Genomic DNA, 57,671 nt, shown 5'->3' with positions numbered 1-57,671 from the left:
GCAGATAAAGAGCTCGCTGGTTTTATCGAAAACCAAGCAAAGCGTAATGAGCGTAAAGCAGAAGCTCGCGCAGCGAAAGCAGAAGCAGCAGCGAAAGCTGAAGCTGATAGCGAAGAGTAGTTCTTTTCGCTCTGATGGTGGTTCCTAGGGATACCCCTAGGAACGCATTATCTCTTTCAACTCAGTTCTACTGACTTACCTGAGCGTTCAGTTGCTCAACCAAACCATCCTCTAGCCCAAGTTGGGTTGCCAACTCTTTCAAATACGCTTTTTCCATAAAGTTTTGTTCATCCGCCACTAATAGGCTGGCTAGGTATATTTCGGTTGCGTGCTCTGGTGACACGGCCAATCGCGCGATCTCAGTAGGATCAAGAGGTTTAGCTATCTCGGCTTGAATCAATTGTTGCACTGATGCGTCAGCATCGATTTGGGTGAGTGCTTGTTCGATCTTTGCCATCTCTTGCTCGTCAATATGTCCATCGGCCTTGGCCGCGGCGATCATTGCTCTTAGTACTGATTCATCGTGTTGCGAGGTTTGGGTAAAGTTAGCTGGGGTTTGCGGCGAGCTAGAGGCGTTGGACTCTCCCTTGTTGTAGTCGTTGTACAGCTTGTAAGCGAGAGCGCCTAGTGCTGCAGCGCCGCCGACACCCAATGCGGTCTTTCCCATTTTTTTGGTCTTCTTAGAGCCCATAAGCATACCGAGTAAACCGCCGCCTACTGCTCCAGCACCTAGTGCACCAAGGGTTTTCTTATCACCGAGAGCTTGACCGATGCTTGACGAGGACTGGCTCGCTTTTTGGGTGGCTTGATTGACGATATCTGAATTAAGGGCTTGGTTAAGCAGTGATTTTAGGTTCATCTGTGACTCCTAGTCAGGTGGCATTGCACCATCATAAGAAAGCGAACATGAACAGAGTATGAAGGCAATAAAAAAGGCCGCATAGCGGCCTTTAGGATAATTTGGGTAACGATTAAGCTAGCTGAGCTTTCACGTGAGCCACGATATCATCGATAGCAATTGGCGTTTTGTCACCAGTACGGCGGTTCTTGTATTCGAAGTTGCCTTCGTCCATGCTGCGGTCACCAATAACTACAGTATGAGGAACACCAACAAGCTCCATATCAGAGAACATCACACCTGGACGTTCTTTACGATCGTCAAATAGCACTTCGATGCCAGCTGCAGTCAGTTCTGCGTATAGCTTCTCAGCGGCTTCTTTAACGCGCTCAGATTTGTGCATGTTCATCGGTACGATCGCAACTTGGAATGGTGCGATAGCGTCAGGCCAGATGATACCGTGCTTGTCGTTGTTCTGTTCGATAGCCGCAGCTACCACACGAGAAACACCGATACCGTAACAACCCATCTCTAGGATAACGTTTTTGCCGTCAGGGCCAAGTACGCCACAGTTCATCTTCTCAGAGTAGTTCTTACCAAGTTGGAAGATGTGACCCACTTCGATACCACGCTTAAGCAGGATAGTACCTTGACCACATGGGTTGGATCGCCTTCAACAACGTTACGTAGGTCTTCTACTTTACCAAGCTCAACGTCACGACCCCAGTTGATGCCAAAGTAGTGCTTGTCATCAATGTTTGCGCCAGCGCCAAAGTCGCTCATTACGGCAACCGAACGGTCAACAATAAATGGTAGCTCAAGACCTACAGGGCCCAGTGAACCAGGGCCTGCGCCAATCGCTGCGCGAATTTCTTCTTCTGTTGCCATCTCTAGAGGAGAGGCTACCTCAGCTAGATTTTCTGCTTTGATTTCATTTAGCTCGTGGTCGCCACGGATGATTAGGCCGACAAGCGGCGCTTCGATTTCATCAGACGCTTTCACAAACAGTGTTTTCACTGTTTTCTCGATTGGTAGGTCAAACTGCTCAACAAGCTCAGCAATGGTTTTCGCATTTGGCGTATCGACCATTGTCATATCGATAGTTGGAGCGGCAAGCTCTACTGCAGGCGCTAGTGCTTCTGCTTTTTCGATGTTTGCTGCGTAGTCAGACTCAGAAGAGAAGGCGATAAGGTCTTCGCCGCTTTCTGCCAATACGTGGAATTCGTGTGAGCCGTTACCACCGATAGCACCGGTATCAGCCAGTACAGGGCGGTAGTCTAGACCCATACGGTCAAACGCTTTGCAGTAAGCATCGTGCATCGCTTCGTAAGACTTCTCTAAGCCTTCTTTGTCGATGTCGAAGCTGTACGCATCCATCATTGAGAATTCACGTGCACGCATCACACCAAAACGTGGGCGGCGCTCATCACGGAATTTAGTTTGGATTTGGTACAGGTTCAGTGGTAGCTGCTTGTACGAGTTTACTTCGTTACGCACAAGGCTAGTGATCACTTCTTCTGCTGTTGGGCTAAGTACAAACGGACGCTCATGACGGTCAGTGAAGCGAAGAAGCTCATCACCCATCTTTTCAGATCGGCCTGTCTCTTCCCATAGTTCAAACGGCTGCACTACGGGCATCAAAGTCTCAACTGCACCTGCATTATCGATCTCTTGGCGAACGATGTTTTCGACTTTACGCAGAACACGTAGACCCGTAGGTAGCCAAGTGTATAGACCTGAAGCTAGTTTACGAATCATACCTGCACGCAGCATGAGCTGGTGACTTACAACTTCTGCGTCGTTTGGTGTCTCCTTCAGAGTAGAAAGAAGATAGTTACTGGTACGCATTTATGGGTATCCGTTCATCATGTTGATAGTAAATCTGGCAGAGATGCCCAAATTGAGTTAAGCCGCTTATGATATCAGCCAAATGGCTTTCTACCAAATGACTTTCTACCAAATGCTTTTCATTGATTAACACTCAGGATTCATTGTTCAGAGGCTTCAATCGCGGTGACGACGATATGATCGCTCAGTGCTTTGAACTTTACGTTCCAGTCAAACAATCTCACGCCATATTCTTTGTCATCAAGCTTGCCCTTTTTATAGGCCGGCCTTGGGTCTTGCGCCAACACTTCACGGATAATTTGTTGTTTATGCTCTCCCTCGGGAGCCTTCGATAACGCTTCAACTGCTGAGGGTAAAAATGTTACTTCGGTTGCTTCTGGCTCGGATTCCGCGTATCCCCCTTTAGCATCTGTGATGGCGTCGGAGTAGGGGATATAAGGCTTAATATCAATAATAGGGGTACCATCGACGAGATCGACGCTACCGACATCGATAAACACTTGTTGACCCTTCTGTCTTACCCCTCGAAATTCAACTGCAGACATTCCTATACCATTGGGTCTAAATGTGGCGCGGCTAGCCAGCACGCCAATGCGTTCATTGCCACCTAAGCGAGGTGGTCTTACCGTTGGTTTCCAGCCCGCTTCTAGATTTTGATCAAACAAAAATAGCAGCCATAGATGCGAGAACTGCTCAAGACCGCGAACGGCTTCTAGACAATTAATGTCTCCCTGTAGGGCAATTGAGGCAGTGGCACTTGGTACTAATCTGGGCTGCCTGGGGACGGCAAACTTCTCTTTATAGGGGGAATGAATGGTGCCGATTGGGTGCAAAGAGTAGCTCATTGACTGAGTCCTGGTTCACATAATTCAATATTCATCATTTCAGACGCGCGGTTTTTTTTCAATCTCGATATGTTGAGGTTTTTTTAGAGCTAATCCCCTGTCACTAGGGTGAAAAGATGAATATGTCACAAGAATGTTATAGGTTATTTTATATCCAGATCGATATAAGTCATTGTATAGTTGATAACAGGGTGGTTAAAAATTGCACTTAATTTACAATTGGCAACATTTTAGGCTTTTATTATTGAGCTCGCTCACGTACCCTGCGCCTGCTTTTTACAAAGTTGTCAGAAATAAGACCGATCAGTGTCATCTGAAGTAAAGAACTTTGTTAACAGCTAGGACAATATAAAAAAGGAGGGGACAGATGAGTTCATCTGCCACAATGAAACACAACAAGCCAAAAAAGCCTCTATTTACCCGTTTTCTAGACGGCGTTGAGTACTTGGGGAACCTATTACCCCACCCAATCACACTATTTGCGATTTTCTGTCTAGCTATTCTTGTCATGTCTGGCATCGCTGGATACTTCGATGTTGCCGTTGCTGATCCTCGCCCTGAAGGTGCTGCTGGTCGTGCTGCGAACGGTATGATTGAAGTTGTGAGCCTTCTAAATGCTGAAGGTCTACAGTTAATTGTTACTAACCTAGTGAAAAACTTCACAGGCTTCGCCCCACTTGGTACCGTACTCGTTGCGATGCTTGGTGTCGCGATCGCTGAGCACTCAGGTATGCTTTCAGCGGCGATGCGTGGTCTAGTTATGGGCGCATCTAAGCGCATGGTAACAGTGACAGTTGTATTTGCTGGTATCATTTCTAACACAGCTTCAGAGCTTGGTTACGTCGTACTTATTCCGTTGGCAGCAATGCTGTTCCACTCTTTAGGACGTCACCCTCTAGCGGGTCTTGCTGCTGCATTTGCTGGTGTATCGGGCGGTTATTCTGCAAACCTACTTATCGGTACGGTAGACCCACTGCTTTCAGGTATTACTGAAACTGCAGCACAAATGATCGATCCTACGTACACCGTTGGCCCAGAGTCGAACTGGTACTTCATGTTTGTATCGACGTTCTTTATCGCTATCACGGGTGCGTTTGTAACCGAGAAAATCGTTGAGCCAAAACTGGGTAAATACAACGATGAAGAAGCCTCAGAAGATCTGTCTAACGACAGCATGGGCTCTTTGACTGCGGTTGAGAAAAAAGGCCTGAAAATGGCGGGTATTGCGGTTCTTCTAGTGAGCGCTATTATCGCATCGACAGTGGTTCCAGAGAACGGTGTACTTCGTACTGCAGACGGTCAAATCGCGGGCTCTCCGTTCCTTAAGAGTATCGTAGCCTTCATCTTTGTATTCTTCGCAATTCCAGGCTTTGTTTACGGCAAAGTGACGGGCTCTATGAAGAATGACCGTGATGTCATTGATGCCATGTCGAAGTCTATGTCTTCGATGGGCATGTACATTGTACTCGTGTTCTTTGCCGCGCAATTTGTGGCTTTCTTTAAGTGGACTAACTTCGGTCAAGTATTCGCAGTAGCGGGCGCGGACTTCCTGCAGACTATCGGTCTAACGGGTCCTGCTCTGTTCTTCGCATTTATCCTAATGTGTGGCTTCATCAACCTGATGATCGGCTCAGCATCGGCTCAGTGGGCGGTAACCGCGCCTATCTTCGTACCTATGCTGATGCTAGTAGGTTACGCTCCTGAGACGATTCAGGCGGCATACCGTATCGGTGACTCTACGACGAACATCATCACACCAATGATGAGCTACTTCGGTCTTATTCTTGCGGTAGCGACCCGTTACATGAAGAACCTAGGTATCGGTACGCTGATCGCGACCATGCTGCCTTACTCAATCTGCTTCATCGTAGGTTGGAGTATTCTGTTCTACGTATGGGTATTCCTACTAGGCTTGCCAGTAGGCCCTGGTGCGGCAACGTACTACACGCCTTAAGCGAAGATTCAATTATCGATACAAACAAAAATGCTCCCAACTGGGAGCATTTTTTTATCGGTTGAACTGGTTGCTATTTCAGCTTCTCTAGGTCTGCTTCAATCTCAGCAATTTTACTCGACACGACTTTTTCTAAGTGACGAAGGTCGGATAGGATCTTCTGCTTCACATCGACTTCGGTGGCTTCAATCGGCTTGGTGAGACGGTTAAGCTCGTCAATCACCAGTGTCAGGTTGCGATTGATTTCAGTGACCTGCTTATAGCTTTGACTACTACTGTCTGTGCGGACGTTTTTGACTTGCCTTGGATATTTGAATTTGACACTTTTCGCAAACAGCTCACCTTTCTGCTTACGAAAAATAGATTTTTAACACATCTTTATGCGCTTCTTGGCGTAGGGAATAACGCTCTATTTGTTTAGGATCTTGGATGCCTAAACCAATGAGGTTTGGGTACATAGATGACCTCTTGGGTTGTGTGCTTCTTTTACAACTGTAGCAGGCAATGATTAGGTAGGTAGCTGATTAGAGTGCGGTTTACAGAGATTTGTGGAGGAGATCGCCTAAATGACGATCTCCTTTGCGTGAAGTGACTGGTGTTTGAAATTTAACCAGATGCAATGACTGGTAGAGTGTTTCTAAGTAGTGATTTGTTCTGAAATATTCTCTTGCAGCTTTTGCTGCAAAAGAGCTTGCTCCTCATCGGTAAGACGAGAGCCGCTCTCACCTGTTAAGATAAACAAGTCTTCAGCGCGCTCACCTATGGTGGTAATTTTTGCTCCGTGAAGACTCAGGTTTAGTTGGGCAAAGGTCGCACCTACTTTTGCAAGCAAACCCGGAGCATCGAGCGCCACTAACTCCATCAAGGTACGTTTCTTACCTTTGGTAGGCAAAAAGTCGACCTTGGTTTTCACGTTGAAGTGCTTGAGGTTTCGTGGAGCACGGCGCGTCTTGATCTTGGTCGGTCTGCCATCTTCAAGTACATGGATGAGATGTTTGATGACCGCAGGGTGACGACTGCATTCAATGGCATCACCATGTTGATCAAGCACCATAAAGGTATCCAGCACAAATCCATCTTTGCTGGTCATGATTTGCGCGTCGTGGACGTTGAAGTTGCGTCTATCAAGCTCTGCAACCACGGTGGCAAACAGAGCCGGTTGGTCTTTGCTGTAAACAAAGACTTCTGTACCGCCTCGGGTGGCGTTTTTACTCATCAAGACTAGAGGCTTAGAGGGATCTTCAAGCTTGAGGATATGCTCGCTGTGCCAAGCGATCTGTTTGTGCGTATGACGAAGGAAGTAGTCCGCCTTAAAGCGTTGCCATAGGACTTCAATTTCACGGGCAACAAAGCCTTGTTTGCGAAGTAGGGCAGAAGCCAGCTGCTGATTGTGGCGAATGCGATCACGTACATCGACAGGGTTTTCCAACCCTCGGCGCAACACGCGCTGAGTAGAGTAGAAAAGCTCCGCCAATAAGGTGCGCTTCCAACTGTTCCAAAGTTCAGGGTTGGTGGCGCTAATATCGGCGACAGTTAAGCATAGTAAGTACTCGAGGTACTCCTCATCGCGGACTTTTTTAGCGAACTCGATAATGACGTCGGGATCGTAAATATCGCGGCGCTGAGCGGTCACTGACATCAGTAAGTGATTTTGCACCAGCCACGACACGAGCTTGGCTTCCGGCTTTGATAAACCATGCTCCATGCAAAAATCAAACGCTTCAACGGCGCCAATCTCAGAGTGGTCACCGCCACGTCCTTTACCAATATCATGGAAAATAGCCGCCAAGATCAGCAGCTCTTTCTTGTGCATCCTTGGGTAGATTTCACAACAGATAGGGTGCTTGCTGTAGCTCTCTTCGAGGCTATAGGTATGGATATGATTGAGAAGACGCACACTGTGCTCATCGACGGTGTAAACGTGGAACAGGTCAAATTGCATCTGGCCAACGATTTGGCTCCACTGAGGTAGATAAGCGGCCAGTACACCTAATTTGTGCATCAAGCGAAATGCGCGATGAAGGGCGTTGGGGTGGCGCACCAAATCCATGAACTTTTCTCTTGCTTCAGGAATCGTGTGCAGGAACTTGTTCAGTCTGCGCCTTGCGGTGCGCAGCTGTCTTAGTGTCGCAGGGCTGACACCTTCGATGCTGGAGTCGTTGGCGATATGAATAAACATATCGAGAATGGTCTCGGGACGCGCTTGGAACAGTGCAGGTTTTCTCGCTTCAATCAGTTTACCACGACGTTGGAAATCCGCGTCGATCACCTCAGCTTGCTGGATTTGACCTTTGTTAATGATGGCTTGATCAAACAGCTTTAGAAGCATTTTGTTGAGCTCTGCCACTCGTCTTAACGTGCGGTAGAACTCTTTCATCATGGTTTCTACAGCGACGTTGCCTTCACCAACAAACCCCAAATTTTCAGCCACTTGCGCTTGGTGAGCAAACATTAGGCGATTGTCGTATCTTCTCAGCTCAATGTGCAGAGCAAAGCGCACTCGCCAAAGGAAGTTTTGACACTCGACGAGTTCGCGGTACTCAGCATCGGTCAGAAAACCAAAGCGGCTCATCTCATAGAGCGATGTGGCGCCAAAGTGGCTGCGTGCCACCCAGCTCAATGTGTGGATATCACGTAGGCCGCCAGGAGTCGATTTAATATCGGGCTCGAGGTTGTATGTGGTGTCGTGAAATTTTGCGTGACGTGCTCGCTGCTCTTCAATTTTGGCGCGATAGAAGGTTTCCGATGGCCAGAAGTTGTCGGAGTCAATCTGCGCTTTGAGTTGAGAGAAGGTGTCTTCGCTGCCGCACAGCAATCTGGCTTCTTGTAGGTTGGTGGCAACGGTTAAATCGGATTGACCGATCTCAATACACTCTTCAACGGTGCGCACCGCATGACCGACTTCGAGTCTGAGATCCCAAAGTAAGGTAATGAACTCACTGATGGTACTTTCTAAAGCAGCGGGGATCTTTTTGCGCGATACCACCAAGATATCAATATCTGATAGCGGGTGAAGCTCCCCGCGACCATAACCGCCGACAGCACCAGTGACAGATAGGTCTGGTTAGACAGTTCAGAGGCAGCCCAAAGGCGACGCAGTAGTTGGTCGATATAATCCGAACGGCCGAGTACGAGATCGGTTATCGGGTGGTGATTGAGAAACTCTTGCTTTTGATGTTCGGCAAAGGTTTCGAGCTGAGCTTTGAGCTCTTGAATATTAAGTTGCTCATCACTGAGCGATGTTGGGCTTTGAAAAGTCATGTGTGCAATCCGTGCAAGCAAAAAAATGTCACTAACAAGGGTTATACCAAAATAGGCCGGATAAAAAATATCCCCAGTAAGTGGGGATATTTTTACATACGTAGAGCAGCGAAGATTATAGGTTATTCATATGGCGAGGAATACTCTCTTCGCTACGAAGAGTCAGCACTTCACAACCTGTCTTCGTGACAACAATGGTGTGCTCCCACTGTGCGGAGTTTTTACCATCGCCTGTGTACACTGTCCAATCGTCTTCTGCGTCGATGCTGCAACCAAACTTACCGGCGTTAATCATCGGCTCGATCGTGAACACCATGCCTTCTTTTAGCACGCGGCGGTCGTTGTTTTTGTAGTGAACCACTTGCGGCTCTTCATGGAACTCAGAGCCAATGCCGTGACCACAGAAATCTTTCACGATAGAGAACTTGTTGCGTGGGTTCTTTTTGTTGTTCGCTTTGATGAATTTCTCGATTTCAGTACCGATAGCGCCAACGGTAGAGCCTGGCTTAACAGTTTTCATACCAAGGTATAGCGCTTCTTGAGCAACCATCACAAGGCGCTTGTCGGCAGGAGAGACGTCACCCACGAGGAACATTTTAGACGTGTCACCGTGGTAGCCCTCTGGGCGAGTGTCCAGAGACGCGTTTTCATCGTTAGGGATGATAACCGTTACGTCGACGTTGACGATGTCACCGTTTTTAAGAACAGCAGGCTTGAGTTTGCCTGTGGTACCCATCTCGTCTTGTTCTGCTGGGATGCCGTGACAAACGATATGGTTGATAGAGGTACAGATTGATTTTGGGTAACCGTGGTAATCAAGCGGCGCAGAATAGGCGCCTTTCTCACGAGTATACTCAGCACAAATTCTATCTAGCTCCTCAGTCGTGACCCCTTCCTTTACATGAGGTTCGATCATTTCTAAAAGCTCTGCTGCAAGCTTACCTGCGATTCGCATTCTTTCGATTTCAGCTTCAGTTTTGATTTTGATAGACATCTGTGTTCTCTGTATTTTAAATTGACGCGTTATTCTATCAGTGGCGAGATTAAGCGCAACAAGAATAACTCTCACTTCCCTGTTGATACGTTACTCAGTGTAGTTTGGCTTTGCTAAGACTTCACCTATTGAGCCGTTGCCACTTTGTACATTTCTTGCGATTTTTCTGGAAATCGACCCCTTAAATATGGTATAAAGCGCGCCGATGACAGGACTTAGTCTCTTCACTCTTCTTAGAAAGGGCGGCGAGTTAGGTTGTGCATCAACATACTTTAATTTAAATCCACACACATTTCGTCACATGTTCCGGGGTGCTTGAGTAATCATTCATACCAAGTCGGAACCATGGGAAATGTGGAGGCCTAACCCCATAGAGGAATTTAAAATGGCAACTGTATCAATGCGCGATATGCTAAAAGCTGGTGTTCACTTCGGTCACCAGACTCGTTACTGGAACCCAAAAATGAAGCCATTCATCTTTGGTGCTCGTAACCGCGTACACATCATCAACCTAGAAAAAACTGTACCAATGTTCAACGATGCACTAGCTGAGCTAGCTAAAATCGGTGAGAAGAAAGGTAAAGTTCTTTTCGTTGGTACTAAGCGCGCTGCATCTGAAGCTGTTAAAGAAGCTGCAATCAACGCTGACCAGTTCTACGTGAACAACCGTTGGTTGGGCGGTATGCTAACGAACTACAAAACTGTTCGTCAGTCTATCAAGCGTCTAAAAGATTTCGAAGCACAAGCTCAAGACGGTACTTTCGAGAAACTAACTAAGAAAGAAGCTCTAATGCGCACTCGCGAAATGGAGAAGCTAGAGAAGTCTCTTGGTGGTATCAAGAACATGGGCGGCCTACCAGACGCTCTATTCGTAATCGACGCTGATCACGAGCACATCGCTGTTAAAGAAGCAAACAACCTAGGTATCCCAGTATTTGCTGTTGTTGATACTAACTCTAACCCAGACGGCGTTGACTACGTTATCCCAGGTAACGACGACGCAATCCGTGCAGTACAGCTTTACCTAAACGCTGCTGCAGACGCGGTTAAAGAAGGTCGTAACAAAGATGTTGCTGCTGTAGCTGACAAAGACGGTTTCGTAGAAGAAGCTGAATAATTGCGGCTTTAGCCACACTTAGTTTTGGTAGACACAGAGTCTTCATATAAACTGAGTTATAGTTAGATCAGGGGCCGCATATGTGCCCCTGATTTTTACCCTAATTAGAATCAATCGAGGAATAGAGAATGGCTGTTACTGCTGCTCTAGTTAAAGAACTGCGCGACCGTACTGGCGCAGGCATGATGGAATGTAAGAAAGCGCTTGTTGAAACTAACGGTGACATCGAAGTTGCAATCGAAAACATGCGTAAGTCTGGCGCTGCTAAAGCTGCTAAGAAAGCAGGCAACATCGCTGCTGAAGGCGCGATCATCATCAAAGAAGAGAACGGCGTTGCTGCTCTTCTTGAAGTTAACTGCCAAACTGACTTCGTTGCTAAAGATGCTAACTTCACTGCATTCGCAGAGAAAGTTGCTGCTGACGCACTAGCAACTAAAGCAACAGCTGAAGAGCTAGTTGCTAAGTTCGAAGAAGAGCGCGTTGCTCTTGTTGCTAAGATCGGTGAGAACATCAACATCCGTCGCGTACAGTACGTTGAAGGTGCTGCAATCGCTTCTTACCGTCACGGTGAGAAAATCGGTGTTGTTGTTGCTGGTGAAGGCGACGCAGAAACTCTTAAGCACGTTGCTATGCACGTTGCTGCTTCTCGTCCAGAGTTCGTTAACCCAGAAGACGTACCTGCAGACGTAGTTGAGAAAGAGAAAGCTGTTCAAGTTGAAATCGCTATGAACGAAGGCAAACCAGCTGAAATCGCAGAGAAGATGGTTGTTGGCCGCATGAAGAAATTCACTGGCGAAATCTCTCTAACAGGTCAACCATTCGTAATGGAACCTAAGAAATCTGTTGGCGAAATCCTAAAAGAGCGTGGCGCATCTGTAGCGACATTCGTTCGTCTAGAAGTTGGTGAAGGCATCGACAAGGGCGAGCAAATGAGCTTCGCTGATGAAGTAGCAGCAGCTCAGAAAGGTTAATCCTTGACGATTTGTTGATAAGAGACCGTGGCCTTGGCTGCGGTCTTTTTACGACTAGGCTATCTGTTATTTTTTAGTCGTCATGAGTTGGGATTCCTATACTAGTCTCAACCCATGACCGTTAATCGATAACTCTTTGGAAGGTATACTCCATGACAACGAACCCAAAACCTGCTTATCAACGTATTCTGTTAAAACTTAGTGGCGAGGCTCTACAAGGCGAAGAAGGCTTTGGCATCGACCCTAAAATCTTGGATCGTATGGCTCAAGAAGTAAAAGAGCTAGTAGAACTGGGTGTTCAAGTTGGTGTTGTAATTGGTGGTGGTAACCTATTCCGTGGTGCGGGTCTTGCTGAAGCTGGCATGAACCGTGTTGTTGGTGACCACATGGGTATGCTTGCGACTGTAATGAATGGTCTAGCAATGCGTGATGCTCTACACCGTGCTTATGTTAATGCTCGTGTAATGTCAGCTATCCCACTTAAAGGTGTATGTGACGATTACAACTGGGCAGATGCGATTCGCGAACTTCGTCAAGGTCGCGTAGTGATCTTCTCTGCTGGTACCGGTAACCCATTCTTCACAACTGACTCTGCTGCGTGTCTACGTGGTATTGAAATCGAAGCTGATGTTGTTCTTAAAGCCACCAAGGTAGATGGTGTATTCACTGCTGATCCAGTGGCTAACCCAGATGCTGTATTATGTGATAAGCTTTCGTACAACTCAGTTCTAGAAAAAGAACTGAAAGTAATGGACTTGGCTGCATTCACATTGGCACGTGATCACAAGATGCCAATTCGTGTATTTAACATGAACAAGCCAGGTGCACTTCGCCGAGTTGTGATGGGTGAAGCAGAAGGCACGCTTATCAGCGACGCAGAATAAGAGTACACTCTTAACCAGAATTATCGAAGGACATAGCCTGAAAGCAGACTGGCTTTCAGGTTACTATTATTTAAGGTGATATTGTGATTAACGAAATCCAACAAGACGCTCAAGAGCGCATGGCAAAAAGTGTTGAAGCACTAAAAAACAACCTAACTAAAATCCGTACAGGTCGTGCACACCCAAGCCTTCTTCAAGGCCTTTCTGTTGAGTACTACGGTGCGCCAACACCTCTTAACCAAGTTGCTAACGTTATCGCTGAAGATGCACGTACTCTAGCAATCACGGTATTCGACAAAGAGCTAGCGCCTAAAGTTGAAAAAGCGATCATGATGTCTGACCTAGGTCTAAACCCGATGTCAGCAGGTACGGTTATCCGTGTTCCACTTCCACCACTAACAGAAGAGCGTCGTAAAGACTTAGTTAAAATCGTTCGTGGTGAAGCAGAAGGTGGCCGTGTTGCTATCCGTAACATCCGTCGTGATGCAAACGGTGAGCTTAAAGCGCTTCTAAAAGACAAAGAGATCTCTGAAGACGAAGATCGTAAAGCGCAGGACGAAATTCAAAAAATCACTGACGCAGCCGTTAAGAACGTTGACGAGTTGCTAGCAGCGAAAGAAAAAGAGTTGATGGAAGTCTAATTTTTCATCGATTGACTCTTGTGAAGACGCTGTGCTGACAGCACAGCGTTTTTTTATGCTACTCTGTTCGTCCCAATTATAACTACACTCTTTTATGCAGAACTCAGACACCTTCAACGACGCCCTCCCTAAACATATCGCGATCATCATGGATGGCAACGGCCGTTGGGCAAAGTCCAAAGGCAAGCCTCGCGTATTCGGGCACAAAAAAGGCGTTTCCGCGGTTCGTAAAACGATTTCAGCGGCGGCTAAGCTAAATATTCAAGCCGTGACCTTGTTTGCGTTTAGCAGCGAGAATTGGCGTCGTCCTGAGGACGAAGTTGGCTTATTGATGGAACTCTTTATCACCGTTCTATCAAGCGAAATTAAAAAACTCCATAAGAATAACCTAAGGCTGCGCATTATCGGTGATAAGTCGCGTTTTAACGACAGACTGCAACGCAAAATCGCGGAAGCAGAAGCGCTGACCGAAAACAATACCGGTACTGTGGTCAACGTAGCAGCAAACTATGGTGGTAAGTGGGATATCTTGCAAGCGACAAAAGCCTTAGCTGCGAAAGTAGAGAAAGGTGAGCTAAATGCATCGGATATTACCGAGGACATGATCAGCCAAAATGTCACTATGGCAGACTTGCCAGACGTTGACCTGCTTATCCGCACCAGTGGTGAGTGTCGCATCAGTAACTTTATGCTATGGCAAATGGCTTATGCTGAAATGTACTTTATGGATGAGTACTGGCCAGAATTTAACGAAGATACTCTCGTTAAAGCGATTACCTGGTTCATTAACCGCGAGCGACGCTTCGGATGCACCGGAGAACAAGTCAAAGCGTTGATGGAAGCCAATTAAGGACGATTTAATTTGAAACAACGAATTATTACCGCCCTGATCCTAGCGCCGCTGGTGGTCTGGGGGATCTTTTCTTTGCCACTTCTGTGGTTTTTAGGCCTTGTTTCCGCCATTACTATGATTGGCGTTTGGGAATGGGCACAGTTTACTAAAACTCCGTCTCGCTTACTTGCAATGTTGCCAACGGCTGGAGCATTGATTGCTTCATTGGCTTTGGTGCCGCTTGATGTGGTATCTCTCAATGCTGTTGCACCCGCACATATTGCGATCCTTGGTATTGGGTTTGGTTGGTGGCTGATCGCGAGTGGACTTGCGATGACATACCCTCGATCTTCGATCCTTTGGGAGCGTTCTAACTTTCTTCGCCACCTGTTTGGCATTTTAACGCTTGTTCCATTTTTGTGGAGTATCGTTATTCTTCGTGGTCAGCACTATAACCTTGATCCTTACTATGGCTCTAAACTGGTACTGTTTGTGTGCCTGATTGTTTGGGCAGCCGACAGTGGTGCTTACTTTGCGGGTAAGAGCATGGGCAAGCGTAAAATGGCGCCGAATGTTAGCCCAATAAAACCGTTGAAGGTTTACTTGGTGGCATCGCGGCAGCGCTTATTGTGGCCTGGGGAAGCTCAACGATCTTTGATATCCAATTTGCCAGCTTCACCAGCATGGCTATCATTACGTTAGCGACAGTTGTGATTTCCGTATTAGGTGATTTGGTAGAGAGTATGTTTAAGCGTGTTTCGAAAATTAAAGACAGCAGCAACATCATACCAGGCCATGGAGGGGTGCTTGATCGCGTTGATAGTCTGACTGCAGCCTTCCCAGTCTTTGCCCTCCTATATCTCGTGTTTTAATGTTCTAGAGAGAGAGTGAATTTGTCACTCTCTCTTTGGTTTAACAGTGGTTGTAATTCGCATGCAAAATCTCACCGTTTTAGGTGCTACAGGCTCTATTGGCGCTAGCACTTTAAAAGTTGTCTCGGAAAACCCATCAGCTTTCAATATCTACGCACTCGTCGGCGGCAGAAATGTCACCAAAATGGCGGAGCTTTGCGCTGCATGGCAGCCTGAGTATGCAGTGCTGAGTGAAGAAGCGGATGCTAAGCAGCTCAGATCATTGCTTGTGCCTGGTGCACGCACACAAGTGCTGTTTGGCGAGCAAGCGATGTGTGACGTTTCCAGCGCGAGTGAAGTGGATATGGTGATGGCTGCGATTGTTGGTGCAGCGGGCTGATGCCAACACTTGCTGCGGTAAAAGCGGGTAAACGTGTGCTGCTTGCCAATAAAGAAGCATTGGTGATGTCTGGGCAGTTGTTTATTGATGCTGTGCGAGAGCATGGCGCATCGCTATTACCTGTTGACAGTGAACACAATGCTATCTTCCAGTGTTTACCTGCCCATATTCAAACGAATCTTGGCCACTGTAATCTCAGTGACGCTGGCGTTAATCATATCCTTCTTACAGGTTCGGGTGGCCCATTCCGCTACACTGATGTGGCAGAGCTGCCAAGTAAAACCCCTGCGGAAGCCATTGCGCACCCCAACTGGTCCATGGGGCCTAAAATTTCCGTCGACTCTGCGACGATGATGAACAAAGGCCTTGAGTTTATTGAAGCACGTTGGCTATTCAATACGTCCAAAGAGCAGTTGAAAGTGATTATCCACCCGCAGTCTGTTATTCACTCTATGGTGCAATACAATGATGGCTCTGTGTTGGCGCAGATGGGAGAGCCAGACATGGCAACGCCAATTGCTTACTCAATGTCGTACCCAGATCGAATCCATGCTGGCGTTAAGCCGCTCGACTTTACTAAGGTTAGTGAGCTGACATTCCTAGAGCCTGATTATTCTCGCTACCCATGTTTGGCTTTGGCGATGGAGGCTTGTTTTGAAGGTCAGCATGCGACAACGGCCATTAACGCTGCAAACGAAGTTGCTGTGGAAGCATTCTTAGCAGAAAGCATTCGATTTACTGATATAAGCTCAGTAAATGAACGTGTTATGTCGAAAGTCTGCGCATCAAATGAATTTAAACATTTGGATAACTTGGAAACTATTCTTGAGCTAGATAGAATGGCTCGCAGTTATGCACGTGAGATAGTGCGCTCGTTTTAAATAAAGCCTGTTTAACCTAAAGCGGTTTAATTTAAAGACCGGTTTTAGTAAGAGACCCTGTTATGACTGAACTTTTGTGGAATCTGGCGTCCTTTATCGTCGCACTTGGCATTTTGGTTGCCGTGCACGAATATGGGCACTTCTGGGTAGCGCGCCGCTGTGGCGTGTATGTCGAGAAGTTCTCGATTGGTTTCGGTAAGTCAATCTGGTCTAAAGTCGGCAAAGACGGCACGGAATACAGCATTTCTCTCATTCCACTGGGCGGTTATGTCAAGATGCTCGACAGCCGTGTCGATGAAGTCTCTGAGGTAGATCACAAGTATGCTTTTGATAAAAAGCCTCTGTGGAAAAGAACCGCTATTGTAGGTGCAGGTCCGGCATTTAACTTCTTTTTTGCGGTCTTTGCCTATTGGTTGGTGTTTCTTATTGGTGTACCGGCGGTGAAGCCGGTTGTTGGCCAAGTCACTCCAAGCTCGATTGCTGCGCAAGCTGGCCTAGAGTCTGGCATGCAAATAGTATCGGTGGATGGCAAACAGACGCTTGATTGGGAATCGGTCAATCTTGGGTTAGTGTCTCATATTGGTGATAACCAGATGACGATCACAGTGTCATCAGACAACCAAATAGGAATGGACAAAAAGTTAACACTTGATCTCCGATCGTGGAACTTTAACCCAGAAACAGAGTCTGCTATGGGGACGCTTGGTTTTACTCCGTTTACACCTGAGATCAAGATGACCCTTGTTAACGTGAGTACAGATGGCGCTGGCGCGATGGCAGGCTTGCAAGCAGGAGACACCATTACAGCTGTTGATGGCAAGTCAGTAAGTGAATGGCAGCAGGTGGTGGAGGCAATCCAGGGGAGCGCAAACACCCCATTGCCTTTGACAGTTGAAAGACAAGGCGAAACCGTCGATTTGACTTTGGTGCCGGGTTCGAGAGAGCTGGCAGACGGTTCAATGATTGGTTTTGCTGGCATCGCTCCAGAAGTAGGGGAATGGCCAGAAAACTATCGCTTTGATCTACAATACGGCCCTATTGAAGCGGTAGGCAAAGCCATCGTTAAGACCGGACAAATTATAGAGCTCACCATCACTATGCTGAAGAAGCTTATTGTGGGTGATGTGGGGCTAAACAATCTAAGTGGACCTATCTCCATCGCCAAAGGCGCGGGTACCACAGCGGATTATGGACTGGTTTATTTCTTAGGCTTTTTGGCGCTAATTAGTGTCAACCTAGGGATCATCAACTTAGTGCCGTTACCTATGTTAGATGGTGGGCATTTGATGTTTTTTGCCATTGAGGCAGTGATTAGACGACCAGTACCAGAAAAAGTACAAGAAATGGGGTATCGAGTAGGAGGCGCTATCATCTTCTCCTTGATGCTCATCGCGATTTTTAACGATTTTACACGCCTTTGATATCAGAATTCGGGCAGCAGTATTAGCAAGGAATAATTAGAGCAGGTATGGCGATTAAGCATATTCTATTCGCATCTCTACTGGCGACGAGTGTGTCGGCGAATGGGGCTGAGGATTTTGTTGTACAGGACATTCGTATTGAGGGTTTGCAGAGGGTTGCATTAGGTGCAGCGCTACTAAAAATGCCTGTGCGTATTGGTGATTCTATCGATGGCAAAGACATTTCAGAAATCATCAATGCTCTCTACCAGTCCGGTAACTTTGAAGACATTAAAGTACTGCGTGACAATGACGCGCTGGTCGTTCGTGTTAAAGAGCGACCGACGATTGCAAGCATCTCATTTTCGGGCAACAAAGCGATTAAAGAAGAGCAACTGCAACAAAACTTGGATGCATCGGGTGTGGTTGTCGGTGAGGCTTTAGATCGTACGACGCTGAGCAACATAGAAAAGGGTCTTGAAGACTTTTACTACAGTGTGGGTAAATACAACGCAAAAGTTCAAGCGGTCGTGACACCTCTGCCACGTAACCGTGCGGATTTAAAGTTTGTGTTTACTGAAGGCGTATCCGCGAAGATCAAACAGATTAACTTTATCGGTAACACGGTATTTCCGGATGAAGAGTTATTATCTCGATTCAACTTGAATGTAGATGTGGCTTGGTGGAATTTCTTGGCAGACGATAAGTATCAGAAACAAGTACTTGCTGGTGATATTGAAGCGCTCAAGTCTTACTATCTTGATCGCGGGTATCTAAAATTCAAAGTCGATACAACACAAGTTTCTATTTCACCAGATAAAAAAGGCGTCTATATCACGCTGGGCATCGATGAAGGTGAAGCGTATCGAATTAAAGATGTGAACTTCCGTGGCCAGTTGATCGGTAAGCAAGCCGAGTTTGAAGGAATGGTGCCGTTTGCTGACGGTGACACCTACAACGGCTCTAGCGTGACTGCGCTGGAAGAGAATATTAAACGTGTGCTTGGTGAGTCTGGTTATGCTTACCCACAAGTAAGAACCATTCCTGAGTTTAATGACGAGACCAATGAAGTATCGTTGGTGATCAACGTGGAAGCGGGCAACCGAATCTACGTGCGTGATATCCGATTCACAGGCAACAACTCAACCAAAGATGAAGTACTGCGCCGTGAAATGCGCCAAATGGAGTCTAGCTGGCTGAACTCGAAATCGATTGAAACGGGTAAAAACCGCCTAAACCGATTAGGTTTCTTTGAAACCGTTGACGTTCAAACGGTTCGTGTGCCAGGTACTGAAGACCAAGTTGATTTGGTTTACGATGTTAAAGAGGCAAACTCAGGCAGCGTTAACTTTGGTGTCGGCTACGGTACGGAATCAGGTATCAGCTTCCAGGTTGGTTTGCAGCAAGATAACTTTGCGGGTACTGGTGACCGAGTTGGTATCAGTGCGATGACCAACAAGTATCAGAAAAATATCACACTTGATTACCGCGACCCATACTGGAACCTTGACGGTGTGAGTTTGGGTGGTCAGATCTTCTACAACGAGTTTGAAGCGTCGAAAGCGGGTATCATTGACTATACCGACCAAAGCTATGGTGGTACGTTGACCTGGGGTTTCCCGGTTGATGAACTCAATTACTTAGAGTTTGGTGGTGGTTACACTCATAGCCGTCTTGGCAACATTAAAGAGTACGTACAGATTGAGAAATTCCTACAAGCACAAGCGAAGAACCGCGATGCTGAAGGTAACTTGATCACTGACGATTTCCACCTGACAGCAGCTTGGACACGTAACAATTTAAACCGTGGTCGTTTCCCTACAGCAGGCAACCATCAAAAACTTTACGGAAAAGTGACCGTACCTGGTTCGGATGTTCAATACTTCAAGGCACAATATGACGTCAGACAGTATTTTCCGATTACCCAAAGCCACAGCTTTACGTTATTGTTGAAGGGTCGTCTGGGCTACGGCAACGGTTATGGTCAAACGAACGGCAATGACAACTTGCTACCGTTCTACGAGAACTTCTATGTGGGTGGTTTCTCTACTCTGCGTGGTTTCCGTCAGAACTCGGTAGGCCCGAAAGCGGTGTATAACGATCCAAATGGCGGTGGTTGTGGTAACGTTGGCGGCAACAACCCATGTTACTCTGCGACTGAGCAGTCTGTTGGTGGTAACGCGGTTGCATTGGCCAGTGTTGAGTTGATTGTACCGACACCATTTGCATCGGATGAATTCCGTAACCAAATCCGTACTAGCTTGTTTATGGATGCAGCAAGTCTTTGGGATACAGAGTTTAGCTATCTAGCTCCGGATCCAAATATGCCAGGCAAGCAGTACTATTATGATTACTCCGATCCATCGAACTATCGTGCATCGGTTGGTGTGGCAGTTCAGTGGATGTCTCCAATGGGACCTCTGGTGTTCTCACTAGCAACACCAGTTAAGAAGTTTGAAGGTGATAAAACAGAAGCGTTCACCTTTACTATCGGTAACACATTCTAATTCTGTGGGACTTGCTCCCACAGCATAAGTAAATACAAGTTTTTTAAACAGAGGAATCGACCTTGAAAAATATGATGAAAGCGGCTGGTCTTGGCCTAGTTATCCTTACCTCTTCAATGTTTGCTACAGCAGCAGAAGCGGCTCAGAAAATTGGCTACGTGAACACGCTACAAGTTTTCCAAGCGCTTCCACAACGTGAAGCAACGCTTCAAAAACTACAGAACGAGTTCAAAGACAAAGCGGCTGAGCTGCAAGCAATCCAAGCTGAAGCTACCAAGAAAATGGAAAAGCTACAGCGTGATGGCGAACTACTCGGTTCGGAAGAAGTAGAAAAACTGCGTATCGAAATTGGTCAGCTTGATAGCAAGTACAAGATCAAAGGCCAAGCGCTAGAGAAAGAGAGCCAACGTCGCGAAGCGGAAGAAAAGCAAAAGCTATTCAAAACTATCCAAGAAGCTGTTGAGAAAGTTGCTGAGAAAGAAGGCTATGACATGATCATCGACATTCAAGCGGTAGGCTACGCGAAAGAAGAGTTTAATATCTCAAGCAAAGTTATCGACTCTCTCAAGTAATTAGTTAGCTAGTAGGAATAACATGACAGCATTGACGTTAGCACAGCTTGCTGAAATCACAGGTGGCGAATTGCATGGTGATGGGAATGTACAAATCCACACCGTTGCTCCTATGGACAGAGCGGGCGAAGGCGAAATTACGTTTTTAACCAACGTTAAATACGCAAAGCATCTTGGTGAATGCGGCGCTTCAGCGATTATGGTAAAAGCCTCTGAGCTAGAACATTGTAAAACCAATGCGCTAGTCGTTGCGGACCCGTATGTCGCTTACGCAAAAGTGGCTCAAGCGCTCGACAGCACACCAAGCCCTGCCTCTTCCGGGATTGCAGCTAGCGCTGTCGTATCCCCGGACGCAGTCTTGGGGAATAACGTTTCTATTGGTGCAAATGCTGTCGTAGAGGCCGGTGTAGAGCTGGGTGACAATGTGGTTATCGGCGCGGGCTGTTTCATTGGTAAAGGCGCAAAACTTGGTGCAAATACCAGGCTTTGGGCCAACGTTGCCATCTATCACGATGTGGTGATGGGCTCGGATTGCTTGGTGCAATCAAGCACCGTTATTGGCTCTGATGGTTTTGGTTATGCCAATGAAAAAGGTGAGTGGATTAAGATCCCTCAGCTTGGCACGGTGAGAATTGGTAATCGTGTTGAAATCGGCGCGTGTACTACGATTGACCGCGGAGCCTTGGATGACACGATTATCGAAGATAATGTCATCATCGATAACCAGATGCAGATTGCCCACAATGTGCACATCGGATATGGCACTGCGATGGCCGGTGGTACTATTGTTGCTGGTAGTACTAAGATTGGCAAATATTGCCAAATCGGTGGTGCCAGTGTGCTTAATGGTCACATTGAGATTGCCGATGGTGTTATCGTCACGGGTATGGGCATGGTGATGCGCAGCTTGCCAGAGAAAGGCATCTACTCGTCCGGTATTCCTCTTCAGACTAACAAAGAGTGGCGTAAGACCGCGACTCGCGTTCATCGCATCGATGAGATGAACAAGCGCCTAAAAGCGGTAGAAAAACTGCTCGAGCAGCAAGAGGATTAATTCTCTTACTCAGCTCAATGAAAAAGGCTCGCTTAAGGCGAGTCTTTTTATGTGCGTGAACTTGGTTCAGGTTGAGCGTTGCTCCTGACTGACACTGCGGGGCATTTGGGTATATAATGCCTCTAGATTAGCAAAGAATTGATATAGGATTTTTACTTTGAGCACCGATACTAAAACTATGAACATCACTGAGATCCAGGAACTTCTGCCACATCGTTACCCGTTCCTGCTTATCGACCGAGTGACCGATTATCAAGAAGAAAAGTATCTGACCGCTATCAAGAACGTTTCTGTGAATGAACCGCAATTTACTGGTCACTTTCCACAGTTGCCAGTATTCCCAGGTGTATTGATCCTAGAAGCAATGGCACAAGCGACAGGTCTATTGGCATTTAAGTCGTTTGGCGCACCAAAGGATAACGAACTGTACTACTTCGCAAGTGTTGACAAGGCTAAATTCCGCAAGCCAGTGGTACCAGGCGATCAGCTTATTATCGAAGTTGAATTTGTAAAAGAGCGTCGCGGTATTGCTGCCTTTAACGGTGTTGCAAAAGTTGACGGTGAAGTCGTTTGTTCAGCTGAACTGAAATGTGCTCGTAGAGAGTTTTAATATGATTCATGAGTCTGCCACTATTCACCCTAGTGCTGTTATCGAAGGTAATGTCACTATCGGTGCTAATACCACCGTAGGACCATTTACCTACATTTCGGGTGATATCACCATTGGTGAAAACAACGAAATCATGTCGCATGTTGTGATCAAAGGTAACACAACCATTGGCAATGATAACCGTGTGTTCCCTCAAGCGATTATCGGTGAAGAAAACCAAGATAAGAAGTATGGCGGTGAAGATACGCGTGTTATCGTTGGTGATCGCAACGTTATTCGCGAGAGCGTACAAATTCACCGTGGAACTACTCAAGATAAAACACAGACCGTGGTGGGTAACGACAACCTATTGTGTGTGAATGCTCACATTGCCCATGATGTGATTGTTGGTAATCACACGCATATTGGTAACAATGCCATCCTTGGTGGCCATGTGACTGTGGATGATTACGCTGGTGTCATGGCATTGTCTGCGATACATCCATTCTGTACGGTTGGTGCCTACGCTTATGTAGGCGGCTGCTCTGCAGTGGTTCAAGATGTACCACCATACGTACTGGCTCAGGGTAACCACGCAACGCCATTTGGTCTCAACCTAGTGGGGCTGAAGCGTAATGGCTTTGAAAAGCCGGAGCTTCGCGCGCTACAGAAAGCGTATAAAGAAATCTATCGTTCAGGAAAGACACTGGCGGAAGTGAAGCCAGTTCTTGAAGAAATGGCAAAAGAGTGGAGCTCTGTGGGTCGCTTCGTTGAGATCTTGGAAGCCTCTGAGCGTGGCATTATTCGCTAAATCCGTGCACGACCAAGCTGAAAAGATCGCCAGTCTAACTGGCGGTCTTTTTCTGTTTTAAGAAAACCATAAATTTAAGTAAGTAGGGAACATCAATGGAACGACCATTACGCATCGGTATTGTCGCGGGCGAACTCTCTGGGGATACCCTCGGTGAGGGTTTCATCAAAGCACTTAAAGCGCGCTACCCCGATGCTGAGTTTGTTGGCATTGGTGGCCCAAAGATGATTGCCGAAGGCTGTCAGTCTCTGTTCGATATGGAAGAGCTTGCCGTTATGGGGCTGGTTGAGGTGCTGGGCCGACTTAGACGCCTATTGCACGTAAAAGCAGAGCTAGTGAAGTACTTTACCGAGAATCCTGTGGATGTGTTTGTCGGTATTGATGCGCCAGATTTCAATTTGAGGCTTGAGTTAGACCTTAAGAAAGCGGGCACCAAAACCGTTCATTACGTGAGCCCTTCTGTTTGGGCGTGGCGTCAAAAACGTATCCATGGCATCGCTGAAGCGACCAATCTGGTATTGGCGTTCCTGCCATTTGAAAAAGCTTTCTACGACAAGTTCAACGTGCCGTGTGAGTTTGTCGGACATACACTTGCTGATGCGATCCCCTTGGAATCGGACAAAGCCGCTGCGCAGCAGTTGTTAGGGCTAGATTCAGACAAGAAATGGCTGGCTGTTCTGCCGGGCAGTCGTGGCAACGAGCTCAAGATGCTCTCTCAGCCATTTATTGAAACATGTAAGAAACTCAATAACGACGACCCGACTTTAGGATTTGTGGTCGCCGCTGTGAACGATAAGCGCAAGCAGCAGTTTATCGAAGCGTGGCAGCACTATGCGCCAGAGCTAGATTTTCATATTGTGCAAGACACGGCACGCAACGTGATCACAGCATCCGATGCCGTGCTTTTAGCCTCAGGTACTGTCGCGTTAGAATGTATGCTACTCAAAAGACCTATGGTCGTCGGGTACAAGATGAATGCTATCACGGCCTTCTTGGCAAAGCGTTTGGTGAAGACCAAGTACGTCTCGCTGCCAAATATTTTGGCCGATGACGAGATAGTGAAAGAGTTCCTTTTGGATGCCTGCACCCCTGAAAACTTGCATGCCGAACTGACGCGCCTGCTCAATGGTGACAATCAAGATATGATTGAGAAGTTCACTGAAATGCACCACTGGATCCGAAAGGATGCCGATAAACAGGCCGCAGACGCCGTACTAAAATTGATAGATAGATTATGACTAAGAAAAAAACGCCTGTAGAACTGCCTCCTTTTGAATATCCACAAGGCTATACCGCGATCGCAGGTGTGGATGAAGTGGGGCGCGGACCACTCGTTGGCGATGTCGTAACGGCAGCGGTTATCCTAGACCCAAATAATCCGATTGAAGGCCTTAACGATTCGAAAAAACTGTCTGAGAAAAAGCGTCTTGCGCTCTATCCAGAGATCAAAGAAAAGGCGCTGGCTTGGGCGGTCGGACGTTGTTCTCCTGAAGAAATTGATGAGCTCAATATCCTACAGGCGACTATGGTAGCGATGCAGCGTGCGGTGGCAGGACTTAAAGTTCAGCCGGATATGGTGCTGATTGATGGTAACCGAACGCCAGAATTATCAATGGCTGCACAAGCCGTGGTTAAAGGCGATCTACGTGTTGCTGAGATCAGTGCAGCCTCGATCATTGCCAAAGTGGTTCGTGACCAAGAGATGGAGGAGCTGGATGCTCTGCACCCTGAATTTGGGTTCGCTAAGCACAAAGGCTATCCAACTAAAGCGCATTTTGAGGCCATTGAGCAACATGGTGTGATTGCCGAGCATCGTAAAAGCTTCAAGCCAGTAAAGCGCGCCCTAGGCATTGAAGGCTAGGTATTGAAGACTAGGTGCTGAAGAGTAAAGCAAATTAAACACTAATGGCCATGTGTTAGCCGTTAGGATGTCATGACGATTTAGGATTCATTATGTCAGACCCCAAGTTTATACACTTACGTGTTCACAGTGACTTCTCGATGGTGGACGGCCTATCCAAGGTGCCACCATTAGTGAAGAAGGTGGCAGAGTTAGGCATGCCCGCGATGGCGCTGACTGATTTCACCAACCTATGTGGTCTCGTCAAGTTTTATGGTAATGCTCACTCGGCAGGTATTAAGCCGCTGATAGGGGCTGACTTTTCGATGCAATCGGATGAGTTTGGCGAAGAGCTGACACGCGTAACTGTGCTTGCTGCTGACAACACAGGGTATAACAATCTGACTTTGCTGATTTCAAAAGCCTACCTTCGAGGCCATGTTCAGCATCAACCTGTCATCGACAAGGCTTGGCTAGCGGAGTTGTCAGAAGGGCTGATTGTGCTCTCTGGCGCAAAAGATGGTGAGGTCGGTAAGGCACTACTAAAAGGCAACCAAAGCTTAGCCAAGCAGTGTGCGGCTTTCTATCAAACACACTTTCCTGATCGCTTTTACCTCGAGCTCATCCGAACCGGACGTGCCGACGAGGAGAGCTACCTGCATTTTGCCGTTGATCTCGCGGAAGAGTTAGAGCTTCCGGTCGTTGCAACCAATGAAGTGGTGTTTGTTGATAAAGAGCTGTTCGATGCCCACGAGATCCGCGTGGCCATTCATGACGGCTATACCTTGATGATCCTCGTCGTCCTAAGCGCTACAGTGACCAACAATACCTGCGCAGTGAAGAGGAAATGTGCGAGCTATTTGCCGACATTCCAGAAGCACTGCAAAACTCGGTAGAAATTGCCAAGCGCTGTAACGTAACGGTCAGGCTTGGTGAGTACTTCCTACCCGCGTTCCCGACAGACGGCATGAAGGAAACCGACTTCCTGGTAATGAAGTCGAGAGAAGGCCTAGAGGAGCGTTTGGAGTTCCTATTCCCAGATGAGCAGGTGCGACTTGAGCGCAGACCTGAGTACGACGAGCGCTTGCAGGTTGAGCTCGACGTTATCAACCAGATGGGGTTCCCGGGCTACTTCTTGATCGTAATGGAGTTCATCCAGTGGTCAAAAGATAATGCGATACCGGTAGGGCCTGGACGTGGTTCGGGTGCGGGCTCGCTGGTGGCGTACGCACTTAAAATCACCGATCTCGATCCTCTAGAATACGATTTGCTATTCGAGCGCTTCTTGAACCCTGAACGTGTCTCCATGCCCGATTTCGATGTCGACTTCTGTATGGATAAACGTGACCAAGTCATTGACCACGTAGCGGAAATGTATGGCCGAGATGCGGTGTCGCAGATCATTACCTTTGGTACTATGGCCGCAAAAGCGGTGATTCGAGACGTAGGCCGCGTACTTGGTCATCCATTTGGCTTTGTGGATCGCATTTCCAAATTGATTCCGGGCGATCCGGGGATGACGCTGCAAAAAGCGTTTGATGTTGAGCCTGCGCTGCCACAGTTGTATGACAACGATGAAGAAGTTCGCGATCTCATCGATATGTGTCGTATCCTTGAAGGGTGTACTCGTAACGCTGGTAAACACGCCGGTGGTGTGGTTATTTCACCGACCACGATCACCGATTTTGCGCCGATCTACGCGGATTCAGAAGGTCAATTCCCAGTTACCCAGTTTGATAAAAACGACGTAGAAACGGCTGGCCTAGTTAAATTCGACTTCTTGGGTCTACGAACCCTAACTATTATCGACTGGGCGCTGGGACTGATTAACCCACGTCTGGAAAAAGAGGCAAAGAGCCGGTTCGTATCGAGTCGATTCCTCTTGATGACCAGCCGTCATTCCAACTGCTGCAAAACTCAGAAACCACCGCGGTATTCCAGCTTGAATCACGTGGTATGAAAGAGCTTATCAAGCGTCTTCAGCCAGACTGTTTTGAAGATATCATCGCATTGGTAGCACTGTTCCGTCCGGGGCCGTTGCAATCAGGCATGGTAGATAACTTTATCGACCGTAAGCACGGGCGAGAAGCCGTTTCCTATCCAGATGAAACGTGGCAACACGAATCACTGAAAGAGACGCTAGAGCCAACCTACGGCATCATTCTTTACCAAGAGCAGGTCATGCAGATCGCCCAGATCCTAGCGGGCTATACGCTGGGCGGCGCGGACATGCTGCGTCGTGCAATGGGTAAGAAAAAGCCAGAAGAGATGGCCAAGCAGCGCGCTGTATTTGAAGAAGGTGCCATTAAAAATGGTGTCGACGGCGAGTTGGCGATGAAGATCTTCGACTTGGTAGAAAAGTTCGCAGGTTATGGCTTTAACAAATCGCACTCTGCTGCTTATGCACTGGTATCGTACCAAACTCTATGGCTTAAGAGACATTACCCAGCTGAGTTTATGGCTGCAGTTATGACCGCCGATATGGATAACACCGAGAAGGTTGTCGGCCTTGTCGATGAATGTTTCCGTATGAAGCTCAAGGTGCTGCCGCCTGATATTAACGCCGGTTTGTTCCGCTTCAATGTGAACGATGAAGGTGCGATTGTTTATGGTATCGGCGCAATTAAAGGTGTCGGTGAAGGCCCAATCGATGCCATTATTGAAGCTAGAAACAAGGATGGCTACTTCCGCGACCTGTTTGATTTCTGCGCCCGCATCGATCTGAAAAAGGTCAACAAGCGCGTCATTGAAAAGTTGATCATGGCGGGCGCACTGGATAAGCTTGGCCCTCATCGAGCGGCATTGATGGCGTCGCTCAATGATGCCGTGAAGGCGGCGAGTCAACATCACCAAGCTGAAGCGTTCGGACAGGGCGATATGTTTGGCGTACTGACGGATGCGCCCGAGGAAGTTGAACACAAGTACACCCAAGTGCCCGCGTGGCCGGAAAAGGTGTGGCTAGAAGGCGAGCGCGAAACCTTAGGTCTTTATTTGACCGGGCACCCAATAAACGCCTATCTGAAGGAACTTACTAAATACACCAGTTGTCGACTAAAAGACGCCACTCCGACACGTCGTGATCAATCGCTGACGGTCGCAGGCCTCGTGATTGCCGCTCGTGTAATGACCACCAAGCGCGGTACGCGTATCGGTATCATGACACTCGATGATCGCAGTGGTCGTATGGAAGTGATGTTGTTCTCAGATGCGCTAGATAAATATGCTGAATTGTTAGAAAAAGATAAAATAGTGGTCGTTTCTGGACAGGTCAGCTTTGATGACTTCAATGGTGGGCTTAAAATGTCCGCCCGCGAAGTTTTAGATCTCGGTAGCGCTCGAGAGAAATTTACTCGAGGGTTGTCTATTTCGTTGCTAGAGCAACAGATCGATGAGCGTTTTTACCAACGCTTCACAGAAATATTAACGCCTCACAAAGATGGCACAGTACCTGTTAATATTTACTACCAGCGTGCAGATGCAAGAGCGAAGCTCACGTTAGGAACACAGTGGCGAGTAACGCCAAACGATGCGTTACTGGAAGAATTACAGCAGTTACTTGGTAAAGACCAGGTAGAACTCGAATTTAACTAATTGAGCTCGGACACACATCGGTGTCTGAGCGGAATCGAAAAGGATTCATAGATGAGCTTGAACTTTCTTGAATTTGAAAAGCCAATTGCCGAACTAGAAGCAAAAATTGAAGCCCTGCGTGACGTGTCTCGTCATGGTGGTGACAGTGCAATTGACTTAGATAAAGAAATTGAACAACTAGAGAAGAAAAGCTTAGAGCTTAAAAAGAAAATCTTTAGTGACCTTGGTGCATGGCAGGTTGCGCAGCTTGCTCGTCACCCACAGCGTCCATACACGCTGGATTACATCGAACACGTATTTACTGAGTTTGATGAGTTGGCTGGCGATCGCGCGTTTGCTGACGACAAAGCGATTGTTGGCGGTATGGCTCGCTAGAAGGTCGACCTGTGATGATCATTGGTCATCAAAAAGGCCGTGAGACCAAGGACAAGGTTAAGCGTAACTTTGGTATGCCGAAGCCAGAAGGCTACCGCAAAGCACTGCGTTTAATGCGTATGGCTGAGCGTTTTAACATGCCAATTATCACCTTTATCGACACGGCGGGTGCTTACCCTGGTGTTGGCGCAGAAGAGCGCGGTCAGTCTGAAGCGATCGCAATGAACCTGAAAGTGATGGCAGGTCTGAAAGTGCCGGTTATCTGTAACGTTGTTGGTGAAGGCGGTTCTGGTGGTGCACTCGCTATCGGTGTGGGTGACTACGTGAACATGCTTCAATACTCTACCTACTCAGTCATTTCTCCTGAAGGTTGTGCATCTATCCTTTGGCGTGATTCAGATAAAGCCCCACAAGCCGCAGAGGCAATGGGCTTGATTGCTCCGCGTCTTAAAGAGCTAGAGCTTATCGATGAAATCATTGAAGAGCCACTTGGCGGCGCGCATCGCGATACGATTCAAATGGCAGCGAACATGAAAGCGACGTTACTTCGTCAGCTAGAAGAGCTAGACCAACTTGAAGAAGACAACTTACTTGAGCGTCGTTATCAACGTTTGATGAGTTACGGCTACTGCTAAGCAGATTTGGTTTATATAATAAGGCGAGCATGATGCTCGCCTTATTTTTTTGTCTTTTGGGAAATTGTCTATGTCATTAGTGCAGCATTTTATTGATACCTTGCAGCGCCACCTACCCAATGGCGGTCGCGTTGTTATCGGGTTCAGTGGCGGTGTCGATTCTCGTGTTCTGCTGCGTCTTGCGGCGCTTTACCGCGCTCAGCATCCCAATCTAGAACTGCTCGCTGTGCATGTTCATCATGGTTTGAGTCAACATGCTGATCAATGGTTAGAGCTTTGCCGAGCATGGCTAATGAGGAACAAATCCCTTTTGTCGCCGAGTATGTATTGCTTGATATAGAGAGTGGTGATAGCGTTGAGCAATTGGCGCGTAACGCCCGATATCAAGCGTTGACTTCTCACATTCATCCAGGCGATGTACTTCTGACCGGGCAGCACTTGGATGATCAAACCGAAACCTTTCTTCTGGCGTTGAAGCGAGGCAGTGGACCCAAGGGGCTTTCATCTATGGCGCAGTGTGCGCTGCTTGGACACGGCAAATTATTGCGACCTCTTCTAGATGTAACCCGAAACGATATCGAGCACTTTGCTCATACTCAGCAGTTAGCATGGCTTGAGGATGACAGTAACCAAGATACGCGCTTTGATCGTAATTTCTTGCGCCACCAAGTTTTGCCTGTCATCAATGAGCGCTGGCCAAGCTTTAATAAAGCAGTTCGTCGCAGCGCTCGATTGTGTGCCAAACAAGAGCAGCTTTTGGCGGAGTTACTAAAGCCTGAACTAGAGGCTTGTTTAAACTCTTATCAAGGAATTGAGATTGACGTGTTGAGCCGCGGCTCTGAATTGAAACGAGATCAATTACTGCGCATGTGGCTTGAAGCACAAACGTCAGTGCTGCCAAGCGAGGCTCAATTGCAGCAAATTTGGCATGATGTTGCTTTAGCTCAACCCGATGCCAATCCAAATTTGGTTCTCGCGTCTGGCAGCATTCGCCGATTCAAATCCCACCTTTACTGGGTAGCACCGCAGCAAGACGTCACTCAGTGGAGCAAGCCGCTAACGATGGAAGCGCCTACGCTATTGCCAGATGGTTTGGGTGAGCTAACCTTAGGTAACCGTAGTGGACGTAACAGCCTGATGACGCTCAGCCGTGCGGCTCTGACAGAGTCGCTGATGGTTATGTTTGAACCTGAAGGCTTGTCTGCGCACCCCTATGGCAGAGTGGGGTCACGGAAGCTTAAGAAGCTATTTCAAGAGTATCAAATCCCAAGTTGGCAACGCCGCCGTATCCCAATAGTCATGATGGGGGAGAAAGTGGTCGCCGTCGGTAACTTATTTGTGGACAAGGAGTTTTACGGCTCAGATTGTGAACTCGTATGGGACAAATGACCCTTTTTCGTGTCACAATCGTATCCATAATAAACGCTAGGAAGCGGCTTCAAGCAGAGTAAAGTAGGTTGTTTCCTGACAAATACGGATAAATCACAAGGAAAAGCAATGAAAAAGTTGATGATTAGCGCGTTGGTAGCAGTGGGTTTGATGAGCGGAGCAGCAGTGGCGGGGCGATGTCGCAGCGGGCAAAGCGAAAGCGGCGGTTTGCGCTGCGTGTCACGGCGCTGACGGTATCGCAGTGATCCCCGGATACCCGAATCTAAAGGGTCAAAATGAGCAATATCTTATCTCCTCAATCAATGCTTACAAAAGCAAGCAACGCACTGGTGGTTTAGCTGCAGTGATGCAGGCTCAGGCGTCGATGCTTAGCGATGAAGATATTGCTAATCTTGCCGCTTACTACGCAAGTCTTAAATAAGACACGTTGACAACACCTCGGCAAGACGCGGCCGCAACAGCATGTGTTGTTGCATATATCTATGACAAAAAGCTCGAAGCTAGCCTTCGAGCTTTTTGTTTTCATTGATTGTTGTCGCGACCTACCAGATAATATTGCGAACAAAAGTGATGTAAGGGAAGAACATGAAAAAGATTGAAGCGATTATCAAACCATTTAAGCTTGATGATGTGCGTGAAGCGTTGGCAGAAGTTGGCATCACGGGGATGACGGTTTCTGAAGTGAAAGGTTTTGGTCGTCAAAAAGGTCACACTGAGCTGTATCGCGGTGCAGAATACATGGTTGATTTCTTGCCAAAAGTGAAGCTAGAAATCGTGGTGGCGAGCGATGTTGCGGATCAGTGCGTAGAAACCATTATTGAGACAGCACAAACCGGTAAAATTGGTGATGGTAAAATTTTCATCACTGATATCGAGCGTGTGGTTCGCATCCGTACTGGCGAAGAAGACGAAGACGCGATCTAAACCGCGAGTAGCACTAACATTAAAAGGAGTAGGTAACTACTCCTTTTTTACTTTGGGGTGAGCGATGAAGTTGAAGTGGATTTTAGTTGGCGTACTAGCTCAGCAGGTATGGCGGTAGGCGGCTTTCAGGCCGTGTTTACCGTTTCTGATACTCCAGAGATCACAACCGTTCATGGCGCGAAAGTCGATACGGAACTGAAGTGTTATCACAACCCAGCACCTAAGACACTCGATGATGAAGGGCGACTCAATGTGTTGGTTTGGAATGTCTATAAACAAAACAGGGAGAACCTTCTCTCTGAGCTAACAGAGCGCTCTCAAGACAGGCAATTAGTGCTACTTCAGGAGGCAAGCTCGATGATCAGTTTCTCGATTGGCTACAGCGCTCAGAATGGGGCAGTAACCAGGTTAGCGCGTTCAAAGCCTTTGATGTTTCGAGTGGTGTGCTGAATTTGAGTCGAGCCATGCCAAAGGTGGCGTGTGCAAACCTTCAGGTTGAGCCGTGGTTACAACTCCCTAAATCAGGGCTCTACGCGGAATATGCACTCTCTAATGGGCAAAGTCTGATTGCGCTGAATCTTCACTCAGTGAACTTTACCATCGGCACCCAAGAGTACCAACAACAGCTAGAGTCCTTTAAACAAGTGCTCGAGTCTCACTCTGGCCCGCTGCTTATTGCTGGTGACTTTAACAGCTGGAGTGAGTCGAGAATGGCAGTACTCAAGCAAGCACTCAGTGACTATCAGATCCAAGAGGTCAAATTTACTCCGGATCATCGAAAACGCTTTGTTACGGGACTGCCACTTGATCATATATTTTTTCGAGGCATGACGTTAGAGGCGATGAGTACGCCAGAGAGTGATGCATCAGATCACAACCCTATGCTGGCGGAGTTCGTGTTGGCTCAGTAATCTTTAGCCTTCGGTTACATGCTGCTTTGCGGCCAGTCATCAGGCACGACAAACCAGAATTGACCGCTCTCTGCTTGGCAATGGATAAAGTGCTTGGGTAGTGCCGACACCGAACTGGACTCTGCACGTCGCCGATTTCCTGTTGCCCAAAGCGGCTTTTCTAAGCGAAATATCGGTTCATCGATAAGCTGAAATTGAGATTGGTAGCACCAATAACCCGTAACGCGCTGTGGATTGATATCAAGCTCTAAGCAGCGGGTTGGCGTCTTTTCAAGGTCAAACGGGTTGATATACAACCGCCCTTGCATTAATAGATGTTGAGAAGGGATGGCAATATTAGGGAACTGAGCCTTAAACGCCGGGGTATCAGACATTTTAAGCTGATGCTCGAGCATGCGACTCAGTTTCTTGTCGAGTCTATCTTTTGCATTCGGTCCATACCAAAGCCCGTCTTTTAGCAAATAAAATTTAATCGCCACTTCCCAGTGTTCCAGTTGTTGCTGGTCTGGTTTTTCGATAAGGAAGTCGATGGCACCCAAGGTGCGTCCATCTTGCTGCAATTGTATCTCTTCAGCAAAGACGCGATGGCTTTCACTTCGTTCAAACAAACGTCGACACAGCTCTTGATAGAGAAACCCAAGCCTAGGGTTGCCTTGGTACTCTGAATCGTCCTGTGCGCTCGATTGATTCGTTATCTTAGGAAAACCCTCAGCCACGCTCGAATGTCCCGTGACTAGGCTCTGGCTTTCGTTTATCCAAGTAATAAAGTCTCTGATGCTTTGCATAGCGTATTCTTTACGTTTTCCTTTCGACATTGCTAGAGTAAATTGCTATAACCACGGAAATCAAGAATTTGCTCAGGAAGTGCCATGAATAACCTAAAGCTTGAAGCTATCCTCAATGAAAAACTCTCACCACAACTGATTAAAGATTACAGTCCAAATGGGCTTCAAGTTGAAGGTGCGAGTGACGTTAAAAAAGTGATCACCGGTGTCACTGCATCACAAGCACTTATTGATTACGCGGTGAGTGTTGGAGCGGATGCCGTTCTGGTTCATCATGGTTACTTTTGGAAAGGCGAGCCAGAGCCAATTCGTGGTATGAAAGGTAAGCGTATTCGCACTCTTATCAAAAACGACCTGAACTTGTTTGGCTACCACCTGCCGCTTGACATCCACCCTGAGCTGGGCAACAACGCTAAATTAGCTCAGTTGCTTGATATTGAGGTCATCGATGGCTAGAAGGTCACCCGCAGTCTGTAGCTCTGTTCGGTAAACTAGCAAAACCTATCTCTGGTGCAGAGTTTGCGACTAAGATTGCAAAAGCGTTGAATCGTGACCCTCTACACATCGCACCAGAGTGGGCTGACAAGCAGATTGAAACGGTAGGCTGGTGCACCGGTGGTGGTCAGGATTACATTGAGCTGGCCGCATCAAAAGGGTTAGATGCATTCATTTCAGGGGAAATTTCTGAGCGCACAACTTACACTGCGCGTGAAATGGGTATCCACTACTTTGCTGCTGGTCACCATGCGACTGAGCGCTATGGCATCAAAGCGCTAGGCGAGTGGTTAGCAAGCGAGCATGGTTTAGATGTCGAGTTTAAAGATATCGACAATCCGGTATAAAAAGACCCATGAAATAAAAAGAGCAGCCCAGGCTGCTCTTTTGCGTTGTGATGTTGTGTTTATCGTTATTCGCGCTCGTGTAGCGGTTTGAAATCACGCATTGCTTCACCTGTGTAAAGCTGACGTGGACGACCGATGCGGTTGTCTGGATCACTGTGCATTTCATTCCAGTGAGCAATCCAACCCACAGTACGAGACATTGCAAAGATAACGGTGAACATAGACACAGGGATACCAATCGCTTTAAGAATGATACCTGAGTAGAAGTCTACGTTTGGATACAGTTTCTTCTCTACGAAGTACTCGTCTGAAAGCGCAATGCGCTCGAGCTCCATAGCAACATCCAATAGTGGATCCTGAATGTTGAGCTCTTTCAGTACATCGTGGCATGCTTCACGCATAACCGTTGCACGTGGATCGTAGTTCTTGTAAACACGGTGACCAAAGCCCATTAGGCGGAATGGGTCATCTTTGTCCTTCGCTCGTTCGATGAACTCAGGGATCTTGTCTACAGAGCCAATTTCTTCAAGCATGCGCAAACACGCTTCGTTTGCACCGCCGTGTGCAGGGCCCCATAGCGACGCGATACCCGCTGCAATACATGCAAATGGGTTAGCACCAGATGAACCTGCTAGACGTACCGTTGACGTTGAAGCATTTTGCTCGTGGTCTGCGTGTAGGGTAAAGATCTTGTCCATTGCACGCGCAACGATAGGGTTGACTTCGTACTCTTCGCAAGGGTTTGCGAACATCATGTGTAGGAAGTTCTCCGCATAAGTAAGATCGTTGCGTGGGTAGATAAATGGTTGACCGATAGAATACTTGTAGCACATAGCTGCAAGGGTCGGCATCTTAGAAATCAGGCGGTAAGCCGCAATTTCACGGTGTGAGTCGTTGTTGATATCGAGGGAGTCGTGATAGAAGGCTGCAAGTGCACCTACTACACCACACATAACGGCCATTGGGTGAGCGTCACGACGGAAACCGTGGAAGAAACTCGCGATTTGCTCGTGAACCATAGTGTGACGAGTAACAATTTGCTTGAACTCTTCGTATTCTTCACGTGATGGGGCTTCGCCAACAAGAAGGATGTAGCACACTTCAAGGTAGTCTGCATTGTTAGCTAACTGATCGATAGGGAAGCCTCGGTGCAGTAGAACACCTTTGCCGCCGTCGATATAAGTGATTTGAGATTCACAAGATGCAGTGGCAAGAAAACCTGGGTCAAATGTAAAGTAACCATTCGCTCCAAGCTTACGAACATCGACTACTTCCGGTCCGATAGAACCTTCCATAATCGGCAGCTCGATTGGCGCTTGACCTTCAATATGAAGGGTCGCTTTCTTATCTGCCATAACAATCTCCTTTGTTTATTATTTAATCCGTCCAGGATGTTTGTGTGCCAATTTTTTACTTTGCTTCGGAAGCAAAGTCAATTTTTATACGATGATGTGTGCACTTGTTATGATTTTTTATAGAAAAATGGTTAAAAATCTGTTCTGTGTAGCATATTTTGTTACATCAATTGTATTAGAATGTTGCCAACCGTATAGTTGCGGTGAAATTGTTGGTCCTAGCCTTTAAAAATCGAGTATACAAACCGAAGTGAGGTGGTTTTGAATTCTCATTTGTTAACATTGTTGCAACAATTATCTCCCTTGTAACACGAAATTTTTGTTAAGTTTGTGTTAACTTTTGAGGCTTACAGACCAAAATTTATTCATAACAATAAATGCTCAATGGAGCTGAGTGAGCAAGCCCGTGAAAGAAAGAAAGTCCAGACCTGTTAATCTTGATTTACAGACAATTCGCTTTCCGATCACTGCAATCGCATCCATCTTGCACCGAGTGTCAGGTGTGATCACGTTTGTGTCGATCGGTATTCTCCTTTGGTTACTAGCCAAGTCACTCTCGTCCCCGATGGGGTTTGCCGAGGCTGTCGATATCGTCGACGGTTTCTTCGTCAAGCTTATTCTATGGGGCATTTTGACTGCTCTTGCGTACCACATTGTGGGTGGTATTCGTCATCTAATCATGGATCTAGGTTACTTTGAAGAGCTCGAATCGGGCGCGAAAAGTGCCAAGGTATCCTTTATCGTGACAGGTGTTCTGTCGCTATTGGCGGGAGTTTTGGTATGGTAAACAACGTTTCAACATTCGGTCGTAACGGTGTCCACGATTATCTTCTGATTCGTGCGAGCGCCATTATTATGACCTTGTACACGATCTATCTTGTGAGCTTCTGCGCGTTTGCAGGAGACATTTCCTACGTATCGTGGACCAACTTCTTCGGTGGCACTTTTACTAAGGTGTTCACTATGCTGGCATTGGCATCTCTGCTGATCCATGCCTGGATTGGTCTATGGCAAGTTCTTACAGACTATATCAAGCCGACCATGTTACGTGGTGCGTTGCAACTAACGGTTATTGCAGTGTTGCTTGGTTATTTCTTCTCTGGTTTCTTTATTCTGTGGGGTGCGTAAGTGTCTATTCCAGTTCGTGAGTTTGATGCCGTAGTAATCGGCGCTGGTGGTGCAGGCATGCGCGCTGCACTACAAATTTCAGAGCAAGGCCTATCTTGTGCGTTGCTATCAAAAGTATTTCCGACTCGTTCTCACACCGTATCTGCTCAGGGTGGTATTACGGTTGCTTTGGGTAACTCTCATAAAGATGATTGGCAGTGGCACATGTATGACACAGTCAAGGGCTCCGACTACATCGGTGACCAAGACGCTATCGAGTACATGTGTAAGAATGGTCCTAAGTCAGTTATCGAACTAGAGAAAATGGGTCTACCTTTCTCTCGTTTTGAAAACGGTACTATCTACCAGCGTCCATTCGGTGGTCAGTCTAAAGAGTTTGGTGGTGAGCAAGCAGCACGTACTGCGGCGGCAGCAGACCGTACCGGTCACGCACTGCTGCATACTCTCTATCAGCAAAACATTAAGCACAAAACAACCATCTTCTCGGAATGGTATGCGCTCGATATGGTTAAAAACCAAGATGGCGCGGTCATGGGTTGTACGGCACTTTGTATGGAAACGGGCGAGATTTGTTACTTCAAATCGAAAGCAACCATCCTCGCGACTGGTGGTGCGGGTCGTATCTACGCTTCCACTACTAACGCTCATATCAACACGGGCGATGGTGTGGGTATGGCACTGCGTGCTGGCGTGCCGATGCAAGATATGGAAATGTGGCAGTTCCACCCAACGGGTATTGCTGGCGCAGGTGTACTTGTTACTGAAGGTTGTCGTGGTGAAGGTGGTTACCTTCTTAATAAAGATGGCGAGCGCTTTATGGAGCGTTACGCACCAAACGCAAAAGACCTTGCTGGTCGTGACGTGGTGGCTCGTTCAATGATGATCGAGATTCGCGAAGGACGTGGCTGTGACGGCCCTTGGGGTCCACACATCAAGCTTAAGATGGATCACTTAGGTAAAGACGTCCTTGAGTCTCGTCTACCAGGTATCTGTGAGCTGTCTCGCACGTTTGCACACGTAGATCCAGTGAAAGAGCCAATCCCAGTTATCCCAACCTGTCACTACATGATGGGTGGTGTACCGACTCAGGTGTCTGGTCAAGCGATTAAACAAGACGCTTCAGGCAACGATCTGGAAGTTCAAGGTCTATTCGCTTGTGGTGAGATCGCCTCTGTATCTGTACACGGTGCGAACCGTCTAGGTGGTAACTCGCTACTTGACCTTGTGGTGTTTGGTCGTGCAACGGGCCTTCACCTTGGTGAGACGTTGGCTGCGCAAACTGAAGCTCGCCCAGCTACTGAGTCAGACATTGAAGCATCACTGGCTCGTACGATGCGTTGGGAGAACAGTGCATCGGGTGAAGACCCAGCTCAAATTCGTAAAGATCTACAAACGTGTATGCAAAACAGCTTCTCGGTATTCCGTGAAGGTGATGCGATGGCAACGGGTCTAGAAGAGCTGAAAGTGATTCGTGACCGCTTGAAAGAAGCGCATCTTGCAGACAAATCGAAAGAGTTCAACACTCAGCGTGTCGAGTGTCTAGAGCTTGATAACTTGATGGAAACGGCATTCTCGACGGCAGTCGCAGCAAACTACCGTACCGAGAGTCGCGGTGCCCATGCTCGCTTTGATTACCCAGAGCGTGATGATGAGAACTGGCTATGCCACTCAATCTACAACCCTGAAACTGAGCAGATGTCGAAGCGTGATGTCAACATGACGCCTGTTCACCGTGAAGCTTTCCCGCCGAAAGCACGTACGTACTAAAGGGAGGACAATACTATGAACCTTAATTTCTCTCTTTACCGTTACAATCCGGATGTAGATAACAAACCATACATGAAAGACTACACCTTAGAGGTGGACGAAGGGTCGGACATGATGGTGCTTGATGCGCTGATACTATTGAAAGAGCAAGATCCAACGATTGCGTTTCGTCGCTCTTGCCGTGAAGGGGTATGTGGCTCCGATGGCTTGAACATGAACGGCAAAAATGGCCTTGCTTGTATCACTCCGCTATCAGCGCTTGAGGGTGGCAAGATTGTCATTCGACCATTACCGGGACTTCCGGTGGTTCGAGACTTGATTGTCGACATGACTCAGTTTTATGATAACTACGCGAAAGTTAAGCCATTTCTTATTTCTGAAGGAAATGTGCCACCGTCGCGTGAAAATCTGCAAATGCCAGAGGAACGTGCTCACCTTGATGGACTGTATGAGTGCATCATGTGTGCGTGTTGTACCACGTCTTGTCCATCTTTCTGGTGGAATCCAGACAAGTTTATCGGACCTGCAGGTCTTCTCGCAGCGTATCGCTGGCTAATTGACAGCCGAGATACCGCAACGGATGAAACGCTTATCAAATCTTGATGACGCATTTAGTGTTTTCCGTTGTCACGGCATCATGAACTGTGTCAGTGTATGTCCTAAGGGACTCAACCCAACGAAAGCCATTGGTCACATCAAATCAATGCTTGTGAATCGTTCGGTGTAACAACAAATAAAAATTGCCGACTCGACGTCCCGGAGAGTCGGCTTCTTATAGCTCGGCGTAGACCGATGCATACGTGAAAACTACTGGTTAAGGGAAAATATGCACAATGGTGTGATGAAGGCATGGCTCGAGTCTTCACACTTGGCAGGCGCCAATGCAACGTACGTAGAAGATCTCTACGAACTGTATCTAAGTGATCCCGAACAGGTAAGTGAGGAGTGGAGACGTGTATTTGATGGGTTGCCTGTGCAGCCTGATGTGGTTGAACAGCCGCATTCACGTGTCCGTGATTACTTCCGACGACTCGCTCAAGAAACAAAGCATTCAAGTGCTCAAGTAAGTGACCCCGAGGTCGATGCTAAACAAGTAAAAGTTCTACAGCTTATCAATGCGTACCGCTTCCGCGGCCATCAAGCTGCAAATCTAGACCCTCTAGGTTTATGGAAACGCCCAACGGTTGATGAATTGGAACCTGCGTTCCACTCGTTGACGGAAGATGATTTAGACGAAACGTTCAATGTCGGCTCTTTTGCTATTGGCCAAGAAAGCATGACGCTTCGCGATCTTCACAAAGCACTTCAAAAAACCTACTGCGGCTCAATCGGTGCAGAATACATGCACATGACAAACACCGCTCAAAAACGTTGGATTCAACAGCGTTTAGAGTCAGTGGTTGGCCAACCCTCTTTCGATTCCGAACACAAACACACTTTCCTAGAAGAGCTAACGGCTGCTGAAGGTCTTGAGCGTTATCTTGGCGCAAAATTCCCAGGTGCGAAGCGTTTCTCGCTAGAAGGTGGTGATGCACTCATTCCAATGACCAAAGAACTGATTCGCCATGCTGGTAGCCAAGGCATGCGAGAAGTCGTGATTGGTATGGCGCACCGTGGTCGCTTGAACATGCTGGTCAACGTCTTGGGTAAAAAGCCTCAAGACTTGTTCGATGAGTTTGCGGGTAAGCATGATGAAACATGGGGCACGGGTGATGTGAAGTACCACCAAGGTTTCTCTGCTGACTTTGCAACGCCGGGTGGTGATGTGCATTTAGCCTTAGCATTTAACCCATCTCACCTAGAGATTGTAAACCCAGTAGTTATCGGCTCTGTTCGTGCTCGTCAGGATCGCCTGGGCGACAAAGACGGCAGCATGGTACTGCCAATTACCATTCACGGTGACTCAGCGATTGCGGGTCAAGGTGTTGTGCAAGAGACTTTCAACATGTCTCAGGCGCGCGGCTTTAAAGTGGGTGGTACGATTCGAATCGTGGTCAACAACCAAGTTGGTTTTACTACCTCAAACCCACGCGATACCCGTTCAACCATGTACTGTACCGACATCGCTAAGATGGTACAGGCACCAATTTTCCACGTGAATGCCGATGACCCAGAAGCGGTCGCGTTTGTTACGCAAATCGCGCTCGATTTCCGTAACGAGTTTGCTAAAGACGTGGTGATTGATCTGGTTTGTTACCGTCGTCACGGTCACAACGAAGCGGATGAGCCCAATGCGACTCAGCCGTTGATGTACCAGAAAATCAAAAAACACCCAACGCCTCGCAAACTGTACGCGGATGTCTTGATTGAGCGTGACGAAAGCGATATTGAAACCGCTACGCAGATGATCAATGAATATCGTGATGCCTTAGACCGCGGTGAAGTAGTATGTAAAGAGTGGCGCCCAATGGCACTGCACTCAGTTGACTGGTCTCCATACCTTGGTCGCGATTGGGATGAAGAGTGGGGTGGTCAGGTTGGTACTGAGCGCCTAGTTGCTCTTGGTCAGAAGCTTGGACAATATCCAGACAGTCATAAACTGCAAAGTCGCGTCAATAAACTGTACAACGATCGCGCTGCCATGATGAGCGGCGAGAAAATGATCGATTGGGGCATGGCAGAAACGCTGGCCTACGCAACGCTTCTTGATGACGGTAAGCGTATCCGTATCTCAGGACAGGACTCTGGTCGTGGTACTTTCTTCCACCGTCACTCAGTACTGCACAACCAAGAAGATGCGAGTACCTATATTCCGCTTTGTAACCTTCACGACAAACAAGGTCCATTCCAGGTCTTTGATTCGGTGTTGTCTGAAGAAGCGGTATTGGCATTTGAATACGGCTATGCGACAGCTGAGCCTAGTGGTTTGACTATTTGGGAAGCGCAGTTCGGTGACTTTGCCAACGGTGCTCAAGTCGTTATTGACCAGTTTATCTCTTCTGGTGAACAAAAGTGGGGTCGTCTGTGCGGTCTAACAATGCTGTTACCACACGGCTATGAAGGTCAAGGACCAGAGCACTCATCGGCGCGTCTAGAACGTTACCTGCAGCTTTGTGCTGAGCAAAACATGCAAGTGGTGATTCCATCGACGCCAGCTCAGGTCTATCACATGATTCGTCGTCAAGTGGTTCGCCCAATGCGTCGCCCACTCATCGTGATGTCTCCTAAATCACTGTTAAGACATCCGCTGTGTGTGTCTAGCATCGAAGACTTAGCAGAAGGCACATTTGAGCCGGCGATTGGTGAGATTGATGATATCAAGCCAGAAAACGTCAAACGTGTTGTGTTCTGTTCAGGTAAGGTCTATTTCGACCTGCTCGAACAGCGCCGCAACAATGAGCAAGATGACGTTGCCATTGTACGTATTGAACAGTTGTACCCATTCCCATTGGATGATGTAAAAGCCAAGATTGCCGCCTACACCAATGCTCAAGATTTCGTTTGGTGTCAGGAAGAGCCTCAAAACCAAGGCGCTTGGTACTCAAGTCAACATAACTTCCGCGCAGCTATCCCTGCGGGTGCTGACTTGAAATACGCTGGTCGACCAGCATCTGCATCTCCGGCCGTTGGTTACATGTCGGTACACTTGAAACAACAAAAAGCGTTAATTTCTGACGCGTTGACCCTAGATTAAGAACTAGAAGAAAAAAGGAAGAAACAGATATGACTATTGAAATTCTGGTTCCAGACTTACCTGAATCAGTTGCAGACGCGACCGTCGCAACGTGGCACAAGAAACCAGGCGAAGCGGTAGCGCGTGATGAAGTTATCGTTGATATCGAAACCGATAAAGTTGTTCTTGAAGTACCAGCGCCAGAAGAGGGCGTTCTTGAAGAAATCATCGAAGAAGAAGGTGCGACAGTACTGTCTAAGCAGCTGATTGCTAAGCTTAAACCAGGTGCAGTTGCTGGTGAACCGACGACGGACACCACTGAGTCTACTGAAGCATCTCCAGATAAGCGCCATAAAGCTGCACTAACCGAAGAGTCTAACGACGCTTTGAGCCCAGCGGTTCGCCGTTTGCTGGCTGAGAACGATCTTCAAGCATCAGACGTGAAAGGCACTGGCGTTGGCGGTCGAATCACTCGTGAAGACATCGAAGCGCACTTATCAGCAGCGAAAGCGGCGCCAAAAGCGGAAGCACAGGCGCCTGAGGCTCCAGTACTGGCTCGCAGTCAGAAGCGTGTACCAATGACACGTCTGCGTAAACGTGTTGCTGAGCGTCTGCTTGAAGCGAAGAACAGCACTGCGATGCTAACGACGTTTAACGAAGTGAACATGAAGCCAATCATGGATCTTCGTAAGCAATACAAAGATCAGTTCGAAGAGCGTCATGGCATTCGCCTTGGTTTCATGTCTTTCTACGTGAAAGCAGTGACTGAAGCGCTGAAACGTTACCCAGAAGTGAACGCGTCTATCGATGGTGATGACATCGTTTATCACAACTACTTTGATATCAGCATGGCAGTTTCAACGCCACGTGGTCTTGTAACACCAGTACTAAAAGACTGTGACTCGCTAGGTTTTGCTGACGTTGAGAAAGGTATTAAAGAGCTGGCGATCAAAGGCCGTGATGGCAAGCTAACCGTTGAAGAGCTGACGGGTGGTAACTTCACCATCACTAACGGCGGCGTGTTTGGTTCATTGATGTCTACGCCAATCATTAACCCACCACAAGCGGCTATCTTGGGTATGCACAAAATCCAAGATCGCCCAATGGCGGTAGATGGCAAAGTAGAAATCCTACCTATGATGTACCTAGCACTCTCTTATGATCACCGTTTGATCGATGGTCGTGAGTCAGTCGGCTTCTTGGTCACTATCAAGGAACTACTGGAAGATCCAGCACGCTTGCTACTGGATGTGTAACCAAGCGTTGCTTTTTGTTTTGGATGTATAGACGTCCAAAATAAATAGAGCTAGACTAGCTCAACGTCTAGCTCCTTAGTAAGCCCACAAGAGGCGACTCTAACGAGTACTCCTACAGACGTATTACCGACATTCGGTATATGGAAATAAAAAATCCCTCAGGGATATAACAAATGGAATCGCACAATGAATTTGCATGAATATCAAGCCAAACAGCTGTTTGCAGAATTCGGATTGCCTGTACCAGAAGGCTACGCATGTGACACCCCACAGGAAGCGTTCGAAGCTGCTGGTCGTATCAGTACTGAAAAGAAAGTAGTTAAATGTCAGGTTCACGCTGGTGGCCGCGGTAAAGCGGGCGGCGTGGAACTTCATGACACCAAAGACGGTGTTAAAGAATTCGCTCAGAAGTGGCTAGGTAAAAATCTAGTGACTTACCAAACAGATGCGAATGGTCAACCAGTGACTAAAATCCTAGTTGAAGAAGCATCTAACATCGCTAATGAGCTGTACCTTGGTGCAGTCGTTGACCGCGCAACACGTCGCATCGTGTTTATGGCATCAACGGAAGGTGGTGTTGAAATTGAAAAAGTTGCGGAAGAGACGCCGGAACTGATTCACAAAGCGGCTATTGATCCGCTCGTTGGTCCACAGGCATACCAAGGCCGTGAGCTTGCGTTCAAACTTGGCCTTGAAGGCGACCAAATCAAGCAGTTCGTTAAAATCTTCATGGGTCTAGGCAACATGTTTGCTGAGTACGATCTTGCACTGCTAGAGATCAACCCACTGGTTATCACAGGCGAAGGCAACCTTCTGTGTCTTGATGGCAAGATCAACATCGATTCAAATGCACTTTACCGTCAGCCTAAACTTCGTGAAATGCACGATCCTTCGCAAGAAGATGAGCGCGAAGCACATGCGGCTCAATGGGAGCTTAACTACGTAGCACTTGATGGCAACATCGGCTGTATGGTTAACGGTGCAGGCCTCGCTATGGGTACCATGGACATCGTAAACCTACACGGTGGTCAGCCAGCTAACTTCCTAGATGTAGGTGGCGGCGCGACTAAAGAACGTGTAACAGAAGCGTTTAAGATCATCCTATCTGACAGCAACGTGAAAGCGGTATTGGTTAACATCTTCGGTGGTATCGTACGTTGTGACCTAATCGCAGATGGCATCATTGGTGCGGTTGAAGAAGTAGGTGTTGAAGTACCAGTTGTGGTTCGTCTAGAAGGTAATAATGCGCCTCTAGGCTCGCAAAAACTCGCGGAAAGTGGTCTGAATATCATTGCTGCAAGCTCGCTAACAGAAGCAGCGGAAAAAGTAGTTGCTGCAGCGGAGGGCAAATAATGTCTGTACTAATTAATAAAGATACAAAAGTTATCTGCCAAGGCTTCACTGGTGGTCAAGGTACGTTCCACTCAGAGCAAGCGATTGCTTACGGCACGCAAATGGTCGGCGGCGTTTCTCCAGGTAAAGGTGGTCAAACTCACCTAGGCTTACCAGTATTCAACACAGTACGCGAAGCAGTAGAAGTCACTGGTGCAACGGCGTCAGTTATCTATGTACCAGCACCTTTCTGTAAAGATGCAATCTTGGAAGCGATTGATGCGGGTATCAAGCTTATCGTGACTATCACAGAAGGCATTCCTACGCTTGATCTTCTAGACGTAAAAGTACGCCTAGATGAAGCAGGTGTTGTGATGATTGGTCCAAACTGTCCGGGCGTTATCACTCCTGATGAGTGTAAGATCGGTATCATGCCAGGTCATATCCACAAGAAAGGAAAAGTGGGCATCGTATCGCGCTCTGGTACGCTTACGTATGAAGCGGTTAAGCAGACAACCGATGAAGGCTTTGGTCAGTCTACGTGTGTTGGTATTGGTGGTGACCCAATTCCAGGTTCAAACTTCATCGATATCCTGAAGCTGTTCGAACAAGATCCTGAGACTGAAGCTATCGTGATGATCGGTGAGATCGGCGGTACAGCGGAAGAAGAAGCGGCAGCATTTATCAAAGAAAACGTCACTAAGCCGGTTGTCTCTTACATTGCAGGTGTTACAGCGCCTCCAGGTAAACGTATGGGTCACGCTGGTGCAATCATCTCTGGTGGTAAAGGTACAGCGGAAGACAAGTTCGCTGCGCTTGAAGCTGCGGGTGTTAAGACAGTTAAGAGCCTTGCTGACATCGGTAAAGGTCTACGTGAAATTACCGGTTGGTAATGACTCCACGTTAGCTCTCTGTTTGAAATAGAGTTAAAAATAGAAAAGCTCCGGTCATACGATCGGAGCTTTTTGTATGTGCTTATAAAAGAATTTAGTCTCTAGCGGGAGCTAGCTGGGCAAGTAAGAAAAAGCCAGCTGCGCTAATGACCACTGACGGCCCCGCTGGCGTGTCATAAAACCAAGAGAGACTAAGTCCACAAAATACCGACACAATACCAATCGCGGAGGCGGTGAGGGCCATGTGCTCTGGTGTGGTGGTGAACTTACGAGCGGTCGCCGCCGGGATGATAAGCAAAGAAGTCATAATCAGCGCCCCGACAAACTTCATACCAATGGCGATGACCAGACCGACCATCAGCATGATGACCAAACGCATTAGGTCGACATTCACGCCTTCTACAGCCGCGAGATCTTCATTTACCGTCGTAGACAGTAGTGGTCGCCAAAACACGAACAGCAAAGCGCCGATCAGAGTCACACCAGCATAGATGTAAATAAGGTCGGTTGGTGAGACGGCCAGCAGATCGCCAAACAAATAGCTCATTAAGTCAACGCGGACGTTATCGAGGAAACTGACGGCAACTAAACCAAGTGACAACGCACTATGCGCCAGAATACCGAGCAGCGTGTCTGTGGCCACGAGCTGCTGCTTTTGAAGCGTGACCAGAATGACAGCCAAAGCCATACAACAGATAACTAGCGCTAGGTATAGGTTGATATCAAACAAGAAACCGAGCGCAAGACCCATTAAAGAAGCATGGGCGAGCGTATCACCAAAGTAGGCCATTCTGCGCCAAACAACGAATGAGCCAAGTGGGCCAGCAATCAGAGCGATACCGATGCCAGCAATGATGGATGGAAGCAAAAACTCAATCATGATGCGAGTGCCCATGTTTATGATGTGAACATTGTGAAGCACTGCCTTCCACAGGATCGCCTGCTAAATCATGATGGTGATGGACGTGCTGATGTTGATAGAAAGCCAGTGTTTCTTGAGTCGCACTGCCAAATAGTGCCACGTAAGATGGATGACGGCTTACCGTCTGTGGCGTGCCTTGACAGCAAATATGATGGTGAAGACAAATCACATTGTCTGATTTGGCCATAACGAGATGCAAATCGTGGGAGACCATAAATACCGCACAGTTGAATCGATGTCTAAGTGTATCGATAAGTTCATACAGATCGATTTGCCCTTGAACATCTACCCCTTGCGCTGGCTCGTCGAGTACCAGAACATCAGGACGATGCAGTAGAGCACGAGCAAGCAGTACTCGTTGGGTTTCCCCACCGGATAATTGATGCATGTTGCTTGAGATTAGGTGCTCAGCGCCGACAAGTTTTAGTGCGTCTAATCGCTCCTGAGCACTGTATTTTCCCGCAAGCGCAAGAAAGCGCTCAACGTTCAAAGGCAAGGAATCGTTAAGTTTAAGTTTTTGCGGTACATAGCCAATTTTGAGCTTGCTAGCGCGGCGAATTGTGCCTTTATAGCGCTTTTGTAACCCAAGAATGACTTTGACTAAGGTCGATTTACCAGCACCATTAGGCCTATAAGGGTTAAAATTTCCCCTCGGCTAATGGTTAAGCTAATGTTATCTAGAACCTTTCGTTTACTGAACTCGACAGAGACTTGGTCGAGTGTAATCAGTTCGGACATGAATAGAACTCATTTGCAATTACGTCTTGTTATAATGTAACATTCTGAGCTATTGCAAGCCAGAAGGATTTTAAGCCCTATGTATCGTTACATTCCAGTTGTAGCACTTACTTCACTGCTTTCGTTTCAAGCGCAAGCGCTGCAAGTGCTGAATAGTATAAAGCCTTTTGAGATGATCTCCCATGAGTTGATCATCGAAGGGCAGTCTACCTCGTCGATTCTTAACGCGAACGCATCCCCTCACGACTATGCGCTTAAGCCATCGGATGTGAAGAAAATCCGCGATAGTGAGGTCGTGGTTTGGTTTGGTGACGAACTTGAAACGTTTTTAGCTAAGTCAGTAGAGGGCAATTCAAACTCACTTGCAGTACAAAACATCGAAGGTCTGTCACTTAGAGAGTATGGTGGTGATGGACACGATCATGGTCATGAAGGCCATAACCACGGCAGTTTTGACCCTCATGTGTGGCTCGGTCCTGAGCAAAGTCGTCAAGTTGCGCGTGCTATTTCCGCAAAGCTTCAATTTATTGATCCGGACAATAAAGCAGCGTACCAAGAAAAGCTGGCCGCTTTCGAACGCACCTTGGATAAAACCATTGAGGAGATCCACGTTAAGCTTGAGCCAATACAAGACCAAGGTTATTACGTGTTTCATGATGCCTATGGTTACTATGAAGAATTCTTTAAGATGAACAACCTTGGCCACTTTACTGTCAGCCCAGAACGTAAACCAGGTGCCAAAACGTTAATCTCCATTAAAACCACATTGCGCGAACAACAAGTAAAGTGTGTTTTTGCCGAACCACAATTCACACCAGCTGTAGTGAACTCAGTGACCCGAGGTACTGGCACAAAAGTTGGACAGCTTGATCCTTTGGGTAGTGATATTCCGGTTGAAGACGGCAGCTACTTTGTATTCTTAAAGTCGATGGCAAATAGCTTTAGTCTCTGCCTAGCACAGTAAGTATCCGGCAAGCAAAACTCAGTCTGAACAACAAGGTTTTATGTGTGTTCGGTTGAGTTTTGCTTGTGACCAATGAGTCATTTAGATGGTTCTTGTCACCTTTTTTCTTTCATAACCCACACAAATCCAGTAAATTTACGATATTTATCGATGCAAATTAACTGGGCTTCTTTTGATTTTCACTGCTTCCTTATCACGCTGTTTTGATTTTTCTGTTGGCCATATAGCGACCAGCAGGCTTTCACGCGTGCGTAAGAGCCTAAGTTGCCCTGAGTTATTATTGGCGTTATCGCTGCTGCTCGCGCCGCTAGTGAGCGTCAGTAAACCGTTGCCTCCCGTATTCTATCCATTATCACTGCAAGCCAATGGGCAGTTTTTAGCGGCTAAGCAATTATTTCCTGGTGTAGAAGGTGGACTATGGTCTATCGATGTACATAATCGCGTCCGCTTTTATGACGGTACCCGTTTTATCGAGCTCGACAACCTGGCGTTCGATAATAACGACGTCACTTTTTTTGAAGGCCAGTTTTGGTATGCCAAAGCGAATAAACTGTTTTCTCAGCAGCCACTTGGTGAGGTCAATCAAGTCTTTACGACTAAATTAACCGAGCATATTCAATCACTGGGTCATGGTGGGGAATATGTCTGGTTTGCAACCGATAATCAGGTTTATCTTGGCAATGAACATCCATCTAGGTTTGAAGTTATCTCAATGGATGAGTTTGAACGCTTCTACGGTGGAGTTGGGGTAAAAATCACAGCGGCGATAGAAACTCGCGGCGCGTGGTACATCGGTACTAATGTTGGCTTATATCGATGGCAATATGGTGAGTTAGACTATGTCGGCACCGTCCATCGGGGAGCCGTCTCGACATTGTTGCTCGAACCAGAATCGAATCGCTTAGTGATTGGGTATCATTCTGGCGTCGAGGTTTTCCCTCTCGATGAACCGATGCAACGTACCTTCTTTCCGTTGGGTCAACACGTCTTGTCATTGGAAAGCACAGCCAGCCATTTTTGGGTTGGCACAGAACAAGGCTTGTACTGGCTTGAGCGAGATACGCTTGATCTTGAACAGGTTGAGTTCAACCCTCACGATGAGTTCGGTCTGGCCGGCGACAAGATCTATGCTTTAGTTGCAGATGGCACCCTGGGAATGTGGATTGCCACCAACAATGGTGTTCGCTATTTCTCAGAATACGGTAAGTTGTTTGAGCGTATCTCAGTGTCAATTGACGAAAATCTCAATCGTCTTGAACCCAAACTCGAAGTCATGGATAACCCACTCGGAGGGTATTGGGTGATCACCAGTAGCGCACTCTATGCTGTCGATGAAGAGGGTGAGTCCGCAATGATTTACTGGGGTAAGGTCTCATCGTTGGCGCAGCGTGAACAGAATCTATGGATAGCTACGGAGCGGGGGTTAATGCACCTTGATCTCGATGCTTATCAAATTACAGCGTTGAGGCAAAAGATAGATAACATGCCCGCTCAAGTGGAGCATATCTCCCTTGGCAGCGGCGATACGCTTTGGCTCAGTGATGGTCTACGGTTACTCAACCTCAATGTTGAAACTGAACAAATCAATGACTTCGGTGATGACTGGGTAGTGAGTGAGCACTTACCTGCTAAGGTAACTGAAATCTATGCACTGGGTGACAACAAAGCACTGGTTGGTACTGACCATGGACTTTACATTATTGACCATGGGCTCAGTCGTTATGTCGGTGCAAGTGCCCCATTTGGTAGTGTCACGGAGTTGGTTGCGGATGAACACCGAATTTGGGCTGCCAGCAGTTATGGCGCTTTTTTGTATGACGATCAGGGGCAAATCTTTACAAGACTAGAGCTGTTCCAAGATAGCACCCGTCCTGTGTGTGTGACTCAAAGCGATGGGATTTTCTGGTTAGTTAGCTCTGCCGGTCTTACCGCTTATACCGGGGCTGGAGAGATCGTCAGGCACCTGGCCGCTCCCTATGGAGTGATTAGCAATGAGTTCATCAATGGTAGCTGTGCTTATAGTGAGCAAAGTGGCTCTATTGTGATTGGCTCCCGTTACGGCATTGTCGAGTTCGATCCAAAACGCATTCTCGATAACCCAGTACCGACTCCCAGCGTATTAATATCTCAAGTATCGGTGAGTAACATTGCTCGTCACCTTGGGGACGTTCAAGATGCTATTCCAAATGTTGGGTACGGGGATTCGGTGGCGATTCAATTCAGCTTATGGCCATCTGCGCAAGGACACAGTCTCGTCTATCGAACCGGAGATGATGACTGGCAAGATATGCAGGGTTTTCAGCTTAATATTGATAAACCATCGCCGGGGCTACACATCATAGAAGTGGCAGTAAAGGGGAATACGAGTTCTGACTCGAGCATTCAGTTTAGCTACCAAGTCAGTACGCCATGGTTTATGACGGGGATGTTTTACGTTTTGATGGCACTGAGCAGCCTAGTCTTGGTCGGTGCGGTGATTTACTGGCGTTCGCGACGCATTCGTTTTATGAACCGCGCTTTAAAAACTCAGGTCGCGTTAAAGACCGAGCAGCTTCAGCATCAAAGTCGAGTGTTAGTGGGTAATAACCAACAATTGCGTAAAGCGTTTAAAATTCGTCAGCAATTGATTCAAGAGCTGGTAGAGCAAGCAGCGCAGCACAGTGCCAACTTTAAGCTTGAGTCCCTATCTAGCTCGAATTCAACGCCTGTAAGCAGTTTTGAGGGGCTAGATAATGTCAAAGCCATCTTTGATGAGCAAAGCTCCTATCCACTGGTTTGTTCAGTGTCGAGTGTGCTCAATTTCACCGTCGATGCATGGCGAAAAGAGCTAGATAGTTACGGGATCAAAGTAGACTTAAAGATGCTGGCAAGCAGTGACAACGTGGTGTTGGATACCTGTAATCTGGACATCATCTTCAACTCAATTATTGCCAATGCACTGCGCAGAATGGTGCGTGGGCAAGTCATCAACATTACCGTGGATGATGATGGCAGCAAGTTGAATGTGACGTTTGAGGACAATGGGCTACCGTTACCGAATTTTAGCTCGCAAAGTTCCACTCAAGCCTTTGATGTGAAAGAAAGTCAACTCGATTTTAGTCCTTCGAGTTTGCCTTCCCATATTCATCGCTCTGGCGGTGAGCTTCAGCCGGTTGAGCGTGGGAACACCAACCGACTTACACTACGTTGGATGCTATCGATTCAACAGTCTCCCAATCATTTGCCTCCACATTCGGCAAAGTCGTCTTTGGAAACCGAAAGACCATTGATGAGCCTAGTGACTGAAAAAGAGATGCATGACGTTAAGCCGGATAAGCATGAACAATGGAAACGGCAAGTGACTCAACTGGTGGCTGAGCAGTATCATGATGCTGAATTTAGCACCGCCTCAGCAGCCAAAGCGTTGTTCATCTCCGAGCGAAGCTTCCAAAGACGCTTCAAATCGCAGTTTGAGCGAACCTTTACTGACTATCTGACCGATGTCCGTATGGAGAAAGCTTGCGAGATGCTTCTGCAAGGCGAAAAAGTCTCTGAAGTGGCTTTTGCTTGCGGTTTCAACGATCCGTCGTATTTCTCTCAACGTTTCAAAGTCTATTTTGGTGTCCCACCCTCTAAGTTTGCCATGATGGACATGACGGAAGGTGATTAGTCACTCATTCTAAAGATCAAAGTATCGATAGAATGCCTGTTGCTTCAAACGTTCGAGAGGTAAGGTACTGAGTTTAAAGCGAAGTTGTTCGCCTGGCCTTAACTGAGCGGCTTTAGCCAAATCACGGAAGGCAACCACGCCTAGTTTCTGATAGCCACCTAAGGTCTGGTGATCGCTAAGCATAATGATGGGGTTACCATCTGGTGGTATTTGCACCGAGCCGGACAGGATCCCTTCAGAGATGAGTGAGGGCAGGGTTTGCGTGAGGCGAGCCGTTTCACTGTCGCTGGATTTTAGCCTTATTCCCATTCGGTTGCTTTGTGCAGACACGGTATAGATTTGGTTTAGTAGTCGTTCTCTAAGCGCTGAATCAAACTGTTGAAACTGAAAACAAGGGAGTAAGTGTACGGTTCTGAATCCATCATAGTTTGGAATAGCGCTTCTAGGGATAGTTTGGGGCTTAAGATTGCTGAGGTCTCCAGATAAATTGGGGTTGACGACTAAGCTGTCGCCACAAGCGAGAGGCTGTCCTGGGTTTAAACCTCCCACTCCGTCGCGCTCCACGGTTGAAGTGCTACCTAGAAAGGGCTCTATCGCAAATCCGCCTGATACGGATAAGTAGCTTCGACAGCCGCTGCGAGGTACTTTCAGATGCAGCTCTTGGCCCTTTTTCAAACTAAAAGGGCGCCAACTTTGAACCTGCTTAGCGACAATATGCTGTGGTGAATGGACTTCCGCTAGACAATCAGCGCCAGTGAGTACCAAGGTTAAGTCTTGGTTGGCACGAAACTTCACTCGGCCTAAGACGATCTCTAGACTGGTCGCCGTCATTGGATTACCCAGTAACTTTTGTCCCCAGCAGTGCGCATGCCAATCGGCGGCGCCGCCTTGTGTGAGTCCATAATGAGAGGCATTAGGGCGCCCCAGATCTTGTGTAGTAACGTGGTGTCCCGCGTTGATCACGACAAGTGCGCTCATTACTGACCTCCTAGGCTTAAGAATGTGCGGTGGTCAATTGGCTCGAATCGCACTTTGTCACCAATGTTCAGTAACGATTGATCTGGCGAGCTCTTGTCAAATAAAGTGAGCGGGCAGTTACCTATGATTTGCCAGCCTCCTGGGGTATCGCTGGGATATACCGCCGTTTGGTTGTTGGCAATACCGACACTGCCTTTACGTACCCGGGGTCGTGGCGTTTTATGCTTGGCATGTGCAGTGCTTTAGGTAGCTCTGCGAGAAAAGCAAAACCCGGGGTAAAACCAATCGCACACACGGTATAGGTTGAGCGGCTATGCAGTGTGATGACCTCATCGACGCTAAGAGAGCAATGCCGAGCGAGTGACTCCAAATCCGGTGCCACATTGGGATCGTAATAAATCGGGAGGGTTTTGACATCAACACTGCTTGGCGGCGGCTTATCAGCAAGATCAAGGTTTTGAATATAGTGCGTAAGTGCCTCTGATGAACAGTAAATAGGGTGAAACTCAATCAGTAAGCTTGTGTAAGAGGGGGTACAGTTGATGAGTGTACCGGCAAAGGCTTTTTTTATCGTCGCTGCGTACTGCCCAATGAGAAAAGGTAAATCAAGGTCTATCTTGTGACCAAACTCTAGCAGAATGGCCGATTCACCTACAGGAGATATCGAAGGCTTGCTCACTGTTTACCTCCGCCGACTGTGATTGCGCTATCAAGGCGGCTGCGCAGCGCTTTCGCCACATCAATTGAGGCTTGGTTGTCACCATGAACGCATAGGGTGTCGATGGTAAGCGTTAATGATTTTCCATCTAGGGTTTTAATTGGCGCACGGGTAATAAACGCATCGGCTTGAGTTAAAATCTGCTCTTGCTGATGCAGGACAGCATTTTCCATGCTTCTCGGTGCCAGCAAGCCTGAATCTAAGTAACTGCGGTCAGCAAAACCTTCAAAGATAAGTGATACGCCATAGTCTGCCGCTAGAGTTTGAAATCGCTGATGCTCCCCAGTTGCCAAGACCATGAGAGGTAAACTGAGCGTTTGTGCTGCAGACAATATGGCTTTAAAAATCTCCGGCGAGGACATCATGTCGTTATAGAGTGCACCATGAGGTTTGATGTAACGCACTTCCCCTTCTTGATGCTTGGCTATCGCTTTAAGCGCCCCCACCTGATAAAGGATTGATTGGGTGAGAGTGTTACTCTCCATCATCATAGAGCGACGGCCAAATCCTTGTAAGTCGGGATAACCTGGATGTGCACCAATGGTGACCTTGTGCTTCAGACACAATGCGACGGTTTTGGCCATGTGTTCAGGGTCTGACGCGTGGAAGCCACAAGCTATATTTGCCATATCCAGCAGTGGGATGAGCGTTGCATCACTCCCCATGTTCCAATGGCCAAAACTTTCTCCAACATCCCCATTTAACGTCAACATAAAACCACTTCCTTTTCTGTGTTGAACAGCACCAGTTGGCTACTTAGGAATAAATTATGTCGTTAGGGAGAGCGATTTACAATTTGTGAACAGAGGATTTGTGAGCCGAAAAGTTGTCAGTAAAGAGTTTATGAAAAGAGTGGTTAGAGCAAAGAATGATGAGCAGAAATTCGGTGAGGTAGTTTACAGCAGACAAAAAAAATCGCGGCATAGCCGGGGGACCATACCGCGGGTGTCAATGACACCTTCGCTTGCTGCCGGAGTGATGTGGTCGCCCACATCACCTCTGGAATTTCGATTAACAGGAGCAGGTTGCTCTGTTGGGATTAACTATAAGTAATTCGACTTAATTTCCTTATAAAAATAACGGCAACTTACCATGAAGATCGCGCCATTTTATAGAGAATGTAATAAGTTGTTGTATTTTAATGTTTTTATATTTATTCAGATTCTGTCTATGTCATTGTTTTGTCATCAAGATAGCGTTTCGTTCGACATTTTGACGTAATTGACGGACATATTTTGACAAATAATACGTTTGCAATCCGGTTTAAATTGACATAGCGCAATGCGGAAAGTAAGGTTTCGCCTTTAAAATGACTGTTAATGTTAATATTTCTCATTACCAATCATATCTTGGGTGAATAAGATGAAGCTTGCTGATTTGAACATCGGAAGCAGTGGAAAGATCACTGCGTTGACGGGACTATCGAATGATGTCCGTAAAAAATTGATGGTAATGGGATTATTGCCGAATACAGAAGTCACAGTGATTCGACGCGCACCAATGGGCGACCCATTGCAAATTGAAGTGCGTGGTGTTTCGTTGGCCGTTCGCCAAGCCATTGCACAATCAATCGAAGTGGAGCCTGCATAATGAACTACACCATTCTTACTGTCGGTAATCCAAATAGCGGTAAAACAACCTTATTCAATGGATTGACTGGTGCCAAGCAGCAAGTGGGCAACTGGGCAGGTGTAACGGTTGAAAAGAAAACCGGTCAATACACGCATGCCGGAGACCAGTTCGAGCTAACTGACCTGCCGGGTATCTATGCGCTAGACAGTGGCAACGATGGTAACAGTATCGATGAGTCGATTGCATCAAGAGCGGTTCTTACTCACCCAGCCGATCTGATCATCAACGTGGTCGATGCGACAAGCTTAGAGCGCAGCCTTTATATGACCCTTCAGCTTCGCGAGCTTGGCCGCCCAATGGTCGTTGTGCTCAACAAGATGGATGCGCTAAAAAGAGAACGTATTAAGTTGGACGTTGCAGGGCTTGAGAAAGCGCTTGGTTGTCCAGTGATGACGTTATCCGCTACTGATAAAGATCAGGTTCGCACACTCAAAGAGCGCTTACACAAAACTGTCGTTCAAGGGCTGACCCTAGACGCGCTTGCTATTAACTATGGTGCGGAGATGGAGCAAGCGATTGCTAAAGTAGAGCCAACCTTTGCTTCAGAATCAGTGAGCCCTCGAGCACTCGCTATTCGCGCTCTAGAAAATGATGTGATGGTGCTTAATGCACTAACGTCAGAGCAGAGAGATGAGATCGCGCTAGCGGGCAATCAAACTGGTGTGGATATTGACCTGCAAGTTGCTGATACCAAATATACCTATCTACACGAGCAGTGTAAGAAGCTGCGTCGCAGTGAAGGTAAGCTGAGCCGTAGCTTTACCGAAAAAGTGGATGGTTTCATTCTCAATAAGTATGTCGGTGTTCCTTTCTTCTTCGTGGTCATGTATCTCATGTTCATGTTCTCTATCAACATAGGCAGTGCGTTCATCGATTTCTTCGATATCGGTGTCGGTGCGTTATTGGTTGATGGTGGACACTACCTTCTTGATGACCATTTACCTGTTTGGTTAGTGACGCTTATCGCTGATGGTGTTGGTGGTGGTATCCAAACGGTAGCGACATTCATTCCTGTAATCGCAGCACTGTATTTGTTCCTAGCAGTACTAGAGAGCTCTGGTTACATGTCACGCGCGGCGTTTGTGCTTGACAAAGTGATGCAAAAAATCGGCCTTCCGGGTAAAGCATTTGTACCTCTGGTTCTTGGCTTCGGTTGTAACGTGCCTTCTATCATGGCAACCCGTACACTAGATCAAGAGCGTGAGCGCAAACTCGCTGCGTCTATGGCGCCGTTTATGTCATGTGGCGCTCGACTTCCGGTTTACGCGCTGTTTGCTGCAGCCTTCTTCCCAGAAAGTGGCCAGAATGTCGTGTTCGCTCTCTACCTACTTGGTATTGTTGCGGCTGTTTTCACAGGTCTAGTGCTTAAGCACACCATCTACCCAGGCTCGAGCGATAGCCTAGTAATGGAGATGCCTGACTATGAATTGCCGACATTCCAAAACGTGATGATCAAAACATGGCAAAAGCTAAAGCGCTTTGTATTGGGTGCGGGTAAAACCATTGTTTTGGTTGTGACCATTCTAAGCTTCCTAAACTCAGTGGGCACTGATGGCTCATTTGGTAACCAAGACAGCGAAAACTCTGTGCTATCGAAAGCGGCTCAAGTGGTGACACCCGTGTTTGCTCCGATGGGCGTGCAGCAAGATAACTGGCCTGCAACTGTGGGTATTATTACCGGTATTTTTGCGAAAGAAGCGGTCGTTGGCACACTGAATAGCCTTTACACCTCAAGCGAAGGTGAAGAGAGTGAATACGATCTATTTGCTAGCTTACAAGAAGCGGTTGAGTCTATTCCAGCGAACTTGGCAGATCTTAGCTACTCAGATCCACTAGGTGTCGATGTCGGTGACCTGTCGGACTCATCTGCTGTTGCGGAAGATCAAGAAGTCGATAGTTCTATCTTTGGTAACTTAAAAGGCTACTTTGTCACGAGCAATGCCGCGTTTGCGTACCTTATCTTCATCTTGCTGTACACACCATGTGTGGCAGCGATGGGTGCTTACGTTAAAGAGTTTGGTCAAAAGTACGCACGCTTTATTGCGGTATGGACTATGGGTCTCGCCTACGGCGGTGCAACGCTATACTACCAAGTGACTCACTTTGCTCTGCACCCAATGACCAGCGCAGTGTGGATTGCCGCGATCTTGGCCATTTGTGCCATCGTCTGGAAACTGCTTAAAA

35 protein-coding genes and 14 pseudogenes (1 of these 49 running past the window's edge) are annotated in these 57,671 nt (G+C 47.4%); 36 read left to right on the top strand and 13 right to left on the bottom strand.

From position 1 onward, the window contains the following. On the top strand, positions 1–120 hold the final stretch of the coding sequence (locus tag TZ48_RS20650; RefSeq protein WP_042500849.1) for a DUF3622 domain-containing protein. It extends 147 nt beyond the left edge of the window; 120 of the gene's 267 nt are visible here — the last part of the coding sequence; its start codon lies beyond the left edge, outside the window; the stop codon is at positions 118–120. Between the two features lie 67 nt (positions 121–187). On the opposite strand, the gene TZ48_RS20645 is transcribed toward TZ48_RS20650, so the two are convergent. The 3 genes and pseudogenes from TZ48_RS20645 to tsaA form a co-directional block, all read right to left on the bottom strand. Next, positions 188–859, bottom strand: a complete 672-nt coding sequence (locus tag TZ48_RS20645) for a tellurite resistance TerB family protein (protein ID WP_112480491.1) — start codon at positions 857–859, stop codon at positions 188–190. Positions 860–971: 112 nt separating this feature from the next. Beyond that, positions 972–2,686 (bottom strand): annotated as a pseudogene (locus TZ48_RS20640) (proline--tRNA ligase). 140 nt (positions 2,687–2,826) lie between these two features. Beyond that, the gene (tsaA, locus tag TZ48_RS20635; RefSeq protein WP_112480490.1) at positions 2,827–3,531 is read right to left on the bottom strand and encodes a tRNA (N6-threonylcarbamoyladenosine(37)-N6)-methyltransferase TrmO; all 705 of its coding nucleotides are present in this window, start codon (positions 3,529–3,531) and stop codon (positions 2,827–2,829) included. A 367-nt stretch (positions 3,532–3,898) separates the two neighbouring features. Here tsaA and TZ48_RS20630 point away from each other — a divergent pair, with 367 nt between their 5' ends. Next, a complete protein-coding gene (locus TZ48_RS20630; RefSeq protein WP_112480489.1) occupies positions 3,899–5,485 on the top strand; it encodes an AbgT family transporter in 1,587 nt (528 codons plus the stop codon). Between the two features lie 73 nt (positions 5,486–5,558). Here TZ48_RS20630 and TZ48_RS20625 read toward each other — a convergent pair. The 3 genes and pseudogenes from TZ48_RS20625 to map form a co-directional block, all read right to left on the bottom strand. Further along, positions 5,559–5,943, bottom strand: a pseudogene (locus tag TZ48_RS20625) (DUF3461 family protein). A gap of 179 nt (positions 5,944–6,122) precedes the next feature. After that, a pseudogene (gene glnD / locus TZ48_RS20620) lies at positions 6,123–8,746 on the bottom strand (bifunctional uridylyltransferase/uridylyl-removing protein GlnD). 115 nt (positions 8,747–8,861) lie between these two features. Beyond that, the gene (gene map / locus TZ48_RS20615) at positions 8,862–9,740 is read right to left on the bottom strand and encodes a type I methionyl aminopeptidase (RefSeq protein WP_112480488.1); all 879 of its coding nucleotides are present in this window, start codon (positions 9,738–9,740) and stop codon (positions 8,862–8,864) included. 385 nt (positions 9,741–10,125) lie between these two features. On the opposite strand from map, the gene rpsB reads away from it, so the two are divergent. From rpsB to TZ48_RS20510, 21 genes and pseudogenes are all read left to right on the top strand, one after another. Next, positions 10,126–10,857 carry a 30S ribosomal protein S2 gene (gene rpsB, locus TZ48_RS20610; RefSeq protein WP_006072474.1) on the top strand — a complete coding sequence of 244 codons (732 nt, stop codon included), beginning with the start codon at positions 10,126–10,128 and terminating at the stop codon, positions 10,855–10,857. A gap of 128 nt (positions 10,858–10,985) precedes the next feature. Further along, positions 10,986–11,828, top strand: coding sequence for a translation elongation factor Ts (gene tsf / locus TZ48_RS20605; protein WP_112480487.1), 843 nt, complete (start codon positions 10,986–10,988; stop codon positions 11,826–11,828). A 152-nt stretch (positions 11,829–11,980) separates the two neighbouring features. Further along, on the top strand, positions 11,981–12,712 hold the full coding sequence (gene pyrH / locus TZ48_RS20600) for a UMP kinase (RefSeq protein ID WP_042476351.1): 732 nt from the start codon (positions 11,981–11,983) through the stop codon (positions 12,710–12,712). An 83-nt stretch (positions 12,713–12,795) separates the two neighbouring features. Then, the gene (gene frr, locus TZ48_RS20595) at positions 12,796–13,353 is read left to right on the top strand and encodes a ribosome recycling factor (protein ID WP_042476355.1); all 558 of its coding nucleotides are present in this window, start codon (positions 12,796–12,798) and stop codon (positions 13,351–13,353) included. A 94-nt stretch (positions 13,354–13,447) separates the two neighbouring features. Next, entirely contained in the window at positions 13,448–14,203 is a 756-nt protein-coding gene (locus TZ48_RS20590; RefSeq protein ID WP_112480486.1) for an isoprenyl transferase, read from the top strand. 12 nt (positions 14,204–14,215) lie between these two features. Continuing rightward, positions 14,216–15,057: pseudogene (locus tag TZ48_RS20585) on the top strand (phosphatidate cytidylyltransferase). A 61-nt stretch (positions 15,058–15,118) separates the two neighbouring features. Further along, positions 15,119–16,317 (top strand): annotated as a pseudogene (ispC, locus tag TZ48_RS20580) (1-deoxy-D-xylulose-5-phosphate reductoisomerase). 62 nt (positions 16,318–16,379) lie between these two features. After that, a complete protein-coding gene (gene rseP / locus TZ48_RS20575; RefSeq protein ID WP_112480485.1) occupies positions 16,380–17,738 on the top strand; it encodes a sigma E protease regulator RseP in 1,359 nt (452 codons plus the stop codon). 47 nt (positions 17,739–17,785) lie between these two features. Continuing rightward, positions 17,786–20,224 (top strand): outer membrane protein assembly factor BamA, encoded by a 2,439-nt coding sequence (gene bamA, locus TZ48_RS20570; RefSeq protein ID WP_112480484.1) that lies wholly within the window; start codon positions 17,786–17,788, stop codon positions 20,222–20,224. 71 nt (positions 20,225–20,295) lie between these two features. Continuing rightward, positions 20,296–20,796, top strand: coding sequence for an OmpH family outer membrane protein (locus TZ48_RS20565; protein ID WP_112480500.1), 501 nt, complete (start codon positions 20,296–20,298; stop codon positions 20,794–20,796). A gap of 22 nt (positions 20,797–20,818) precedes the next feature. Beyond that, positions 20,819–21,850 carry a UDP-3-O-(3-hydroxymyristoyl)glucosamine N-acyltransferase gene (lpxD, locus tag TZ48_RS20560; protein ID WP_112480483.1) on the top strand — a complete coding sequence of 344 codons (1,032 nt, stop codon included), beginning with the start codon at positions 20,819–20,821 and terminating at the stop codon, positions 21,848–21,850. Positions 21,851–22,028: 178 nt separating this feature from the next. After that, entirely contained in the window at positions 22,029–22,460 is a 432-nt protein-coding gene (gene fabZ, locus TZ48_RS20555) for a 3-hydroxyacyl-ACP dehydratase FabZ (protein ID WP_420822974.1), read from the top strand. Position 22,461: 1 nt separating this feature from the next. Then, a complete protein-coding gene (gene lpxA, locus TZ48_RS20550; RefSeq protein ID WP_112480482.1) occupies positions 22,462–23,250 on the top strand; it encodes an acyl-ACP--UDP-N-acetylglucosamine O-acyltransferase in 789 nt (262 codons plus the stop codon). Between the two features lie 95 nt (positions 23,251–23,345). Beyond that, positions 23,346–24,488, top strand: a complete 1,143-nt coding sequence (lpxB, locus tag TZ48_RS20545; RefSeq protein WP_112480481.1) for a lipid-A-disaccharide synthase — start codon at positions 23,346–23,348, stop codon at positions 24,486–24,488. Beyond that, positions 24,485–25,111 (top strand): ribonuclease HII, encoded by a 627-nt coding sequence (rnhB, locus tag TZ48_RS20540; protein ID WP_112480480.1) that lies wholly within the window; start codon positions 24,485–24,487, stop codon positions 25,109–25,111. Before lpxB ends, rnhB begins: the two co-directional genes overlap by 4 nt. 92 nt (positions 25,112–25,203) lie before the next feature. Continuing rightward, positions 25,204–28,681: pseudogene (gene dnaE, locus TZ48_RS20535) on the top strand (DNA polymerase III subunit alpha). A 51-nt stretch (positions 28,682–28,732) separates the two neighbouring features. Next, a pseudogene (gene accA, locus TZ48_RS20530) lies at positions 28,733–29,691 on the top strand (acetyl-CoA carboxylase carboxyl transferase subunit alpha). A gap of 70 nt (positions 29,692–29,761) precedes the next feature. Further along, a pseudogene (gene tilS / locus TZ48_RS20525) lies at positions 29,762–31,080 on the top strand (tRNA lysidine(34) synthetase TilS). Between the two features lie 150 nt (positions 31,081–31,230). Beyond that, positions 31,231–31,501, top strand: a pseudogene (locus TZ48_RS20520) (c-type cytochrome). A 164-nt stretch (positions 31,502–31,665) separates the two neighbouring features. Beyond that, the gene (gene glnB / locus TZ48_RS20515) at positions 31,666–32,004 is read left to right on the top strand and encodes a nitrogen regulatory protein P-II (protein WP_042500895.1); all 339 of its coding nucleotides are present in this window, start codon (positions 31,666–31,668) and stop codon (positions 32,002–32,004) included. A 108-nt stretch (positions 32,005–32,112) separates the two neighbouring features. Beyond that, positions 32,113–32,915 (top strand): annotated as a pseudogene (locus tag TZ48_RS20510) (endonuclease/exonuclease/phosphatase family protein). Between the two features lie 14 nt (positions 32,916–32,929). On the opposite strand, the gene TZ48_RS20505 reads toward TZ48_RS20510, so the two are convergent. Then, a complete protein-coding gene (locus TZ48_RS20505) occupies positions 32,930–33,700 on the bottom strand; it encodes a DUF1853 family protein (RefSeq protein WP_112480479.1) in 771 nt (256 codons plus the stop codon). 84 nt (positions 33,701–33,784) lie between these two features. Between TZ48_RS20505 and TZ48_RS20500 the strand changes: the two are divergent. Beyond that, a pseudogene (locus TZ48_RS20500) lies at positions 33,785–34,542 on the top strand (Nif3-like dinuclear metal center hexameric protein). 65 nt (positions 34,543–34,607) lie between these two features. Here TZ48_RS20500 and TZ48_RS20495 read toward each other — a convergent pair. After that, complete coding sequence (locus tag TZ48_RS20495) at positions 34,608–35,897, bottom strand: citrate synthase (protein WP_112480478.1); 1,290 nt, start codon at positions 35,895–35,897, stop codon at positions 34,608–34,610. A 394-nt stretch (positions 35,898–36,291) separates the two neighbouring features. Here TZ48_RS20495 and sdhC point away from each other — a divergent pair, with 394 nt between their 5' ends. The 8 genes and pseudogenes from sdhC to sucD all read left to right on the top strand — a co-directional run bounded on the left by sdhC (position 36,292) and on the right by sucD (position 45,886). Continuing rightward, positions 36,292–36,684, top strand: coding sequence for a succinate dehydrogenase cytochrome b556 subunit (sdhC, locus tag TZ48_RS20490; protein ID WP_112480477.1), 393 nt, complete (start codon positions 36,292–36,294; stop codon positions 36,682–36,684). Beyond that, on the top strand, positions 36,678–37,025 hold the full coding sequence (gene sdhD / locus TZ48_RS20485) for a succinate dehydrogenase, hydrophobic membrane anchor protein (RefSeq protein ID WP_042500906.1): 348 nt from the start codon (positions 36,678–36,680) through the stop codon (positions 37,023–37,025). Before sdhC ends, sdhD begins: the two co-directional genes overlap by 7 nt. Next, positions 37,026–38,792, top strand: a complete 1,767-nt coding sequence (gene sdhA / locus TZ48_RS20480; RefSeq protein ID WP_112480476.1) for a succinate dehydrogenase flavoprotein subunit — start codon at positions 37,026–37,028, stop codon at positions 38,790–38,792. Between the two features lie 15 nt (positions 38,793–38,807). Further along, a pseudogene (locus tag TZ48_RS20475) lies at positions 38,808–39,519 on the top strand (succinate dehydrogenase iron-sulfur subunit). Between the two features lie 99 nt (positions 39,520–39,618). Then, entirely contained in the window at positions 39,619–42,426 is a 2,808-nt protein-coding gene (sucA, locus tag TZ48_RS20470) for a 2-oxoglutarate dehydrogenase E1 component (RefSeq protein WP_112480475.1), read from the top strand. Between the two features lie 29 nt (positions 42,427–42,455). After that, positions 42,456–43,661 (top strand): 2-oxoglutarate dehydrogenase complex dihydrolipoyllysine-residue succinyltransferase, encoded by a 1,206-nt coding sequence (gene odhB, locus TZ48_RS20465; protein WP_112480474.1) that lies wholly within the window; start codon positions 42,456–42,458, stop codon positions 43,659–43,661. Positions 43,662–43,847: 186 nt separating this feature from the next. Then, positions 43,848–45,014, top strand: a complete 1,167-nt coding sequence (gene sucC / locus TZ48_RS20460) for an ADP-forming succinate--CoA ligase subunit beta (RefSeq protein ID WP_112480473.1) — start codon at positions 43,848–43,850, stop codon at positions 45,012–45,014. Next, positions 45,014–45,886: a succinate--CoA ligase subunit alpha gene (gene sucD, locus TZ48_RS20455; protein ID WP_042476406.1), complete on the top strand. Its 873-nt coding sequence runs from the start codon at positions 45,014–45,016 to the stop codon at positions 45,884–45,886. Before sucC ends, sucD begins: the two co-directional genes overlap by 1 nt. 94 nt (positions 45,887–45,980) lie before the next feature. On the opposite strand, the gene znuB is transcribed toward sucD, so the two are convergent. Continuing rightward, positions 45,981–46,766, bottom strand: coding sequence for a zinc ABC transporter permease subunit ZnuB (gene znuB, locus TZ48_RS20450; RefSeq protein ID WP_112480499.1), 786 nt, complete (start codon positions 46,764–46,766; stop codon positions 45,981–45,983). Further along, positions 46,759–47,546, bottom strand: a pseudogene (znuC, locus tag TZ48_RS20445) (zinc ABC transporter ATP-binding protein ZnuC). Before znuC ends, znuB begins: the two are co-directional and overlap by 8 nt. A gap of 79 nt (positions 47,547–47,625) precedes the next feature. Here znuC and znuA point away from each other — a divergent pair. Beyond that, the gene (znuA, locus tag TZ48_RS20440) at positions 47,626–48,510 is read left to right on the top strand and encodes a zinc ABC transporter substrate-binding protein ZnuA (RefSeq protein WP_112480472.1); all 885 of its coding nucleotides are present in this window, start codon (positions 47,626–47,628) and stop codon (positions 48,508–48,510) included. A gap of 247 nt (positions 48,511–48,757) precedes the next feature. Then, positions 48,758–52,159, top strand: coding sequence for a helix-turn-helix domain-containing protein (locus tag TZ48_RS20435; RefSeq protein WP_162674682.1), 3,402 nt, complete (start codon positions 48,758–48,760; stop codon positions 52,157–52,159). Positions 52,160–52,168: 9 nt separating this feature from the next. Here TZ48_RS20435 and TZ48_RS20430 read toward each other — a convergent pair whose 3' ends face one another. The 3 genes and pseudogenes from TZ48_RS20430 to TZ48_RS20415 all read right to left on the bottom strand — a co-directional run bounded on the left by TZ48_RS20430 (position 52,169) and on the right by TZ48_RS20415 (position 54,568). After that, a complete protein-coding gene (locus TZ48_RS20430; protein ID WP_112480470.1) occupies positions 52,169–53,137 on the bottom strand; it encodes a 5-oxoprolinase subunit C family protein in 969 nt (322 codons plus the stop codon). Beyond that, positions 53,137–53,816 (bottom strand): annotated as a pseudogene (gene pxpB / locus TZ48_RS20420) (5-oxoprolinase subunit PxpB). The gene TZ48_RS20430 and the pseudogene pxpB overlap by 1 nt, the downstream one beginning before the upstream one ends. After that, positions 53,813–54,568 (bottom strand): 5-oxoprolinase subunit PxpA, encoded by a 756-nt coding sequence (locus tag TZ48_RS20415; RefSeq protein ID WP_112480468.1) that lies wholly within the window; start codon positions 54,566–54,568, stop codon positions 53,813–53,815. Before TZ48_RS20415 ends, pxpB begins: the two are co-directional and overlap by 4 nt. 649 nt (positions 54,569–55,217) lie before the next feature. Between TZ48_RS20415 and TZ48_RS20405 the strand changes: the two genes are divergently transcribed. After that, a complete protein-coding gene (locus TZ48_RS20405; protein ID WP_112480466.1) occupies positions 55,218–55,445 on the top strand; it encodes a FeoA family protein in 228 nt (75 codons plus the stop codon). Further along, positions 55,445–57,671 (top strand): Fe(2+) transporter permease subunit FeoB (gene feoB, locus TZ48_RS20400; RefSeq protein ID WP_112480465.1); only part of this gene is annotated, 2,227 nt, incomplete at its 3' end. The genes TZ48_RS20405 and feoB, both read left to right, overlap by 1 nt.

It is taken from the genome of Vibrio variabilis (assembly GCF_003263785.1).
GTDB classification, from domain to species: Bacteria; Pseudomonadota; Gammaproteobacteria; order Enterobacterales; family Vibrionaceae; genus Vibrio; species Vibrio variabilis.
This window is presented reverse-complemented; position numbering and strand designations above follow the sequence as displayed.

What these genes read in the sequence shown, in the direction of transcription:
- TZ48_RS20645 (WP_112480491.1), bottom strand. Translation starts at nt 859, where the DNA reads ATGAACCTAAAATCACTGCTTAACCAAGCCCTTAATTCAGATATCGTC.
- tsaA (WP_112480490.1), bottom strand. Translation starts at nt 3,531, where the DNA reads ATGAGCTACTCTTTGCACCCAATCGGCACCATTCATTCCCCCTATAAA.
- TZ48_RS20630 (WP_112480489.1), top strand. Translation starts at nt 3,899, where the DNA reads ATGAGTTCATCTGCCACAATGAAACACAACAAGCCAAAAAAGCCTCTA.
- map (WP_112480488.1), bottom strand. Translation starts at nt 9,740, where the DNA reads ATGTCTATCAAAATCAAAACTGAAGCTGAAATCGAAAGAATGCGAATC.
- rpsB (WP_006072474.1), top strand. Translation starts at nt 10,126, where the DNA reads ATGGCAACTGTATCAATGCGCGATATGCTAAAAGCTGGTGTTCACTTC.
- tsf (WP_112480487.1), top strand. Translation starts at nt 10,986, where the DNA reads ATGGCTGTTACTGCTGCTCTAGTTAAAGAACTGCGCGACCGTACTGGC.
- pyrH (WP_042476351.1), top strand. Translation starts at nt 11,981, where the DNA reads ATGACAACGAACCCAAAACCTGCTTATCAACGTATTCTGTTAAAACTT.
- TZ48_RS20590 (WP_112480486.1), top strand. Translation starts at nt 13,448, where the DNA reads ATGCAGAACTCAGACACCTTCAACGACGCCCTCCCTAAACATATCGCG.
- rseP (WP_112480485.1), top strand. Translation starts at nt 16,380, where the DNA reads ATGACTGAACTTTTGTGGAATCTGGCGTCCTTTATCGTCGCACTTGGC.
- bamA (WP_112480484.1), top strand. Translation starts at nt 17,786, where the DNA reads ATGGCGATTAAGCATATTCTATTCGCATCTCTACTGGCGACGAGTGTG.
- TZ48_RS20565 (WP_112480500.1), top strand. Translation starts at nt 20,296, where the DNA reads ATGATGAAAGCGGCTGGTCTTGGCCTAGTTATCCTTACCTCTTCAATG.
- lpxD (WP_112480483.1), top strand. Translation starts at nt 20,819, where the DNA reads ATGACAGCATTGACGTTAGCACAGCTTGCTGAAATCACAGGTGGCGAA.
- fabZ (WP_420822974.1), top strand. Translation starts at nt 22,029, where the DNA reads ATGAACATCACTGAGATCCAGGAACTTCTGCCACATCGTTACCCGTTC.
- lpxA (WP_112480482.1), top strand. Translation starts at nt 22,462, where the DNA reads ATGATTCATGAGTCTGCCACTATTCACCCTAGTGCTGTTATCGAAGGT.
- lpxB (WP_112480481.1), top strand. Translation starts at nt 23,346, where the DNA reads ATGGAACGACCATTACGCATCGGTATTGTCGCGGGCGAACTCTCTGGG.
- rnhB (WP_112480480.1), top strand. Translation starts at nt 24,485, where the DNA reads ATGACTAAGAAAAAAACGCCTGTAGAACTGCCTCCTTTTGAATATCCA.
- glnB (WP_042500895.1), top strand. Translation starts at nt 31,666, where the DNA reads ATGAAAAAGATTGAAGCGATTATCAAACCATTTAAGCTTGATGATGTG.
- TZ48_RS20505 (WP_112480479.1), bottom strand. Translation starts at nt 33,700, where the DNA reads ATGCAAAGCATCAGAGACTTTATTACTTGGATAAACGAAAGCCAGAGC.
- TZ48_RS20495 (WP_112480478.1), bottom strand. Translation starts at nt 35,897, where the DNA reads ATGGCAGATAAGAAAGCGACCCTTCATATTGAAGGTCAAGCGCCAATC.
- sdhD (WP_042500906.1), top strand. Translation starts at nt 36,678, where the DNA reads ATGGTAAACAACGTTTCAACATTCGGTCGTAACGGTGTCCACGATTAT.
- sucA (WP_112480475.1), top strand. Translation starts at nt 39,619, where the DNA reads ATGCACAATGGTGTGATGAAGGCATGGCTCGAGTCTTCACACTTGGCA.
- odhB (WP_112480474.1), top strand. Translation starts at nt 42,456, where the DNA reads ATGACTATTGAAATTCTGGTTCCAGACTTACCTGAATCAGTTGCAGAC.
- sucC (WP_112480473.1), top strand. Translation starts at nt 43,848, where the DNA reads ATGAATTTGCATGAATATCAAGCCAAACAGCTGTTTGCAGAATTCGGA.
- sucD (WP_042476406.1), top strand. Translation starts at nt 45,014, where the DNA reads ATGTCTGTACTAATTAATAAAGATACAAAAGTTATCTGCCAAGGCTTC.
- znuB (WP_112480499.1), bottom strand. Translation starts at nt 46,766, where the DNA reads ATGATTGAGTTTTTGCTTCCATCCATCATTGCTGGCATCGGTATCGCT.
- znuA (WP_112480472.1), top strand. Translation starts at nt 47,626, where the DNA reads ATGTATCGTTACATTCCAGTTGTAGCACTTACTTCACTGCTTTCGTTT.
- TZ48_RS20430 (WP_112480470.1), bottom strand. Translation starts at nt 53,137, where the DNA reads ATGAGCGCACTTGTCGTGATCAACGCGGGACACCACGTTACTACACAA.
- TZ48_RS20415 (WP_112480468.1), bottom strand. Translation starts at nt 54,568, where the DNA reads ATGTTGACGTTAAATGGGGATGTTGGAGAAAGTTTTGGCCATTGGAAC.
- TZ48_RS20405 (WP_112480466.1), top strand. Translation starts at nt 55,218, where the DNA reads ATGAAGCTTGCTGATTTGAACATCGGAAGCAGTGGAAAGATCACTGCG.